The following is a 57671-nucleotide window of genomic DNA, read 5'->3' as shown; positions in this document are numbered from 1 at the left end:
CACCGCGTCGGCCGGGACACCGACCGGGTCCGTGAAGGTGCGGTACAAGAACGACGACACGTCGGCGACGGACAACGCGATACGGCACTCGCTGCGGGTGGTCAACACCGGCGGCTCCGCCGTCGACCTCACCACCGTGTCGACGCGTTACTACTTCACACGTGACGGCTCGGCCTCCGTCAGCGCCTGGTGCGACTACGCGGTGGTGGGCTGTGCCCAGGTGAAGCTGAGGGTCGTACCGCTGCCGGCTCCGGTGACGGGCGCGGACGCGTACCTGGAGGTGACCTTCTCCGGCGGCTCGCTGGCCGCCGGCCGGGACAGCGGTGACATCCAGCTGCGGATGAGCAAGGCGGACTGGTCGAACTTCGACGAGTCGGACGACTACAGCCGTACGGCGTCCGCCTCCTACGCCGACGCGCCGGTCGTCCCCGCCTACACCGGCACCGCCCTGGCCTGGGGCACTCCTCCTGCCTGATCCGCACCGCCCTCCGGTTTCCCCTCGGCACGAGATCGGCGGCCCCATCGCTGCGCACGGCGGTGGGGCCGCCGCCCGTGCCGAGGACACCGCACGTGCGGCGCGCCACGGCATCAGGGCGGCGGCCAGGCGCTCCTGAAGCCCCCGCGGCCGTCCCGCACCGGACACACGTGATCGTCATCGGCGGCGGGCTGGCGGCGATGCTCACCGCGCAGGCACTGGGGCGCGGGGCGGACGTCACCCTCGTCGACCGCTACGTGCTGCCCGGCGCTCCCGCACCGCGCAAGGTGCTGCCCCAGGCGGGTCACGTCCATCTGCCGTGGTCCGGTGGCGCGGACTCGCTGGAGCGGCCGGCGCCCGGCGCACTGCGCGGACTCGCCGCCCACGGCGCCCGCCGGATCCCCCTGAGCAGCGGCATGGTGGCCTACAGCCCGAAGGGCTGGTACGGGGGATCCGCCGCCGCTTCCCGGGGCCGGTCACGCCGTGGCCTCCAGTGCCTCGCGCCACACCGGGCTGTCGACGTAGTGGTTGTCGAAGCGTTCCGCGGACTCGGCGATCTCCCTGGCGTCCGCCTCGCCGCGCATCACCCGGCCGAGCAGGCGCAGGTAGTCGAACCGGTCCATGCCCGGAGTGAACACGAACAGCACGTCCGCCTCCGCGCCGGGCGCCGCGGCGAAGGCATGCGGGGTGTGTGGTTCACCGCGGCTCGTCGCACCGGCGCAGCCGGACGAGTGCGCTGGCGCAGTCGCCGTTCGGCAGTTCCGGCAGGGGGAGGCCGTAGGCCGCCAGGGTGGCGCCCGACCAGGTGCTGCCGGTGTCCTCGTCACGGTAGACGGCGTCGTCGTCCAGCCCGCGCAGCCGCAGCGGCGGGTGCGCGGGCCCGAAGGCCGTGGTGGGGCGCCAGACCAGGACGACGGAGCGGTCCGCCGACGGGCCGACGTACTGGACCGCGGTCAGGGGGCCCCGGCCCGGGGGCAGCAGGCGGTGGAGCCGCCCGTGCTGCACCACGGGGCGGATCTCCTTGTACAGCCGCACCAGCGCGGCGGCCTCGGCCCGTTCGGCCTGTGTCCATCGGGGCAGGTCTCCGCCGATTCCGAGGACGCCTGCCATCGCGGTGTGGAAGCGGAACCGCAGGGGAACGGACCGGCCGGTCAGGGGGTTGGGCGTGTCGGTCACCCAGGCGGACATCACCTGCGCCGGATAGACATGGCTGAAGCCGTGCTGAATGGTCAGCCGGTCGACCGCGTCGGTGTTGTCCGACGGCCAGACCTGGTCGGTGCGGGCGAGGACGCCCGGGTTCACCCGGCCGCCGCCGCCCGCGCAGGACTCGATGCGCAGGTGGGGGAACGCGGCACGCAGGCGGTCCATGACCTGGTGCACCCCTCTGGCGTGCGTGAGGTGGACGCCGCGCGCGCCGGGGCCGCCGCTGTGTCCGCCGGCTTCGGTGAAGGACCGGTTGAAGTCCCATTTGAGGAAATCGACCGTGTTCCGGGAGACGACGTCCGAGAGCCAGGCATACGCCCAGTCGGTCACCTCGGGCCGGGAGAAGTCGAGGACCCTCTGGTTGCGCAGTTCGGTCGTGGCGCGGTCCGGCAGATGCACGGTCCAGTCCGGACGGCTGCGGTACAGGTCGCTGTCGACGTTGACCATCTCCGGCTCGACCCACAGGCCGAACGCCATTCCGAGGCGGTGGACCTCGTCGGCCAGCGGCCGAAGACCGCGCGGGAAGCGGTCGCGGTGGGGTGTCCAGTCGCCCAGCCCCGCGCGGTCGTCGTCCCGGCGGCCGAACCAGCCGTCGTCGACGACGAACAGTTCGGCGCCCAGGGCCGCGGCGTGCCGGGCCAGGTCGAGCTGGTTCTCCTCGGAGACGTCGAAGGCCGTGGCCTCCCAGGAGTTGTACAGCACCGGCCGCAGTTCCCGGGGGTGGGGCAGGACATGGTCGCGCAGGTAGGTGTGGAACGAGCGGCTCGCGGCTCCGAACCCGTCCGCACTGTAGAGCGAGGCACTGACCGCGGTCGTGTGCCGGTCACCCGGCCGGAGTTCCAGCTCGACCCCTTCATGGCCCTCGCCGGCGAGGACGCCGACGCGCCCGGCGGCGGTGCGCTGGGCCGTGATGCGCCAGCTGCCGCTTGCCGCGAGGGTCACCATCCACACCTCGCCGTGTTCTTCGCCGGCGTCCGCGGCGTCCAGGGCGATCCAGGGGTTCGCCTGATGGCCGGTGTGGCCGCGGCGGCTGGTGAGCACCGTCTCGCCCACGGGCAGGGCGGTCCGTTCCAGGCGGCTCTCGGCGGCCCACCCTCCGGAGACGGTGCTCAGCCGCCAGTCGGGCCGGTGCGGCAGGGGCCAGTGGGCCGAGGAGAACCGGGTCAGCAGCACCGGCTCGTCCCCCGCCGGGCCGGTGTGCGTGAACTCCGTCCACCGTTCCAGGACGTCGCCGTCGGGGCGGACGCGGTAGTGCAGTTCCCAGGCCAGCGGACGGGCACGGTCCTGGAACGAGACGGTCAGGTGCCCCTCCCCGGCGACCGTCAGCCGCGGCCGGGCGGGTTCGACGGGACTGCTGCCGTCGCCGAAGCGCACCTCCATGGCCGGCACCCCGAATCGGGCACCGCCCTCGACGGGATACTCCTCGACGCCGTCCCAGCGGCTGGTGAAGCTGGTGTCGTGGTCGGACCACACCGGCAGAGCCGCCGCGTCGGCGAGCGGGATCGGCGCGCCCCAGTGCACGTGGTGGACGGTGCGGGCCGCGGGATCCACGCGCAGCACATAGCTCGACGTCGCGCCGCGCAGCAGCACGGTCTCACCGGCGGCGTCGATCTGCACCCGCGTGGACGGCTCGGGGTCCGGCGCGGCGGGCACGTCCCGGCTCTCCGTGCCGTGGCCGGCGGTTTCCGCGGGCAGGGGGGCCGGCGGGTGACGGTGTCGGTGGTTCTGGCTCACAGGTGTCACTCCGAGGGGTTCTCGCGGATCACGACGACCTCGCCGGCGGGTACGGTCGTCCGTCCGTCGTGCACCGGGGCTCCCAGCAGGCCGACGCCCTCGACGGGCACGGTCATGGGGCCGTCCGTGTGGTTGAGGAGGAACAGGTAGGACGCCCCGGGGCCGGATCGTCGTACCGCTTCCAGTCCCGGCCGGGCGGGTACGGCCGGCCGGGCGTCCGCCTGCTCGCAGAAGGACGCCAGCAGGTCGCGCAGCGAGGCGACGGACAGATGGGTTCCGACGTACCAGGCGCTCCCCCGGCCGTAGGTGTGGCGGGTCGCCGCGGAGCCTCCGCCGGCCGGACCGCCGCCGGGTTCCCCGGCGTACCTCAGTACGGTCTCGCAGCCGCGCGGCCGGATGCGCTCGGCCCAGCGGGTGACGTGGGCCCCGTCGGCCAGTCGTGCCGTCTCGGCCGGACGCAGGGGCAGATACTCCTCGACCGTGAGTCCCAGGACGTCGCGCAGGGCTCCGGGATGTCCGCCCGCGCGGACGCGGTCGTGCGCGTCGACGACTCCGCTGAAGTACCCGACCGCCAGATGGCCTCCGCGCTCGACGTAGCGGGTGAGGTTCTTGGCGTCGTCGTCGGACAGCAGGTAGAGGTTCGGTGCGACGACGGCCCGGTATCCCGACAGGTCGGTGCCGGGCGCGACGAGGTCGCACGTGATGTTCAGGCTCCACAGCGCCTCGTACCAGTCGCGGACCGTGTCGAGGTAGCGGACCTCCTCGGAGGGGCGGGCCTCCAGTTCCAGCGCCCACCAGGAGTGCCAGTCGAACAGCACGGCGACGTCGCTGCGGACGCGGGTGCCCACCACGTCGCCGAGCGCGGCCAGGTCCGCGCCGAGCCGGCTGACCTCCTCCCAGACACGGCTGTCGGTGCCGGAGTGGGGCAGCATCGCCGAGTGCCATTTCTCGGCGCCGGCCCTCGACTGCCGCCACTGGAAGAACATCAGTCCGTCCGCGCCCCGGGCCAGATGGGCGAGGCTGTTGCGCCGCATCTCGCCGGGGCGCTTGGCCACGTTGACGGGCTGCCAGTTGACCGCGGAGGTGGAGTGCTCCATCAGCAGCCACGGGCGGCCGCCGGCCATGCCGCGCGCGAGGTCCGCGTTGAGCGACAGGCCGATGTGTCCGTCCGGGTCGGCGGCCGTGAGGTAGTGGTCGACCGACACCAGGTCGCACTCGGCGGCGAAGGCGTGTCCGTCGACCTTCTTCTCCAGCGTGCCCATGAGGTTGGTCGTGAGGGGGATGTCGGGTGCGATCCGGCGCAGGATCCTCGTCTCCGACCGGTGCCGGTCCAGCAGCGCGTCGGAGGAGAAGCGGCGGTAGTCGAGATCCTGTGCGGGGTTGCGGAAGGCCGTGGTGTCACGGGGCGGGTCGATCTCCTCCCACTCTCCGTACCGCTGGCTCCAGAAGTCGGTGCCCCATGCCTCGTTGAGCGCGCCGAGCGTGCCGTAGCGGGTGCGCAGCCAGGTCCGGAACGCGTCGGCGCTGACGTCGCAGTAGCACAGGGCGTTGTGGTTGCCCCACTCGTTGTGGACGTGCCAGAGGGCGACGGCGGGGTGGTCGCGGTACCGGGTGGCCAGTGCCTCGACGAGGCTGTCGGCGGCACGGGCGTAGGCGGGATGGCTGGGACAGAACACCTGTCTGCTGCCGTGCGCCAGGCGGGTCCCGGACGCTGTCACCGGCCGGGCCCGCGGGTTGAGCCGGGTGAACCAGGGCGGTGGTGCGGCGGTGGGGGTGGCGAGGTCGACGGCGATGCCGTGGCCGTGCAGAAGGTCCAGGACCTCGTCGAGCAGGCTCCAGTCGTGGACGTCGGGACGGGGCTGGATCCGGGACCAGGAGAACACGCCGAGGGTGACGAGGTTGACTCCGGCGGCGCCCATCAGCCGGACGTCCTCGAGCCAGATGTGGCGCGGCCACTGTTCGGGGTTGTAGTCGCCGCCGTAGGCGATGCCGCCGAGGCGGTGGTTGAGCAGGGTCAGGGGGTGCTGGGTCACGACTTCACCGCTCCGGCGGCCAGTCCGGCACGCCAGTGGCGCTGCAGGAGAAGGAAGGTGAGGACGATGGGGATCACGGAGACGAGGGCGCCCACGACGGTGAGGCTCTGGAGCTCGGGCAGCCGGCTGGTCTGGGACTGCCAGGTGAACAGGCCGAGGGTGACGGGGTAGAGGCGGTCGTCCTGGAGCATGACCAGGGGCAGCAGGAAGTTGTTCCAGATGACGACGAACTGGAAGAGGAAGACGGTGACCAGGGCGGGCGCCATCAGACGCAGCGCGATCGTGCGGAAGATGCGGAACTCCCCGGCACCGTCCATCCGGGCGGCCTCGACGACCTCGTCCGGCACGGACGCGGCGGCGAAGATGCGGGAGAGATAGACGCCGAACGGGCTGACGACGCTGGGCAGGAACACCGACCAGAAGGTGTCGGTGGCGTCGAGTTCGGCGAAGAGCAGGAACAACGGCAGGGCGAGCGCGGTGGCGGGGACGAGGACGCCTCCGAGGATGACGGAGAACACCGCTTCGCGCCCGGGGAACGTGTACGTGGCCAGGGCGTAGCCGGCCGCGGCGGCCAGGGCCGTGGCGGCGGCCGCGCCCGCGCCCGCGTACAGGAGGCTGTTGAGCAGCCAGCGGCCGAAGGCGCCGTTCTGCTGTGCGAAGAGTGCGCTCAGGTTGTCGCCGAGGTGCCACTCGGCCGGCAGCAGGCCGGGGGTGCCGACCAGATCGCTCTGGCTCTTGGTCGCCGCGACGATCAGCCAGTAGACCGGCAGCAGCATGTAGCAGGCGGCGAGGACCATGAACGCCATGGCGCCGATGGTGGCGCGGCCGTTCTTCGGTCGTGGTGCGGCCGGGTGGGCGCCGTCGGTGCGGGTGAGGACGCTCATGCCTGCCTCCTCGTGGTGAAGCGCAGGAACGCGAAGGACAGGACGAAGGTCACGGCCGCCAGCAGGACGGACAGGGCCGCCGCTCCGCCGTAGTCGTCGCCGGAGGCGAGTGAGTAGGCGGCGAGGTTGGGGGTGTAGGTGCTGGTCACGCTGGTGGAGACGGAGCGGAACACCTGCGGTTCGGTGAACAGCTGGAAGGTGCCGATGACGGAGAACACTCCGGTGAGGACGAGCGCGGGGCGGATGACCGGGACCTTGATGCGCAGGGCGACGGTCCAGCCGCCGGCGCCGTCCATGCGGGCGGCCTCCTCGATGTCGGAGGGGACCGCCTGGAGGGCGGCGTACAGGATCAGCATGTTGTAGCCGGTGTACGTCCAGGTGACGACGTTCCCGATGGACCACAGGATCGTGTCCGCCCCCAGCAGGTCGACGTGCAGTCCGAGCGACCGCAGACCGTCGACGACGGGTGAGAGCCGCGGGTCGTACAGGAAGGCCCACATCAGGGCCGCGACCACGCCGGGGATGCCGTACGGCACGAAGTAGACCAGGCGGAAGAAGCGCTTGCAGCGCGCCACCGCCGAGTCCAGCAGCAGGGCCAGGGTCAGCGAGAACAGCAGCATGACGGGTATCTGGACCAGGGCGAACGCGGCGACGCGCAGGACGCTGTCCGCGAGGAACGGGGCCGTGACGATGTCGGCGTACTGCTCGAAGCCGGCGAACACCGACTCGGTCCGGCCGAAGGTGCCGCCGGTGCGTTCGGTCTTGTGCAGGCTCTGCCAGAAGGCGTAGCCGACAGGGAGGAGTGTGAAGAGGACGAAGGGGACGAGGAAGGGCAGCAGGAAGAGAAGAGGGGCCGTGGAACGTCGTGGTCGACGGCGCCGGGCCGGGGGTGCGGAAGTCGCGGTCACGGGCAGCCTTACGGGAATGTGCCGGTCCCCGCCGCGTTTCCGCGGCAGGGACGGTGCGGGGCGGAGAGGCCGTCAGTCGGTCACGTCGAGCGACTGCTTGCGCAGGGACTCGGCGCTCTGCGCGTCGGTCTCCTTCAGCACGTCACCGAGGGTGGACTTGCCTCCCACCACGTTCGCCGTACCGTCGCCGAGGTAGCGGTAGGTGTCCGTCATGGTGGGGCCCCAGGTGAAGCCGGTGTCGACGCCGGCGGACGCCTCCGCGAAGACGTCGAAGACCTTCTGCTTCCCGTAGAAGTCGACCGGCTTCTGCAGGGCCGGCAGTGCGAGTCCTGCCTTCGCGGCCGGGTACAGGCCGCCCTCACGGTTCAGGATCTCCAGCGCCTCGGGGTCCGTGTTGAGCCACAGGGCGAACTCGGCCGCTTCCGCCGGGTGCTCGGAGCCCGCGAGGACGGCGGTCGTCGACCCGCCCCAGTTGCCGGCCTGCTTGTCGCCCGCGTTCCACTGGGGCATGGGCGCGACCGCCCACTTGCCCGCGGTGGACGCGGCGTTGTCGCGGATGGTGCTGTAGCCCCAGGCGGCGCTGATCCAGGTGACCACCTCGCCGGAGTTCCACGACTTGTACAGCGCCGGGGAGAAGCCCTGGAGGTCGGTGGCGACGAGCTTGTCGTCGATCAGCTTCTGCCAGTAGTCGGCCACCTTCCTGCTCTCGGGCCGGTCGACGGTGACCTTCCAGGCATCGCCCTGGCGCTCGAACAGACTGGCCTTGTTCTGCCAGAGCAGGCCGGTGAACCAGTTGGGGTCGGTCTGCGAGTAGTGCGTGATGTACTTGCCCGCCTTCTTCACCTTGCGGGCGGCGGCCTCGTACTCCTGCCAGGTGGCGGGGACGGCTATCCCGAGGTCCTCGAAGACGTCCTTGCGGTAGAACAGGGCCATCGGGCCGGTGTCCTGGGGCACGGCCCAGATGCCGTCCTCGCCTCCGGCCCCGAACTCGACCTGCGACCAGGTCCAGTCCACGAACTTGTCGCCGGCCCGGGCCACTTCGGGGCACGCGGAGATGTCGCGCAGCCCCTCCTTCAGGCGGAAGCTGGCGAGCGAGTCGTACTCGATCTGCCCCAGGTCGGGTGCCTTGCCCGCCTTGAGCGCGTTGGACAGGTTCTGGTAGGTGCCGGCATTGCCCGACGGGGTGGTCTTCAGTTCGACCTGGATGTCGGGGTTCTCCTTGTTCCACAGGCTCACGGCCTGCTCCATGCCGGGAACCCACGACCAGTACTGCAGCGTGACCTTGCCCGAGGCGGGCTTGCAGGAAGAGGCCGCCGCGCCGTCGTCCGCGCCACCACCGCCACCGCCGCCGCATCCGGTCACCGCGGCGAGGGCCAGGACCACGCCGCCGATCAGCCGGCGTCTGCCCCCAGGGGTGCGATCGAGCATCGCCATGAAAGTCGCTCCTTGCGCCGAGAACCCGCTTCGTCCAAGCGGTGGCCGCAAACTTGACAACAGGACTCGCCACTTGTCAAGGGATTCTTCGAACTTCGCCATCTCTTCCGGCTTGCTCCGCTCGGCACCGGCACACCTTCAAGGTCTCCTTAATAGGCTCCGAGCTGCTGTTTCGATCGAAGCAAGCGCTGTCTCCAGGAGGTGGAAAGTTTTGGCGTAATCGATTGCGCAACGACCTTGAGATGTCCGTCAGGGAGCATCGGCAAGGGAGCGAGGAGGCCGCCGGGGAGCCGGCGTGTCAGATGGATCCCCTCTGGACGAATTCCGCCTTGACCAGTACGTTCTTCCGTACTTCACGGCCGTCGAGCCGCTCACGGAGCAACTGGGCGGCCAGACGCCCGACGTCGCCGACCGGGTAGCGGATCGTGGACAGCTGGGGCCGCACGAGCGAGGCGAAGACCGCGTCGTCATGCCCGACGAGCGCGACGTCACCGGGGATGTCGACACCCAGCTCCCGCGCCTTGTCCATCGCCCCGACGGCGACGGCGTCGTTGGCGCAGAACACCGCGTCAGGGCGGTAGCGACGCTGCATCAGCTCGCCGAACCCGGCCGCTCCCGCCTCACGCGTGTGCTCACCGCGCACCACCAGGTCGCGCGGCACGGACGTGCCGAACTGCAGAGCCAGGGTCCGCAGCAGCTCCAGCCGCGGGTCGCCGCCCGTCGCGTCACGCGGCCCGGCGATCATGGCGATGCGGCGCCGGCCCGCGGCAGTGACGCAGCGCAGCGCCTCCCGTGTGGCGGCGCGTGCGTCCGGGGAGATCAGATCGACCGGCCCGAAGGGGACGTCCGCGCTGACCACGACCGGGACACCCGCGTCGACCACCGGCTGGAAATCCCGGGGCAGCAGACGGAAAGGAGTGATCACCACACCTGCGAAACGCTGCTGGACCGCCTCGGCGAGCAGGGCACGCTCCTCGTCACGACGCGCGCCGGTGTTGCACACCACCACATGCAGCCCGAGCCCGCGCACCCCCTCCTCCAGCGCCGCCGCCAGCTGCGCGAAGAAGGGGTTGGCGAGGTCGGGGACGATCAGCGCCACAAGACTCGACCGTCCGGTGCGCAGACTGCGTGCCGTCGTGTTGACGGTGAAATCCAGCTCGCGGATGGCGGCCTCGACGGCCGCCCGCGTTTCGGGAGCGACGGGACGCTTCCCGGACAGGACGTACGACACGGTGGCCGACGACACACCGGCCACCCGAGCGACATCCGCCATGGTGACGCGTCCTGACATGACCCACACTCCCTTCGGCCAGGCCAACATACTTCAGGCGCGTTCGCCCTGGTGACAGACGGTCTCCTGCCGGCTCCCGGGGGCTCCCGGGGGCTCCTGAGGGCTCCTGAGGGGAGCGATCGGCTCCGCCCCGGGCGCGGCGGCATCCCCACCCGGGCCGGGGCGGCATCCCACCGGGGCCGTCACGGCATCGGCACGGGCGACGGACCTGCCGGCCTGTGCGGACAGCCGTCGGCACTCCGGCACCGCCCGTTCAGCAGCCGTGAGCCGGCCCGGGGGAACGCGAAGACACTCTGCGCGGGTCCTCTCACCTGCCCGGCGCTGGTGCGTACGGGTCCCCCAGGACCGCCGAGACCGCGCGGGCCACCCGCTCGGGCGCGCGGGCGACATCCGCCGCGGGCAGCACCATGTGACTGAGGGTCAGCCGCACCACCAGATCGGCGGCTTCCGCCCGCCGCTCCTCCGGGGCCCGGGCGGCGGCAGTGTCGAGCCAGGCCGCGACCAGACGCCGGCTTTCCGAGAACACCGGCTCCGTGCGACTGGTCAAGAACGGCAGCAGGGCGTCCGTGCCGCCCCGGGCCGCGGTGACGACGGCCGCGATGAACGGATTTCGTCCCGCCTCGGCCAGCGCGTGCGCCACACCGGCTTCCAGTGCCGCACCGACGTCGTCGTGCTCGCCGTGCCCGCCGTTCAGGACGGCGGCGACACCGGCCAGGAAGCGTTCCGTCTCCCGGTGCACCAGTGCCCGCCCGATCCCGGCGCGATCACCGAACTCGGCATAGACGGAGGGTCTGGAGACCTCGGCCCGCTGGGCCAGATCCGCCACTCGCACCCGGTCCCAGCCCGCCTCCGCGGCGAGCAGCCACGACTCGTCCAGCACCCGTTCCCGCATCTGTTTCCGCCAGGCGACCCTCGGCGGATCAGGGGGCCGAGGGGCTGATCGGTCAGTCGGCATACAGGCACTCCCTCGTGTCGAACGGCCGTCAGACTATTGGCCTGCCGGCTCACCCGGCACCCTTCTTCTCGCTCGCCGGTTCCTCCGAGTCGGCCGGCCCGGAGGCCACACCGCAGAAGTTGACGCTCTTTCAGAAGATTTACACGGAGCCGGTATATGTCAGTCACGGCACCCGGTGGCACGCTCTGAGCGGTTCACCGGCGATCCGGCACGCCAGCCCGCCGGATCACCGGATCACCGGATCACCCGGCAGTCCACACACCGCGGCGGGCTGTCCTCCCCGACATCCGCACCTCCATGCCGGACCCTCCCGAGGAGCGCAGAGCCATGACATCTTCCTCGACCGTGCCTTCATCACCGTCGGCCACACCCTGGCGAGACCGCAAGCGCTACGCGTGGCTGCTCGGCCTGGCCGTCCCCACACTTCCCTTCCAGGCCGGCGCGCTGGTCGGGCTCAGCGGCTGGCAGCCGCTGTGGTGGTGGGGACCGGTCTTCGCCTTCGTCGTCGTTCCCCTGCTCGACCCGCTGATCGGCCCGGACCGGGAGAACCCTCCCGAGGAAGCGATGCCGCTGCTGGAAAGCGACCGGTACTACCGCTGGTGCACCTACCTGTACCTGCCTCTGCAGTACGCCGGGCTGCTGTACGCGTGCCGGCGGTGGCACGAGGGCATGGCCGTGGGCGACGCCCTGGGCCTGGCCGCCACCGTCGGCGTCGTCGCCGGTGTCGCCATCAACACGGCCCATGAACTCGGGCACAAACGCGAGCGGTCCGAACGCCGGCTCGCGCGTATCGCGCTGGCCCAGGCCGCCTACGGACACTTCTACGTCGAGCACAACCACGGCCATCACCTACGTGTCGCGACCCCGGAGGATCCCGCCAGCTCACGGCTCGGCGAGAGCCTGTGGACGTTCCTGCCGCGCACGGTGGCCGGGAGCGTGCGGTCCTCCTGGCGTCTCGAAGCCCGCCGCCTCGGCCGCCGCCGGTACCGCACATGGTCGCGTCACAACGACGTGCTGACCGCCTGGGGACTGACCGGGCTGCTGTTCACCGCACTCACGGCCGCCTTCGGCCCGGCGGTCCTTCCCTACCTGCTCGTCCAGGCGGCATGCGGCATCCTGCTGCTGGAGACGGTCAACTATCTGGAGCACTACGGTCTGCTGCGTGAGCGGCGTCCGGACGGCCGCTACGAGCGGGTCGCCCCCCGGCACAGCTGGAACAGCAACAACACCACCAGCAACGTCTTCCTGTACCAGCTGCAACGGCACTCCGACCATCACGCGAACCCTCTGCGCCGTTATCAGACACTGCGCCATTTCGACGAGGCACCTCAACTGCCCTCCGGTTACGCGTCGATGATCGTCCTGGCGTGGGTCACGCCGCTGTGGCGGCGGGTCATGGATCCCAGGGTGCTGGCGCACTACGGCGGTGAAGCCCGACGGGCCAACCTCCACCCACGGCGAGCGGCACGCTACGAGGCCCGTTGAGCGGATCGCGGAGCGTCCACGGCTGCGGTGGACGGACCGCACGTCCACCCCTGTCGGCTCTCGGCTGCGGGGCGGCATCGGTCGCCGCTCCACAGCCGGCCGGCTCGGTTCGGTCCGGACACTCACGCCGTCAGACCGATGTGAGGGACTCGCTCACGGGCCGTCGCCTCCCGCACGGATCAGTGCCCATGGGCCCTGCCCTGCTCCTGCGACGAAGCAGGCGGCCTCGTCCTTGCATGTGCCGCACCTTCATCGGTGCGCCCGGTCAGAGGATTCCCGCCCGGCCCGCAGCGGTGATCCAGGACGGGAACTCGGACAGCAGGCGGTCGTAGAGGTCCTGGTCCGGGACGGTGCTGATGTCGTCCACCGCGAAGAAGCCCACGTTGTCGACGCGTCGGCCGGGCAGGGTGTCGAACCGTTCCAGGACGCCGTAGTTCGAGCGTCCCAGGCCGACGAACTGCCAGAAGATCGGCTCCTCGACCGCCTCGCGCAGTTCCTTCTCGATCGCCGCGTCGCGGTAGACGCCACCGTCGGAGAAGAACAGCACGAAGGTCGGGACAGACGCGGGATGCTCCCGCACATACGTCCTGACCTGGGCGATCGCCTTCTGCTCGTCGTTCTGGATGCCGATCGACCGCATGTCGACCTGCCCTGCCTCCAGTCCCTTCCTGGGCTTCTTGCCGCGGCGGAACAGGCCGATCTCCCCCACCCGCACATGCAGTCGCAGCCACTCGGGGAGTTCACCCAGCCGGAGGTCCGGCAGGCGGGCCGCGTTGCTGGCGAAGGTCCATGCCTGCATCTCGCCGTCGTCGTCGAGCTGCGCCGCGACCGCCGCCATGCGCTCCACGACGTCCGCCACCACACCGCCGGCGTACAGGAGCGCCATCGAGCCGGAGGCGTCCAGCACCAGGATCACCCGCGCGGTGACGCCGGCCGCGCCATGCTTGCCGAGGCTGACGGCGACCTGTTCCTTGCGCAGGGACAGCCGCTTGCGCATGTCCACGGGGAGACGCTCCTCGCCCTTGGTGAGGCGGGGCCCGGACGCCGGGCCCGAGGGCGACGGCGTCACGGGGGCGGGCGAAGGCGGGACGGCCGCCTGCGGCGGGGCGGGCGGGGGCTGAACGGGTGCCACCGCCGGCGGGGCAGGTGCCGGTGACGGGGTGGCCGCGGCGGGCGGTTCCTCGTCGACGGTGATCCCGAAGTCGGTGGCCAGCCCCGCGAGCCCGGAGGCGTAGCCCTGACCGACGGCGCGGAACTTCCAGCGCCCCTCGCGCCGGTAGAGCTCACCGCCGATGAAGGCCGTCTCCGTGCCGGCCGTCATCTCGAAGCGGGCCACCTCGGCCCGGCCCGCCGCGTCCAGGAGTCTCAGGGTCAGACCGGCGACCTGGCCGAAGGTGCCGCCGTCGGTCGACGCGCACAGCACCACGCGCGCGATGCCGCTCTCCAGAGCGCCCAGGTTCACCTCGACCGTGTCGGTCATGACACCGCCGGCGGCTCGTTTGCCGGTGTGGGTGACGGAGCCCGAGGCGTGCCTGGGCTGGTTGTAGAAGACGAAGTCGCCGTCGTCACGGACCCGTCCGGCCTCGGTGAGCAGCAGGGCCGACGCGTCGACGTCCGGTCCGCCGCCTCGCCCGGACCAGCTGAGTTCGACGCGGACGACGGACGGGGCGACCGGCAGATTGGCGCCCTTGCTCATGGATCGCGCTGTCATGGGGCCAGTCTGCCGAGTCGGCGGCGTGCGGACACCCCCCTGGCAGATGCCGGGCCGATGGTGCGACGCGCCGACGGGGCGGTGACGCCGTCCGCAACGGCGTCCGGGCGGCGCTTCGGCCGGGTCCGCCCCTCCGTTCGGACCACCGGCGCGCGTCTTTCCGGTGATTCGCGCCGGACCCACGCCGACCGCGTCCGCCCGGACGGGTACGCCGTCCTCACACGACACTGCCTCACGAACCATGAGGAGACCAGCCATGTACGCAGTGGTCCGGCGGTACGAAGGGGTCACCGACCCCGTCGAAGCAGGACGCAGGGTCGACGCCGAGTTCGTACCGCTTCTGCGCTCGGTCGAGGGCTTCGTGGCCTACTACTGGGTCGATGCCGGCGGTGGGGTGATGGTGTCGACGGGTGTCTTCCAGGACCGGGCCGGCGCCGAGGAGTCGACCGCCCGGGCACGGGACTTCGTGCAGAACCGCCTCGCCTCCCTGCTGCCCCTGCCGCCCCAGATCACCGCGGGCGAAGTCGTGGCACACGCCTAGCGGACCGCACCGGACACCCCCTCGTCACAGGCCGATCCGGACGTAGCTGCCGGAGTGGTCGCCGAGGTTGCCGTAGGAGCAGTCACCGGACAGGTACGGGGCGCGGGAGACATCGCCCCACCACCAGTCGTTGAGGCAGTCGGTGGTGCGGGGGCCGGAAGCAGTGAGCGACCCACTGGTCGTTCTGGTTCCGGCCGTAGATGTGGACGGAGCAGACGCCACCGCGTCCACCGGCAGGACGAGAAGCCGACCGCAGGCGGACGCCGCGGGACGCTGACGGGCCTGTACCACCTGGCCGTGCTGCGCGACGTGGCGGGGGACCGGGAAAGCGCCGAGGACATGGCCCGGCAGGCCGCCGGACACGGCGACACCGACGCCTTGTGTCTCCCCGGCGACGTGCGGGCTCTGCTCAAGAGGCTGTGGCCCTGCGGTCTGGACCCGGACGGCACTCCGACACCACCGTGGCAGTGAGCGCACGCGGCCGCGCAGCTCGCCCCGGCCCCCGCAGGAGCACGGCGTCCTCCGCTCGCCGGCCGGTCTCGTCGAGCACGGGCACGGTCACGGTCACGATCACCGGACGCGCAGCGCGCCCCACAGCGGCAGTTGCTCGAAGAACTCGACGGCTTCGTGGCGCCAGCGTCCGCGCCAGCCCGCCGCGACGGCGGACGCCTCCTCGGCGACGCGGTGTGTCTCCGCGCGGAGTCGTGCGTCCACGCCGTGGTGCCGGGCGATGCGCCGGACCCGTTCGACGGTCTCCGGCGGACACCCGGGGCCGGCGAGCGCGGACTCCACCGCCTCCCTCTCCCGGCCGGTCGTGGCCGCCAGGACCGCGCACACCGCGTAGCTGCGACGGCCCTCGCGCAGATCCGATCCGGCCGGTTTGCCGAGCGTGGCGGCGTCCGCGAACAGGTCCAGGTAGTCGTCGCGCATCTGGCCGCTCACCCCGATCAGCGTCGCGTACCGGGCCAGTTCCTTCTCATGGGCGGCCGGGTCCTCGCCCGCGGCCAGCAGGCCCAGCCGCAACGGCGCGAGCACCGAGTACCGGGCGGTCTTGTACTCGGACACGGTGTCCAGCGCCTCACGGCCGGGCACCGGCCCGAAGTCGCGCTCCAGGTCCAGGATCTGCCCGACGACCGTGTCCGCTCCCGCGGTCGCCTGCACGGCTGCCATCGCCTGGCGCAGTGCGCGGGGCACCGGCGCGGTCAGCAGCACCTGGACCGACAGGAACGCCGCCAGGTCCCCGGCCAGGACGGCCAGGCCCAGTGCCGTCTGCGGACGGCCGGGGAACCGGCCGCGGTAGGCGTAGTACACCGAGGGCTCCCCTCGGCGCACCGGGGAGTCGTCGACGATGTCGTCGTGGATCAGCCCGTGCGTCTGGAGCAACTCGATGCTGAGCGCTGCCTCGTCCAGTCCGGCCACGGCGTCGGGGGTCACCAGCCGCGCCGCCTCGTGCAGCAGGGCGACCCTCAGCCGCTTCCCGCCCCGCAACGACATGTCCCGCACCAGTTCCAGCGCTTCGGGGACGAACGAGCTGCGCGGCAGGCCCTGTTCGGCGACGGAGTCGAAGTACTCCGCGAACAGCCCGTCGAAGCGGTCCTGGTAACCGGCGAGCCTCTCATGGACACCCGCCGCGGCCCCACCGGTCATCGATCTCCCCCGAACCCGTTCGGCGTGAGCAGGACGTCCGCCGTCACCGCGCCGTCCCTGTATCCAACACCACCGGGCCGGACGAACTCGCGTCCCCGTGTCGCACATCGGCGGAACCCCACGGTCCGCGGGCACGCTTCTGGTAGGGATCAGGGGACTGTGACAGCGAGATCCGGAGGAAGAGAAGTCCCGTGAACGAGGCAGACCGCACGCACACCGCCCTGGTGTTCACCGAGTACCACCTCTTCCGGATCACAGATCCGCAGGGGGCCGTGAGCGATGACCTCGATCCGAACCACAACGGACTGGTGTCCGCCACCGCCGGCGACATCGAGGTGCTGACGGGGATCCACACCGGCGATGTCGAGGTCGCCGTCGAACTGCACACACGGCGACCCGATCCGGCGGCCGGCTGGGAGGAGGCCGCCGAGATCTCCTGCCGCTCCCCCTCCGGGGACCTGCTGGTGACACCTCTCATGGACGACCCGGCGGACCTGCCCTCCCTCGCGCATCAGGGCCCCGGCGGCTACCGGCTGCGCCTGCACGCCACCGGCAGGGACCGGGCCGTCGACGGGACGTCGACGCACGGAGTCGTGGAGTCCTACCTGGTCCAGAGCTGGCCCGCGGCGCACCAGGACGCCTTCCTGGTGAAGGCGGCCGACGCCTACGGCAGCGGGGTCCGCGCCCGGCCGGCCCGCGACACCGTCGCCGTCGATCACGAGGACTCACCGGGCCCCCGGGCCGCCGAGGAGCGTGACATCCTGCGCCGCGCCGAACGCGGGGACTTCTCCTGGTCCCCCGCCGGCGGCCGGTGAGGTCCACGAGAACGTCACGGTGCGGACCGCCGCAACCGCCTACGGCGTCGGTGAAACCGCCGCGGGTGTTGAGTGCGGCCCGGGGAACGTGAGGAGACAGGTCAGCGCACGTCGACGTAGTCGCCCGTGGCCGCGGCCGTCGAGGTGGTGGTGGTGCGGGTGTGGTGCCAGCGCCAGTAGCCGTCGGACGTGGCCCTGACCGTGGTCCTCAGCACACCGCCGCTGCCGCTGGTCACCGTCTTGACGGTGGTGTACGCCGAGGTGCCCGCCTTGCGGAACTGAAGCTTCACCGAACGGCCGGAGTAGCCCGCGTACTTGCGGGTCTTCCAGTCGGCGCGGGTCAGCCTGCCGTTCACGGTGAGGGTGGCGTTCCTGGTCACCGGCTCCGGGGTGGCATTGGCCGTGAGCTTCGCCTCCCGTCGTACCGAGAACGTGGCGGCCCTGTCCGAGATGAGGTGGTCACCGTCGACGGCGTGGACGGTCGCCTGGACGTACCAGGGGTCGTCGGCCGGGCCGTTGTCGTAGAGACTCCTCGTGTCGATGGTCCAGGCGCCGCTGCAGGTCATGGTCGTGGCGCCGGCCGCGGTGCATGTGAGGCCGCGGTCCGACGCCAGGTACAGGTAGGACGGCAGCGACACATGCAGTTTCATGTCCTGGATGCCGGAATCGTCTCGGGCCGTGACGCTCACCTTGAAGGTCTTGGGAGCGGTGGGGCCCAGCGCGAGTTCGGCGCCTCCGTTGACGGTCACCTTGGTGATCGTCGTGTCGCCGTCGGCGTGCGCCGCCGGTGCGAGGAGGGCCGAGAGCGCCAGTGCGCCGGTCAGCACGGTGGCCAGGGAACGTATGTGCATGCGTCGCCTCCACATCAGTTACGGACGGCGCCGATTGTTCCAGGCGCCGCCCCGGCGATGATCGGTGAAACTACGCAATCGGACGCGCAATCCGGGCTTCCTGTCCACGGCCCTCCAGCCGCTCACCGCCGCGTGTCCGCCCTGCCGGGCAGGTCAGCGTCCGCGGGCGTGGAGGACGTGGGCGCCGAGCGGGAGGGGACTGTGGCCCACCAGTCGCAGCGCGCACGCGTCCAGCAGCCCGGCGTACTGGTCCGCGGTGCGTTCCCGGCCACCGGTGTTGCACATCATGTGGAGATCCCACGCCGTGGCGAGCGAGGGGGCGGCGTCGGCCGGCAGCAGGCGTTCGACGATCAGGAGATCGGCGTGTGCGGGCATGGCGTCGGCGCAGTGGCGCAGGATGCTCAGGCACCGGTCGTCGTCCCAGTCGTGCAGGACGCGGGACAGCAGGTAGACGTCGGCGCCCCGGGGTACGTCCGCGAAGTCGCCGGCCAGGAAGTCGCAGCGTCCGCCGGCCTCGGTCCCGGCGAGGTGCGCGCGGGCCGCGGCGAGGACCTGAGGGCGTTCGAGGAGGACGCCCCGAAGGGTGGGACGGGCGCTCAGGACGCGGCCCAGGAGTTCCCCCGTCCCGCCGGCGATGTCGACGACCGTCCGGGGACGGCCGGGGGCGCTCGCGGCGGCGGTGAGGACCGGATGGTCCGGGAGAGGGCCGAACATCGGGGCGCTGCACGCCATGGACCGGTCGAACAGGGCGGCGAGCTCGGGGTGGCGGGCGAAGTGGTCGAAGTGGTTCTCGCCGTGGAGGTGGTCGAAGCCGGGCTGTCCGGTGCGCACGGCATGGGTGAGGTGGGCGAAGGAGTCGTAGAACGGGCCGCCGTACATCAGGGCCAGCGGCCGCATGGAGCCGGGGGCGTCCGCGCGCAGGAGTTCGCCGACCCCGGTGAGGCGGAACCCGTCCGGGCTCTCGGCGACCACGCCCAGCATGGCGAGGTACCGCAGCAGGGTCGCGAGGGCGTCCGGCTGGGCGCCGACGGCCCGCGCCAGCTGTCCGGTGTCGGCGCCCGCGCGGTCGCCGACGGCCTCCGGCAGCCGCAGCCGGGCGCACGCCGCCAGGGCCTGGGTGGTCCAGGCGCCGGTCAGCAACCGCAGGAGCGTTTCCTCCGGCCGGCGCTCGTCCGGTTGCCCCACCGGCCGCACGGCGAGGTGCTCGGCCAGCACGTCCCGGTGGTCGCCGCTCGCGTACAGCTCCAGCCGCCGGTACGGCGTCTTGGTGCCGGCCGGGGCGGTGAAGTAGAACACGGTCCCGTCCTCGTGCGGGTTGTAGCCGCCGCCGTCGGCGCCGGCGCCGTGCTTCGCGAAGCTCGCCAGCAGCCCGCGCAGCACCAGCGGGTCGGGGCGCGGGAGTTCGAAGGCCAGGTGCGCCTCGTGGTCCGCCCTGCGCTCGTGGGCCGCGATCCCGGACAGCCCGGAACCCGGTGGCACGCTCAGCGCGAACACCTCGACCGCACGGCGTTCTCCGTCGGGGCCCGGGACCGTGGGGCGGAGAATCCTTACGTCAAGATCCGTGGCGGCGCGGCGGTGACGTGCGGCGAGACGTTCGCGGACGACGACGCTGGGCAGCGCCGCCGTGTCGGGGTCCAGTCCGCAGGCCGCCAGCTGCGACCGCAGCGTGGGTTCGTCCGGCGGGAGGACGAGCACGGCGGCGTGCGCGAAGCGGCACCGGTCCGCCAGCGCCCGCAGTTCGGGGCCGTCGAGGCCGGGCAGCACACGGGACAGCAGGACGGAGGTGTCCTGCTCGCGGACGAATGCGGCCGTCGCGTGCAGGCGTGCCGTGTCGTGGGCGTCGTCGGCGTCGTGGGCCTCGGTGGTGACGCCGGCGTCGTCGAAACCGCCGGTGTCGCCGGGGCCGTCGGGGCCGTCGGGGCCGTCGGGGCCGTCGGGGCCGTCGGGGCCGTCGGGGCCGTCGGGGCCGTCGGCGGTCGGCATGCTCGTCGTTGTGGGCAACATGAAGGAACCTCTCAGTGCATTGCGTGTCGGTGTCGAGGGAGAAGGTCCGGGCCGAAGGGCGGAACCGGGCCGGACCGGGCCGGACCGGACCGGGCCGGGGGGGCAGGCGCGGCCGGCCGCCGGGCATGCCCCTGGAGCGGGCGGTGAGGTGACGGGGAGCGGGGAGGGCGGGTCAGATTCCCGCGTAGTTCTCGGCGAACCAGTCCTGGTGGGTGCGCGAGTCGCGCAGTGAGACGAGGCGGGAGCGGCGCAGCCGCTCCCGGAAGTGCCCTGCCTCCTCGGGCCCGGGTGCGGCGTGCAGGAGACGGATCATCCAGTGCGAGAACTCCTGGGCCCGCCAGATGTGGTCCAGGCACCGCTCCGAGTACCGGTCGAGCGGTCCGGGGTCGCGCCGGGCGAGAGCGTCGGTCAGGGCGTGGGCGAGGATCTCGGCCTCCAGCACCGCGAGGTTCGCGCCCTTGGCGGCGGACGGGCTGATCAGGCCGGCGGCGTCGCCCACCAGGAACAGCGAGCCGTGGCGCAGCGGTTCGAGGACGTCGGACCGGAGATCGACGACGGTGCGCTGGACGACCCGTCCCGGGAGGAGGGGGCCGTACTCGGCCGTCCGCATGCGCAGGGCGAGTTCGTCCCAGATCCGTTCCTCGCTCCATGCGTCCGGGCGGGTCCCGCGTTCGCACTGCAGGTAGTAGCGGGTGATGTCGGAGGAGCGGGCCATGTGCCCGGCGAAACCGCGCGGGTGGAGCGCGTATCCGACGGCGTCCAGGCTCGGCGGCGCCTCGGCGAGCAGGCCCAGCCAGGACACCCCGTGGTCGCGCCGGTGCCGGCGGACGGCACCGGGCGGAAGGGAGCGGCGCCCGGCTCCGTGCCTGCCGTCGCAGGCGGCGACGTACCGGGCCCGCCATCTGCCGGGGCGCCCGTCCTGCTCACGTACCGTCACCGAGGGTGCGGGACCGTCCGCGTCGCACACGGCGACCGCCTCCGTGCGGAACTCGACCCGCCCTCCGGCTTCGAGGAAGTGCCCGAGCAGGTCGGCGACCAGTTCGTGCTGGGGGTGGACGGTGTGCACCTCGCCCCGGCCCAGTCGGCGGTAGTCGAGCCGGAAGCGGCCGTCCTCGGTGCGGAACTCGCAGACGCTGTGCTCCTGCCCTCGTCGGCGAAGTCCCTCGTCCAGGCCGTTGCGCTCCAGGATGCGTACGGTGTTGGCGGCGAGGAAGCCCGCCCGCGCCCGGTTCCGGATCTGCACGCTGTCGGCGCGTTCCAGGACGACGCAGTCGATCCCGTTGCGCAGCAGGATGTTGCCCAGTACCAGCCCGGCCGGACCGGCGCCGACGACGACCACGTCAGCCGAGTTCTGGGCGGTCCGGGCGTACTGACTCTCTGTCACAACGGTGGATCATAAGCATCGAACACCGGACGTATCACCGAAGATCACCCGAATGCTCCGCGCGTCGGGAAACGACTTGCCCGGCGATCGGGCACGCCGGGACGGCCCGGGTGCCGGCCGATGCGCCGACGGGCGTCGCTCCCGGCGTCCCGGAAGGTGTCGGCGTCCCTCGCCGCGCAGCCGGCCGGGGCCGGTTGCGCGGCGAGGGAGTCGGGCGCGGCGACTGCCGGCCTACGCCCAGACGCCTTCCGGGATCTCGAACGGTGTCCCGTTCTTGTTGAAGATTCTCCGCTGAAGATTTCTGTTGAGCCAGATGATCGTCTTCTTGGCCTTGCTCTTCGTCAGTGCGTTCTCGACATGGGTGATCAAGGTGTCACGGCTTTTCTGGTTCCCGAAATTGCGCAGATCGACGATGACCACCCTGGCTTGCGTGTCCAGCTTGTTGGCGATCTTCTTCAACGCCCCTTCCCCGTCGGTGGTGGACTTGGGGGTGTAGGCGTCACAGGTCCCCCACCCGGACTCGTCCCTGGCCACCGTCTCGTGGTCCGTTTCTTTTTCGCCTCCGGTCGTGTAGATCATGAAGTCCCCTGTGGCGCCGGTCGCCCCGGCGCCACGATGTCCGCTGGGATCGACCATGACGACCGTGCAGGCGGCCGGGGTGATCGCGGCCAGAGCCTGTCCGCAGGCGATCTCGCTCGCCGTCGGGTTGCTTTTCTCCGTGGTCGCTTGGATGAACCTGCCCATGACTGCACCTCTTCGTCCGAAGGGTCTCTCAGGTTTTCCGGAAGGTGAGTTGCGGGCCCGGAGGACGAGCCGCGGTCGCTCGCACGCTCCGAGAAGGGCGTGGAGGAGAAGGCGGCGATGCCGGGCCTGTGGAAAGGGCGGTCCTGTCGGGTGTTCCCGATGCAGCGTCCCAAGACGGCCAGGCGCCCTGTGCATCAGAATGGGGGACGACCTGGAGGCAGTCAAACTAGCCGGTCGGATCCCGCTGTTCGCACGGAACGCGCCCCCGAGGAACTCCGCCGCCACATCGGCCTCTTCGCCTCGTCTGCGGATGCGGGCCCGGCGGCCACGACGCAACCTGGGAGTACGGCCGACACCCCCACTCCCCCCTGCGGCACGCGTGCGGCCCGTGCTCCCTCTCCCTCACGCCCTCGGCAGCAGGGCCGATTCCGCAGATCACCGAAGACCCCGCACCCGCGGGGCCGAAGGAGCAGCCATGGGATCGATATCCGGCGTCATCAAGGACCTGGACCCGTCCATGCAGCAACTGGAGGAGGCCAAGGAGGCACTTGAGGCCCTCGAAGCCCTCGCCCAGACGAAGGCCCAGTACTTCCAGATGGACATCGAGAAGTCCCTGATCACAGCGGGAAGCTACCAGGACAGAAAGGTCCCGATCGAAGCGGTGCTGGACAGCGTGATCCAGACACACGCGTTCTCGTCCACCCAGGTGAAGAACATCGGCACACCGATCGCCCATGCGCTCAAGTCCTTCTGCCGGGGATCGGCCGACGAGATCATCGACGGCGTGGCGAATCTCGTCACCGACCTCCTCAAGGACTTCCTCGGTGAGTCGGAAGCCGCGGAGGACACCATGCACCGGTACGTGGTGCTGACCGAGGAGTACTCGATCATCCGCCTCGACCTGAGGGCGTGGCAGCGCAGCATCGAGGCCAGCGGGATCCGGAAGATGGCGCAGAAGGTCAGTGCGTTCGTCATGGTGAAGTCCGCGGTCGACCTGAGGAAGATCGGGTTCAACACCTTCCTGTACCTGTACCGCGGGCAGTTGAACGCGATGCACCTGGAGCCGACCGACATCGAGAGGGCTCTCGACCGTGCCGCCCAGGTCTATTCCAAGTTCCACCAGGAGGTGATCCGGCTCCAGGGAGACGGGCAGCGGGCCGAACTCACCCCGACGCCGGGCTGATCCGGGCGGTGGACCGCCACCGGGGACGACGGGTGCTCCGGTTCCGGGCGGGCGCCCGCCGGGCGGTCTGCCGTCATGTCCGCCCCCTCAGCTGATCAGAGTCCGCTGTCGGCCAACAGCTGAGAGCCGAGGGTCCGGTGGGCCCATCGCTCCCACTTCGCCGGCGGCCACGCACGGTCACGGGTCAGGACCAGGAAGAGTTCCGGGCTGAGGACGGCGTAGACGATGTCCGCCGCCTCGTCGGGGGAGACGGTGGGGCTGGCGCCCGGCTTCGCCATCAGGGCTTTCGCCGCTGCAGAGGTCACCGTGTACCGCGGGTCCGTCTGGTGCGGCCACAGCTCTCGGATCTCCGGGTCGGTCGCTGCCGCGGCCCGGACCATCTCGTTGACGGCCGCGACGCGTTCGAGTGTTCCCCGGGTGCCGCCGAGCAGGGCGGCCAGTGCGGATCCGGCAGTGGGCGCGTCCAGGACCTCCACGAACCATGGGCGTTCCATCGTCGGTACGGGTTCGTCGTCGCCCGCGATCGTGACGTCGACCAGTTCCTTGAGGAGGGAGGGCTTGTTCCGGAAGACGAAGTAGATCGTCTGCACCGCCACGCCCGCCCGGTCGGCGATCTCCTGCAGCCTGGTCGCCCCGTAGCCCTGTTCGACGAAGAGCACTCCGGCCGCCTGGATGATGCGTCGTCGAGTCTCCTGGGCCTTGTCGCCCTGTTTCCCCTTGCCTTCGCGCATGCCTGGAGTCTATATCTAGAGTTGAACTCTAGAGGTGAACTCCAAGCGAGGAGGACGGGTCGTGCACACCATCGCCAACCGTCAGCAGGCACAGGCATGGAACGACTGGGAAGGTGTCCACTGGGCCGAACACCACGAGCGCTACAACGCGATGATGGAGGCGTTCGACGGCGCCCTGTTCGCCGCGGCAGACATCGGGACCCATGACCGGGTGCTCGACATCGGCTGCGGCACCGGCCGGACCACGTGCCTTGCCGGGCGACGGGCTCGCCACGGAAGCGTCGTGGGAATCGACCTGTCCGCGCCGATGCTGGAGCGCGCCCGCCGCGAGGCAGCCGCGGAGTGCCTCGGCAACGTCACCTTCGAACAGGGTGACGCACAGGTGCATCCGTTGCCGGACCGCGGGTTCGACGTCCTCATCAGCCGTGGCGGTGTCATGTTCTTCGCCGACCACGTCGCAGCCTTCACCCACCTCAGGCGCACGCTCGCGCCGGCCGGCCGCCTCGCGTTCCTCTGCCCGCAGCCCGCAGGGCCGGACAGCGCCTACGCCCGTGCGACCGCCTCGCTCTCGCCGTTCCTGCGCGAGGCGTCCCCCGCCTCCAGGGGCATGGGATCGCTCCTGGACCCCGCACGCATCCGCCAGGTGCTCACCGCCGGCGGGTTCACCGACACCGAGGTGGCACCGTACGAGGCCCCCATGAACTTCGGCGCGGATGCGGGCGACGCCGCGGACTTCCTCTTCTCCATGGGTCCGACCCGCCACAACCTGCGCGATGTCGACCCGGTGACCATCGCCCGAGTCCGCGCGGAAGTACGCGACGCGCTGATGGAGTTCACGACGGAGGACGGTGTCCGTGTCCCCGGTGCGGTCTGGATCGTCACAGCAAGGCGGTGAGCACACCCCTTCGGGCGAGCGCCCCCTTCAGGGGCGTGAGCCGCAGTGGCGCTTCCCGCCATGGCAGGCCGGCCCTCGGCGGAACGCGCCGCATGTGACCGGCCGACACCCGTCGACGGTGAATCGCCTTCGTGATGCCGACGGCCGGCTCGCCGGAGACCCCGCATATCGCGGGCGTATCGAGAAACGCATACGCCGCCGCAACGGCCCGCCCTCTTCCATGGGGGCATGAATCACAGCGCGTCCCCGTCCTCACCGCCCCGCCGCGCACGCGGGATCGTGTCCCTCGGCCTGGTGCTCCTCGGCCTGGCGAGTGCCCTGTTCGCCGTACGGCGTCCGCTGACGATGTCGGCCCCGGTGTGCATGGCGGGGCGGTGGCACGGCTGCTTCGACACGTTCAACGGTGTGGTGCTCATGACGCTGGTCGCGCTGCCTCCGGCCGCGCTGGTGGTGTGGGCTCTGGCACGCCGCCGGCGGGCCGCCGGGGTCGCGTCGGCGTGGCGGATGTCGCTGGCCGAGGTGGGCATGGTGCACGGGACGGTGCCGTTCGTATGGATGACCATGATGCCGGGCGCCGAGCCCGGCATCGCCCCCGCCCGGGTGAGCCTCGTACCGCTGCGGGACCTGGTCACGATGGGGCCGCTCGGGATCGGCGGCAACCTGCTGGTCCTCGCGGCGCTGGGGTTCTTCGCCCCGATGCGGTTCGCGGTACTGGCGTCCGTGCCGCGGATCCTGGCGCTCGGGGCGGGCTGCTCGGTCCTGGTCGAGGCCGCGCAGTACGTCCTGCGGCTGGACCGGGTCTCCTCCGTGGACGACGTACTGGTCAACGCCACCGGTGCCGTACTGGCCGCGCTGGCGTCGCGCCGCTGGTGGCGCACCGCGGCGGAGGTGCCGCCGGACCTGCCCCGCCCCGTGCCGGCAGCGGCGGGCTGAGCCGCCCGTCCGGTGCGCCCCCGTGTTTGCATACGCCGACGACAGGCGGCACTGCTTAGGCTCTCGGCATGCGCGTACTGATCGTGGAGGACGAGCCCTATCTGGCCGAGGCCGTCCGTGACGGCCTGCGGCTGGAGGCGATCGCCGCCGACATCGCCGGCGACGGCGACTCCGCCCTGGAACTGCTCGGCATCCACTCCTACGACCTCGCGGTCCTGGACCGCGACATCCCCGGCCCCTCCGGCGACGAGGTCGCCCGGCGCATCGTCGCCTCCGGCAGCGGCATCCCGATCCTCATGCTCACCGCCGCCGACCGGATCGACGACAAGGCATCAGGGTTCGGGCTCGGCGCCGACGACTACCTCACCAAACCGTTCGAGCTGCGGGAGCTCGTCCTGCGGCTGAGGGCGCTCGACCGCAGACGCGCGTACGCCCGGCCCCCGGTCCGCGAGATCGCGGGCCTGCGGCTGGACCCCTTCCGCCGGGAGGTCTTCCGCGACGGACGCCACGTCGCGCTCACCCGCAAGCAGTTCGCCGTGCTGGACGTCCTCGTCGCCGCCGAGGGCGGGGTCGTCAGCGCCGAGGAGCTGCTGGAACGGGCCTGGGACGAGAACGCCGACCCTCTCACCAACGCGGTGCGCATCACCGTCTCCGCGCTGCGCAAACGGCTCGGCGAGCCCTGGGTCATCGCCACGGTGCCCGGTGTCGGCTACCGCATCGACACCGGCCCCGGTACCGCCCCCGGCAGTACGCGTGCGTAGACGCCCAGGGCTCAGCGCCCGGCTGAAACTCACCCTCAGCTACGCGGGATTCGTGTCGGTGGCCGGTGCCGTCCTGCTGGCCGTGGTCTGGGTGTACCTGCTGCGCTACGTACCCGACAACTCCCAGGGCATCCTCGGGGTCACGCCCAACCGCTACGTCCTCCTGCAGGTCTTCGCCCCCGCCGCAGCCACCGCGCTGGCCTTCCTCCTGCTGTTCGGCCTCCTCGGGGGATGGATCCTCGCCGGCCGGATGCTCGCGCCGCTCACCCGGATCACGGACGCGGCGCGCAGGGCCGGGAAAGGGTCGCTGTCCCACCGGATCCGTATGAAGGGCCGCCAGGACGAGTTCCGTGAACTCTCCGACGCGTTCGACTCGATGCTCGAACAACTCGAGTCCCATGTCGCCGAGCAGCAGCGGTTCGCCGCGAACGCCTCCCACGAACTGCGCACCCCGCTGGCGATCACGCGGACGCTCCTCGACGTCGCCCGCAAGGACCCCGCACGGGACCGGGGCGAACTCGTCGAGCGTCTGTACGCCGTCAATACGCGGGCGATCGACCTCACCGAGGCCCTTCTGCTGCTCAGCCGCAGCGACCGCGGGACCTTCCCCCGCGAGAGCGTGGATCTCTCCCTCGTCGCCGAGGAAGCCGTCGAGACACTGCTCCCCCTCGCCGAACAGCGCCGGATCACGCTCGACGTCACCGGTGGGGCGGCCCGGACCGGCGGCTCCGCGGAACTCCTGCTGCGGATGGCGACGAACCTCGTCCAGAACGCCGTCGTCCACAACCTCCCCGCCGGCGGCACCGTGACGGTCCACACCGGGACGGACGGCGACACCAGCGTGCTGCGGGTCGAGAACACGGGCCCCCTGCTCCCACCGGACCTGGTGCCGACCCTCACCGAACCCTTCCGGCGCGGAACGGAACGCGTACGCACCGACGAGCACGCCGGTGCCGGTCTCGGCCTGGCCATCGTGCACAGCGTCGTCCGCGCCCACGGCGGGACCCTCGCCCTCCTCCCCCGCCCCGCCGGCGGTCTCCTCGTCACGGTCCGGCTCCCCGGCACGCCGTAGCCGGCGTCCCTCGGCGGGTGCCGCCGCGCCCGCCGGAAGGCGGAGGGACGCCGTGCCGGTCCGACGCGGCGCGCTCGTCGCGGACCCGCCGGACGAGGTCCGCCCGGAGGGAGGCCGGCGCCCTCACCCCCCGCGCACCTGCCCGTACCGTCCGAGGAACCGGAAGGCACCGCCGCGGACCTCGTAGAGGAAACTCGTGTCGTCCGCGTCGAGGAGACGCGTCCTCGGATCGAAGCTGATCGTCTTGGCGACGCCCTCGTAGCGCTGGCGGAACAGCGCCGAGGCGAGGACGCCACGGGCCACCGGGCCCTCGCCGGTCAGCCCGCCGAGGGCCTGGGCGATCAGCCCCACGGCGTCGTACGCCTCCGCCGCCCAGGGCGCGGGCTGCGCGCCCCAGCGCCCGCGGTGGGCTGCGGCGAACCGGGCGGCGGGGCCGGAGACGGCCGCGGTCGTGGTGGTACGGGAGGAGCCGAGGACCCAGCCCTCGGCCCCCTCCCCCGCCTCGTCCAGGAACACCGGGTCCATGACCTGCTCGACGGTGACCTTCGCCCCCGTGAAGCGGGCTTCGGCCAGCCGCCGGGCCACTTGGGCGGCACGCCGGGGCGATGCGCCGGCGTAGACCACCCCGCCGGGGCGCGTGGCCAGGGCCGCGGCGACCGCGGCCGTGACCTCGTCCTCGTCGGCGCCGGCCGCGACGGGATGCACCGTGGTCGTCCCCTCCGAGGGGGGTGCCTCCATGAGGTCGGTGGTCAGGCCCTCGGCGACCGCACCGCCCGCGCGGTCCTGCACCACGGCCGTCCGGCTCACCGAGCGCACCGCGGTCAGGTAGGACAGCACCGGCATCGTCTGCATCGCCCGGGTCGCCCGGGTCACGTACAAGGTGGGCTTCACCAGCGGCGAGAGGCCGCCCGGGTCGCAGGAGACCAGCACCATCGCCGCCCCGGCCGCCGTGTACAGCGGCTCGGCGGCGGTCAGGGTCGCCTCGGACATGGGCCCGAGCACCGCCGTGGCGGAGGACGCGCCGGACAGCAGACCTCGGGCGGCGGCACCGGCCCGGCCCGCCTCACCACGGTCGTCGGCGGTACGCAGCGCGAGTCTGAACGGCACGTCGGAACGGGCGTTGTGGGTCTCCACCGCGAGCAGGGCGCCCCGGCGGGTCGCCTCCCCCGTCGCCTTGCCGCGGCCCGTCAGATCGGCGTGCAGGCCGAGCGTGTGGAGGGGGCGTGTGTCCTCCCCCGCGGACGAACGGCGGCTGAGGAACACCCCGGCCGCCGTGCCGGACACCGCCAGCGCCGCCGCGCCCGCGCCGCTCGCCAGCAGGAGCCTGCGGCGTGAGGCCATGGGGCGGGTGCCGGGTCCGGCGTCCTGTGCGGTGGAGAGGCCGGGGTTCTGCGGTGGTGTCGTGCGCGCGGCACGCGGCGGCGGGTCGAGGGCGCGTGCGGAGCGGTCGACGACCAGCCGCAGCACTCCGGGCGGAAGCCAGTCGGAGCGCTGGGGGCCGTGAGGTCCCTGGGAGCCCCCGGGGCCGGCGTGGGGACCCGCGGGGTGGTCCGCCGTGTCCGCGAGGGCGTCGGCGGCCGCTCCTGCCGCCGCTCCCGTCTCCTTCGTCGCCGGTGCCGTTTCCGACGCCGCCGGCCTCCCCCAGGTCCGCGACCGGCGCGGGTCGGGAGCGTCTCGCGCGGCCGACAGCGCCGCCGCGACCTCGGTCGCCGTGGGGCGGCCGGCCGCGTCGCGCGTCAGACAGCGCGCGATCATGTCCCCTGCGGGCTTGGGCAGTCGGCGCAGCCCGTCGAGATCGGGCTCCTCGTGCAGGGTGCGGTACAGGACGGCGAGCGCGTCGCCCCCGCCGAAGGGCGGGCGGCCACCGGCGGCGTACGCCAGCACGCAGCCGAGGGAGAACACATCGCTCGGCGGCCCGACCTCGCCCCCGTACTGCCGGGCCTGTTCCGGTGAGAGGTAGCCGGGCGTGCCGACAATGGTGTCCGCCGAGGTGAGGGCGGTCGCCCCGGAATCCCGTGCGATGCCGAAGTCGATCAGCCGTGGGCCGTCACGCGTCAGCAGCAGGTTGCCCGGCTTCACGTCCCGGTGCACCAGACCTGTCGCGTGCACCTCGGTCAGGGCCTCGGCGAGCCGTGCGCCGAGGGTGAGGACCGACGCCGCGGGCAGCGGCCCGTGCACGGCCAACGCCTCCGCCAGCGAAGGGCCTGCCACGAAGTCGGTGGTCAGCCAGGGTTCCCGGGCGTCGGCGTCGGCCGCCCGCACCGGCACCGTCCAGCGGCCGGTGAGCCGTCCGGCGAGGGCGGCCTCCCGGCGGAACCGGGCCCGGAAGGCCGGGTCGGCGGCGTGTTCCGCGCGGATCACCTTCAGGGCCACCAGTTCACCGGTGCCCGTGCGGGCCAGGTACACGACCCCCATGCCGCCCGCGCCGAGGCGGGCCAGCAGCAGGTGCCCGCCGATCACGTCCGGGTCGTCAGCTCGCAGCGCGTGCATGAGGCGCCCTCACACTCCCTCGACCGTGAGCGGCCCCGTGTACCGGAAGCGGCCGTCGCGCACCTGGTAGAGGTACACGTTCTCGGCGTTGAGCCAGCGGCGTTCGTTGAAGGAGTAGGTACCGGCGATGCCCCGGTACCTCGCCGCGCCCAGGGCGTCGGTGAGCGCGTCCCGCGAGGGACGCCGGGCGCCGGGTCCGGCGAGTGCGGTGAGCCGGTCGACGACGAGGCGGACCGCGTCGTACGTCTCCACCGCCCACGGTCCCGGGCCGCCCCGGTAGCGGCGCCGGTAGACGGCGGCGAAGGTGCGGGCCGCGCGGGCGGCCGGGTCGGAGTAGGGCACCACGGCCTGCCAGCCCTCCGCCGCGTCGCCCGCCGCCGCGAGGAACGCCTCCCCCGCCGAACAGGGGTCGAGGAAGCGCGGTCCGGCGAAACGCCTGGCACGCAGGAACCGGGCGACGTCGGCGGCACGCTCGGGGGTTCCCGAGTAGTAGACGCTGTCGGCGCCACGGCCGAGCAGGTCCCGGACGGCCGGCGTGCCGTCGGCGACCGAGACGGGCACCACTTTGTGGGTGACGGACAGTTCGGCGAGGCTCGCGGGCTGGTGCATCATCTGGGCCGGTTCCCAGCCGCTGATCCGGCCCGCCCGGTCGATGATCATCCCCAGGTGCCGGGCCCGCTGCCGCACCAGCGCCAGCACCACGCCGAACGCGGTGTAGCTGTTCAGGGGCGCGGCCCGGAAATAGTGCCGGGGCCTGCGCATCAGCGCGGTCGACATGGCGCCGATGGACTGCTCGGACACGGCCACCAGCGGAAGCCCGGCGTCCTCGTAGAGATCCACCACCGGAGCGGTCGCCGCGCCGGTCGGGCCGAACACGGCGAGCATGTCCCGGTCACCGGACAGCCGCCGCGCCGCGGCGCGGGCCCGCTCCAGGTCACCGCCGTCGTCCTCGACCCGCAGGACCAGTTCGAACGGCTTGTCCCCGCGGGCGTTGTGCTCCGCCACGGCCAGCCGGGCCGCGCGTTCCTGTTCCCGTCCCACCGCCGTCCCCGGTCCCGACAGATCGGCCTGGACGCCGAGCAGCCACTGCCGCTTCCGGCTCCTCCGTCCTGCCGGTTCCGCGTCGTCGTGGAGGAGGGCCCACGCGCCGCCGCCGGCGCCCGCCGCCAGCAGTGCGCCGCCCGCCGCCCAGGACAGCACACGCCGGCGGCCGGGGGCGGCCGGCCGGGCGGCCGCGTACGGGGTTCCGGCCTCGGTGGCCTGGACACCCGGCAGTGCCAGCAGGCCGGCGGCGCGGTCGGCGATCATCCGGACCACGGCGTCGGGCAGCCAGTCGGTCCCGGAGCCTGTCACGCCGTCCGCCAGGACGGCCGCGGCCTCGGCGGCCGAGGGCCGTGCGCCGGGATCCTTGGCCAGGCAGCGTTCCAGGAAGGCCCGCAACGGGCCGTCGGCGACGCCCTGGAGGTCCGGTGCGTCGTGGACGGTGCGGTAGAGCAGGGCTCCGCTGTCGCCCAGGCCGAACGGCGGCCGTGCGGTGGCGGCGTACGCGAGGACACAGCCGAGGGAGAAGACGTCGCTCGCGGGAGTGATCTGCTGCCCGCGTGCCTGCTCGGGCGACAGGAAGCCCGGGGAGCCGACGACCAGCCCGGTCGCCGTCAGCGCGGTCCGCTCGTCCATGGCCCGTGCGATACCGAAGTCGATCAGGCGCGGACCGTCCAGCGCCAGCAGGACGTTGCCGGGTTTGACGTCGCGGTGCACCAGTCTCGCGCCGTGCACCGCGTGCAGGGCCTGCGCCAGGACGGTGCCCAGGATCCGCACCGCCTGCGGGGCGAGCGCGCCGCACGCGGCCACCGCCTCGGCGAGCGAGGGTCCGGGGACGAAGGCCGAGGCCAGCCAGGGTGCCGGGGCGTCCGCGTCGGCGGCGAGGACGCGGGCCACCCAGGGGCCGTCCACGCCTCGCGCGGCGGCCACCTCACGCGCGAAACGGGCGCGGAACTCGGGCTGGTCGGCGTACTCGGGCTGGATCACCTTGAGCGCCGCCAGCTCTCCGGCCGGAGTGCGGGCCAGGTACACCACGCCCATGCCTCCGGCTCCGAGCCGGCCGAGCAGCCGGTTTCCGCCCAGGTGCGAGGGGTCCGAGGGCAGCAGTCGCTCCATCACATGCCCTCCGTCGCGGCACCGGTGGGTGTGTCGCCGGCTGTTCCCGGCCCGGCCGATCCGGCCGGGCCGGTCTTCGTGCCCGTCCCTTCGGCGGGCCGGCCGATCCGTGACTCCGCCCGCAGCAGCATCCGCGGCACCGGGCCGTTGACCGCCCTCAGGAGCTCTTGTGCGTCCCAGCCCTCGCTCGCGCAGGCGGACATCGACACCACGACCGGCCCGAAGGTGGCCTGCTGGTACTGGTAGGGGTAGGACCCGCCCCCGGCCGTGCCGGAGCACGTGCCCATCTCGAAGAGGGAGTCCTCCGCGTAGTTGTTGCCGGCCTCGCCCCAGACCGAGGCGTTGGAGAACAGGCCCGACAGCTTCCTGCCCTCGCTCAGGGTCTGTTCGGAGCAGCCCAGAGCCTCCTCCAGCATTCCGGCCTGCTCCCATGCCGCGTCCTCGGTCCGCGGATGCACGGTGACGGTCGCGGTCATCGTCACCGGGCCTCTGCCCTCGTCCGCGGCACGCACGAAGTGCCGTGTGAGCGTGGCGAGCACCCGTGCGGGCAGCGGTTCGCGCTGCCAGACGCAGCTCTCGTCGAGCACCGACCAGGTGTCCGGGTCGCTCTCGTGGGGCGAGGCCCGCCTCGCCCCTGGGCCGAACAGCTCGGGGCCCGCGATCACCTGGCCGATCAGCTTCCTGGCCTCGGCCTTCGTCCGCGGGACCTTGGCCGGATCGGCCTCCACCGTCGGCGCCGGAGCGGGCGCCGGGTCGTCCTCGTCTCCGCTCCCCTGTGTCGCGGCAGGCTTTCCCGCGGCGCCGGTCTCCCCCGTCCCCCCGCTCTCGGATCCCCTGTCGGCCTTCGCCCCCTGCGCCGTGCAGCCCGACGCCAGCAGCACCGCCGACACCACCGCCCCCACCGCGCACCGAAGTCCCGTCGACGCGTGACTCATCCTTTCCGCCCCCCGCGGTTCGTTCCCCGTGCTCGGCCGGCCCGGCCGCCGGCAGCATGCGACTGTGTGATCAGCATGCACTGCCGTGATTCTTTCAGGCCGCCCGGTCACCGAATCCTGACGGCCTTGTCGGCGGGGCGTTGCGAGGATGTCGGCACCCGTACCGGAGCCGGGCGATGAGGGCACCGGTCCGACTCCCGGGCGCACCGCGGCGGGAGACGTCCAGGACGTGGCACACGGCGTCTCCCGCCGGCAGCGGCCTGCACCGTCCGGTCAGGCGGGTGATCTGCGCGACTCCGGTCGTGTTCCCGTCTCTCCCGGGGACCCGTACGGACGGCCCGGTCCTCGACCGGCAGGAACACGCTGGGGCTGCCGGTCCGTTGGCCTCGCCGGACGGGGCCTGCGGTGAGCGGCCGGTCGTCGACCGCCGGGGCACTCTCGTCCGCCGTGCCGCGCCTCGCCGACCGGCCGGCTTCCCGCGGCGGCTTCACAGCTCGGCGGCTTCGCGGCCCGGCGGCCCGGCGGCCCGACGGCCCGGCGGCTCGGCGGCTCGGCGGCTCGGCGGCCGAAGCGTCAGCCGGCCGCGGTCGGGGGCGCCACGTCGCGGCCCCGGTATCCGACGGTGTGCCGGTCGTGCTCGCTGCGGGCCGCCTCCAGGAGCTGCCGCCAGGAAGTGACCAGGGGCCGACGCCGCAGCAGGGCACGGCGCTCACGCTCCGTCATACCGCCCCAGATGCCGTGCTCGATCCGGTGGTCCAACGCGTGGGCGAGGCACTCGGTGCGTACCGGGCAGCCCGCGCACACCGCCTTCGCCCGGTTCTGGGCAGCTCCTTCGACGAACAGCTCCTCAGGATCCGTACCCCGGCACGCCGCCCGCTCGTCCCACTCCGTCTCGTCCTGCACCACCCGACGCCGTCCTCTCCCCGATCCGGTCCGCCTGACCCACCCCACCCTATGCAAGCGGCAGTTCAGCGACCGTACGACAGTTCTCGGGGCGAGGGACAGCCCGGCCGGAACCACGACCCCAACGAGTGAACACTCCTTGCAGATCAAGTGAAGGTCACTTTCGTCAGGGGGACTTCCGGCACGGGGGACGCCGCGCCCCGGACGGACACGAGGGCACCGCAGCGGCCCCTCGGCACCCGGCCGGCCGGTCGCCCCGGGGCAGCGGCAAGAACTGGTAAATGGAAATGATTGTCGATAGCGTGTGACTGTGCGTCAGTCCGCCCCTCCTCTCCGAGGGCTCCTCGGGCTGTCCTGACACCTGGACCTGTCCACGAAAAGGGGAGTTGTGGCTCATCCGCTGATGGTCGAGAGCCGGGTCGGGCCGATGAGCAGACTGCTGCCACGGGCCGTCCGGGAGGGCGGACACACGTTCACGTTCCTCACCCGCGACCTGCACCACCACCTCCGCTCCGCACCGGAGGCCGACCCGCGTCCCGCCGGGCTCCGCAACGCGCCGGGGGTGCTGGAGGTGCAACTCGCCGAGCCCGGACAGCGGGTGTCGGCGGCCGCCGGCAACAACGGGTGTCTCGGGCACGTCATGGCCGGCGGCGCCAAAGGACCCGGCGCCCGCGAACGGGGCGAGGCCCTGCTCGGCGAGCTGCGCTCCAGGACGGTGATCCGATGAGCGCCGTCACCGTCGCGCACCACGGGCCGTCCTTCCGGACGTACGCCTCGTACGACGCGCTCGTGGCGGGCGTCCGCGCCGGTGAACTGGGGCCGGATCCGGCCTCGCAGCGCATCGCGGTGGCCTTCACCACGCGGCAGGCGGCACGGCACGACGGTCGGGGCACCGGCTACCGCAACGAGGTCCTGAGCCTGCGTCTGGGCGGGGCCGTCGGCTCGTGCGCCGTCGAACCCGGGGACCTCCCCGACCGTGCGGCCGAGGACTGCGCGGGCGCCGACGTCGCCCGTCTGCTGGATCATCCGCTGCCGCCGGTGCGCGTGGCCGCGCTGGACGCCTACCTGATGCATGTCGCCGCGCACACTCCGGAGAACGGGGCACACCCCGTCCTGCTGCCCGCCGGTACGTCGCTGGAGAAGTCCCGGGCGCGGGCGGAGGCGGTCGTCGAACTGCTCGACGGGCCGGCGGGCGCGACCGTGCTGGTCGTGGGGGTCGTCAACTCCCTTCTGGAGGAGCTGCGTTCGCGTGGGATGCGCTATGTGCCCTGTGACTTCAAGGGCGGACCGACCGAGTGGGGCGAGCCGGTCGTCACCGACGCGCTCGCCGGGGCCGGACGCTGCGACGCGCTGCTGGTGTCCGGCATGACGCTGGGCAACGGCACCTTCGAGCCGCTGCGGCGGCACGCGCTGGCGCACGGCAAGCGGCTGGTGATGTTCGCCCAGACCGGCAGCGCCGTCCTGCCCCGTTTTCTGGGCCACGGGGTCAGCGCGGTGTGCGCGGAGCCCTACCCCTTCTTCTGGCTGGACGGCGGGCCCGGCCCGGTGCACCGCTACAGCGTGCCCCGCGAGGGGAGCGGACGATGACCACGACGTGTGCACGCCCCCTGGCCCGCCCGGAATTGCTCTCCCTGCTCGGCCGCACTCCCCTGGTCCGCGTCACCGCCGATCTGCCCGTGGCGCACCCCGGCTTCTGGGCCAAGCTCGAAGGGCTCGCGGCGGGCGGCATGAAGGCGCGGGCCGCGGTGTCGATGCTGCTGGGCGCCCGTGAGCGCGGCGAACTGCGGCCGGGCGCACCGGTGGTGGAGTCCACCTCGGGCACGCTCGGCATCGGGCTGGCGTTCGCGGGCCAGGCTCTCGGTCATCCCGTCGTGCTGGTCGGCGACAGTGCGCTGGAGCCTTCCATGCGGCAGCTGCTGCGGTCCCACGGAGTGCGGCTGGAGATCGTGGACCGCCCGGCGGTGCAAGGCGGCTGGCAGGCCGCGCGGCTGGAGAGGCTGCGGGAGCTGCTCGCCGGTCTGCCCGGCGCGTACTGGCCGGACCAGTACAACAACCCCGACAACACGGCCGGTTACGCCTCCCTCGCGGCGGAACTGATCGAACGGCTCGACCATCTGGACATCCTGGTGTGCAGTGTCGGCACCGGCGGTCACAGCGCGGGCGTCGTCGGTCCGCTGCGGCGGCGCTGGCCCGCGCTGCGGCTGATCGGCGTCGACGCGACCGGCTCCACCATCTTCGGCCAGCCCGCCCGGCCGCGGCTGATGCGCGGCCTGGGCAGCAGCATCCATCCGCGCAATGTCGCCTACGACGCCTTCGACGAGGTCCACTGGGTCGGCCCGGCCGAGGCCGTGGACAGCTGCCGCCGGCTGGCCCGGGGCAGTTTCGTCAGCGGCGGCTGGAGCACGGGCGCCGCCGCCCGCGTCGCCGCGTGGGCGGCCCGTGTCCATCCCGGCGCGATGGTCGCCACCGTCTTCCCCGACGGTCCGCACCGCTACCTCGGCACGGTCTACGACGACGACTTCGCCGCGGCCCACGGTCTCGCCCCCGCCACGGCGGCCACCCGCCCCGTGGAGATCCCGCACCCGTACGCGGCCGAGGCCACCGGCTGGGTGCGCTGCACCCACGTCGCCGACCCGCTCGCGGCCCTGCCCCACCCGGAGGGAGTCCGGTGAAGGCCGGCCTGCGCACCGTACGCCTCGTACTCACCGAGCCGTTGCGGCTGTCCCGCTCCACGACGGCCGCCCGTGACGCCGTGCGGCTGCGGATCGGGCACGAGGGCACGGCCGGTCACGGCGAGGCCGTCACCAGCGTCCACCAGTGCCTCGACAGACGCACGCTGGAACGTCTCCTCGCTGCCGCCGCGGACCTGGTCCGCTTCCCGGGCCCCGAAAGCGCCCTGCACACGGGCGGGGCGATCGGCCGGGACATGCCCGCGGCCGTGACCGCCGGCGCGGCGGCGCAGGCCCGCCGTCTCGCGGCGAGCGGCTTCGGGATCGTCAAGGTGAAGGCGGGGTCCGCCGACCCCGAGGACGATGTGCGGCCCGCGCGAAGGCGCTGCTGCCCCGGTTCGCCGCCCTCGGGGTGGAAGCGGTCGAGCAGCCCGTCGCGCCCGGTGACCCGGAAGGGCGTGCCGGCCGCACGTTCGCCGCTGCCGATCGTCGCGGACGAGGACGCCGCCGGCCTGCCGGCCTCCTCCGGCCGCACGGCCAGAACGCGGCCCTGCGGCCGGCCGTACGGCCTTCTACGGCTGGAAGTACTCCGCCATCAGCCGGCTGACCCACTCCGGCTGGGTGACGTCCACCGGACGGAACTCCTCCATCACCGGCTTCAGGTCGACGACCGGTGTGCCCGAGACCGCGTCGAGGCCCACCACCGTCAGTTCGCGGCCGCGGACGGATTCGACGGCGCAGGCCGTCACCCCGATGCGGTTCGGCCGACGGGGGCCGCGGCCGGCGAAGACGCCGACGGGCGGAAGGTCGGGGCGGCCGCGGTAGGGGCGGGGTTCGCGGTGGTCCTCGTCCTCCGGGAACTGGTCGAGGACGAAGAGGACCTCCACATGGGAGAAGCCCTCCAGACCCTGGAGGCATGCCTCGCCGAAGCGTTCGTCGACGGTGATGGTGCTGCGGACGGCACCCCAGTTGTCCGTGTGCCGGACGTCCGTCCGGTCGTTCCGGACCGTGCCTATCGGTGTGATCTCGAAGCTCGGCATGGCCGGAGACTATCGCCGCCGCACGGAGGGACGACAGAACTCCGTTGCTACGGTGGGCCGATGGCATCGATCAAGAAGTTCCAGGTCACCTTCGACTGCGCGGAACCCGAGCGCGTCGCCCGTTTTTGGTGCGAGGTGCTGGGGTACGTCGTACCGCCGCCGCCGAAGGGGTTCACGACCTGGGAGGCGTTCGACCGCTCGCTGAAGCCCGAGGACCGGGGTTCGTGGTTCGCGTGCGCCGATCCCTCGGGCGTGGGGCCGCGGCTGTTCTTCCAGCGTGTTCCCGAGGGGAAGGCCGCCAAGAACCGGCTGCATCTCGATGTGCGGGTCGGCACCGGACTCGTGGGGGAGGAACGCCTCGCCGTGCTGGAGGCCGAATGCGCACGACTGGTCGCGCTCGGCGCGGTGCGTGTGCGTCTGCTGGCGGCCGACGAGGACAACGAGTCGTGCATCGTGATGCAGGACGTCGAGGGCAACGAGTTCTGTCTCGACTGAGCCTCGGCAGCGGCAGTGACGGTGGTGGCGGCGGCAGTGGCGGCGGGAACCGGGCCCGCCGGGATCGGCCGGACCGCCGTCCGGGCCGAACCGGTCCGGTACCACGGCGAGGGTCTCCCGGCACGACTATGATGCAGCGGTGTTCGATTCCCGGCACGTGAGGACCTTCCACGAAGTGGTGCGGACCGGTTCGTACTCCGCCGCCGCACGCGCCCTCGGGTACACCCAGCCGGCGATCACCCAGCAGATGAAGTCGCTCGAACGGGACGTCGGGATGCCGCTGTTCGTCCGGGTGGGCCGCGGGGTACGGCTCACCGAGGCGGGCGAGACGCTGGCACGGCACGCAGGCGACATACTCGGCTCGCTGTCGGCGGCGCGGGAGCAGATGAACGCCCTCGCCCAGCTGCACGCCGGGCGGGTGCGTGTCTGCGCCTTCCCCAGCGCCAACTCCACGCTCCTGCCGGAGGCCCTGGCCCGTCTCGCTGCCGCCCATCCGGGCATACGCGTCGACCTGCTGGAGAACGAGCCGCCGGAATCCCTTCGCCGTCTGGTGCAGGGCGAGTGCGACATCTCCCTGGCGTTCACCTACCCGGGGATGCACGAGCACGTCCCGGAGGACCTGGTCGAGACCCCGCTCCTGGAGGACCAGCTGACCGTCCTGCTGCCCGTACGCCACCGGCTCGCCCGGCGCAGGGTCGTCAGGCTCACCGACCTGGAGGGGGAACGCTGGATAGCGGGCTGCCCGCGCTGCCGGGCCAACCTGCTCCACGAGTGTGCCGAGGCGGGCTTCGAACCCGACATCGCCTTCACCACGGACGACAACCTGGCCGTGCAGAGCCTGGTGGCGGAAGGGCTCGGTGTCGCCATGGTTCCCGCACTGATGCTGGCCTTCATGCAGCGTGCCAAGGTGGCCGGCCGGCCGCTCCAGCCCGCCTCCCGGCGCAAGGTCTCGGCGTACGTCCTGCGGGAGCACCGACGCATTCCCGCCACGGCGCTGGTCCTCCAGGAACTGAAGACCGTGGCCGCGGGCAAGACGGGCTGCTGACCGCACGATCCGTCAACCCCTCCGTCCATAAGAGTCTCTTGGGACATGCGAAGAAACTGTCGTTGGACGTTATGACAGGAGCGGTCCGACGCTTGACGCATGACTTCTGCGTCGACCGCCTCAGGCGCCTTCACCGCGGCCCGCACCACCGGCCGTCTTGAAGCCCTGCTCGCCGGATTACGGGAAGACGTCGGACGGGGCCTCCCGCCCGACCTGACCGCGCACCTCGTCGGCGAACGCCTCGCACCCCACCTGGGTGCGCCCGACCTGCTCACCGACGAGCAGCGGCAGAGCGATCCGGACCGCTACCGGCAGCACCTGCTGCACGCGGAGCACGACGGGAGCTTCTCCGTCGTCGCGCTCGTCTGGCTGCCCGGCCAGGCGACCTCCGTCCACGACCATGTGTCCTGGTGCACCACGGGGGTGCACCAGGGCCGGGAACGCGAGCGGCGCTACCGGCTCCTCCCTGCGGAGGACGGCACCGCCCGGCTCGTCGCCACCGCCGACGTGGTCAACGAGCAGGGCGAGTTCTGCGGTTTCGCCCCTCCCGGGGACATCCACCGGGTCTGGAACGCCGGTCCCTCGACGGCGATCTCGCTGCACGTCTACGGCGCGGACATCTCCCGCCTCGGCAGCAGCGTGCGGCGGGTCTACCGGCTGCCCGCCGACTGCTGATGGCCCTCCTCAGGGAACGTCCCGCGCATCGGAGCCGGACACCCGCAGCGCCGTCCCTGCGCCCGGGGCTCCTCCTCGCGGCCCTCGGCCTCGCCCTCGCCCTCGCCGTCCACCGGCTTCTTCCCGCCGTGCCCATGCTCACCGCCGCCGTGGTGCTCGGCGTCCTTGCCGCGCACCTGCCCGGGCTGCGTGCGCCGGTACGGGGATCCGCCCGCCCGGGACTGTCGTACGCGGGCAGACGGCTGATGCGGGCCGGCATCGTCCTCCTCGGTCTGCAGCTCGGCCTCGACGACGTGGCCGGGCTCGGCTGGGCGACGGTCGCCATGACGCTGGCGGTCGTCATGGCCACGCTGTCCGGCACCTGGTGGCTGGCCCGCCGTCTGGGCCTGCCCGGTGACCAGCCGCTGCTCATCGCCGCGGGCTACGCGATCTGCGGCGCCTCGGCCATAGGCGCGGTGGGTGAGGCGAGAGGCAGCGACGAACGCGACACGGCCGCCTCGGTGGCCCTGGTCACCCTCTGCGGGACGCTCGCCATCGCCGTACTGCCGCTGCTCCAGGGTCCGTTGGGACTGGGCGACGCCGCGTTCGGGCGCTGGACCGGCGCGAGCGTGCACGATGTCGGCCAGGTCGTGGCCACGGCACAGACCGCCGGTGACACGGCCCTCGGTGAGGCGGTGCTGGTGAAGCTGATGCGGGTGGCACTGCTCGCGCCGCTCGTCGCCGCCGTGGCGCTGTCCGTGCGGCGCCGGAGCCGTGACGCGGCCGGGCCGGCCGAGCCGGGCCGGAAGCGGGCGCCGCTGGTCCCGCTGTTCGTCGTCGGCTTCCTCGCGGCGGTGACCCTGCGCAGCACCGGGCTGCTGCCGGGCGGGTTCCTGGAGGCGGCTCACACCGGTCAGGAACTCCTGCTGGCCGCGGCCCTGTTCGGGCTCGGCAGCGCCGTGGACCTTCCCTCGCTCGCACGCTCCGGCGCGCGGACGGCACTGCTGGGCCTGTCGGCGTGGCTGGTCGTGGCGGGCGCCTCGTACGCCGGGGTGCTGCTGACCGCGCGGTGACCGGAGGCGGGCCGGGGAGCGGTGAACGGCCTCACCGCTCCCGGCGTGAACCGTGGACGGGCGAGCGCCCCGGCTACGCGTGTGCCTCCGCGTGCTCCCAGGTCGCCTGCACCAGCGCCCGTTCGGTGCCGGACAGATAGACCGCGGCGGCCAGCCATGCCCGGGCGTAGCGGTCCGGGTCGGCCTCGGCGGTCCGGCCGAAGACGTCCCGGGTGCGGCGGTCGGCCTCCGCGGTGAGCGCGGCCGACAGGGCCGCCGCCGCCCGGAACCCGCCGCGCCGCAGCGCCGCCCCTCCCCCGGACCTGTCTCCGTCGCGTGCGGGCTCGGCGACGGCCCGGCGGCCCCCCGACACGGCGACCTCGACCAGTCGCCGCAACCGCCACAGCGGGGCCTGCGCCAGCGGGTCCGGCGGGACGCCGTCGAGCCGGCCCGCGAGCGGCAGGACGTCGGCCGGCGGGAAGTGCGCACCCTCGATCCGGTCGTAGCCCAGGTCGGCGTGCCCCTCCCATTCCGCGGGCAGCCGCAGGGTCGCCCCGGTGTCCGGCACGGGGCCCACCGCGAGCGGCCGCAGCGTCGCCGCCCGGTCGGGGTCCAGCCGGCCGATCACACGCAGCCGCAGCCCCGGACGGGACGCCAGCCGGCGGAAGTTGGCCGTGTGGGCGAGGTCGGGGTGACTGCTGGCGGGGGTCAGCCGGATCAGCGGGCCGTCGCCCTCGGGCCCGCCCGCGGTCAGCTCTCGGGCGAGCAGATGCTCGCCCACGGCGCCGACGAGGACCACGTCGCAGCCGATCAGCTCACGGGCCGACCGCTCGGCCCGCTCCGGGTCGGTCCCCGCGGTCGCCGCGAGCCGCGCCGCCACCGCCTCGGTCAGAGGACGGGCGAACAGTGCGGCGAGCACACCCGACGTCCAGGACAGACCTGCGGCCGGGGTCGCCCGCACCCCCTTGCCGGAACCGAGACGGCCGTCCGGGGAGAGCGTCGCGCCCGAGATCAGCAGTCCGCCGCGGGAGAGCCGGGCGTGGTCGAGGGTGCCCGAGCCGAGCGCCACGCTCGCCGTGCCCGCGCCCCGGGCCCGTGCCGGACCGCCGGGCTTGACGTCGGCCACCGAGAACCAGCGCCCGTCCTCGGAGACGAGATGGGTGACGACACCGCCGTACCCGGTCGCCGTGATCACCGGTTCCCGGCACACCCCGTGCACCCTCAGCCCGCCGCCCGGACGGTAGCTGCGGCGAGCCGTTCCGATCAGCGCCGGATCCGGGTCCCGAGCCGCCAGCCGCCCGGTGACGAGGAGCAGCTCGCGCACGTTGGCGACCAGGTCGGCCAGCCGGTGGCCGTCGTGCCGGGCACGGGCCGCGCGCAGCCCCCGTACGACTCTCAGGGCGGCGGCCTCGGCGCGGTGCAGCCCGGACAGCCGGGCCGTGTGCGCGGCCCGCAGCAGCTCCGCCTGCGGCACCGCGCCCGCGGCGGGCACCCCGGCGGCGAGCACGGCCGCCGCGGCCGCCCACAGAGCGGTCGCCGCGGCGATCTGGGCACGGGTCGGGCCGGTGGGCGCCGGGGGCTCCTCGGGCGCGTCCGGGGTTCCTGGTCCCGAGGGCGCCGCGGCCTCGGGGCTCGCCGCCGGCACGGCGTCCTGCTCGGGATCCTCCGGAGCAGGCGCCGGTTCGGCGATCGTGTCCGGGCCGGCGACCGGGCAGGCGCCGAGCACCGCGGCACGGTGCAGACAGCGGGGCGCGAGCAGACAGCTGCACACCGCCTGCCCGGCGTCCGTGACCGCGCCGGAGGGGCCGGGCGTCAGGGCGACCTCGGCGTCCTCACCGCACCGGACCCGCAGCACACCGTCGGCGACGGCGACGGGCAGGGCCGCGTACGACTCGATCGCGGCGTCCAGCTTCTTGCGCAGCCGCGCGGTCAGGGACTCCACGGCGGCGGCGACCACGTCCGCTGCCACCGGGGGCAGCCCTGCGTTCATCGGGTCGGTGTTCATCGGTTCTCTCCGCGGAGGCGGTCGCCCACCCAGCGGGCGAGGGCGAGAGGGCTGAGGGCGGCGACGGGCATCCCGGCCGCGACGAGCTGCTGGGCGACCGGCACCGAATAACGCGGGGTGCCGGTGTCGTCCAGGGCGGCACAGCCCATCAGGTGCACTCCGGAGGAGGCCAGGGACCGCACCTCGCCGAGGAGCCCGCCCAGTGGACAGCCCTCCTCGAAGTCGCTCACCACCACCACGAGCGTCCGGCTGGGCACGGTCACCAGGGAGCGGGCGTGCGCCAGCCCCGCGGCGATGTGCGTGCCCCCGCCGACGCGCACCTCCAGCAGCAGCGACAGCGGATCGGCGACCTGGTCGGTCAGATCGATCACGTCCGTCGAGAACGCCAGGAAGTGCGTGGACAGGGTGGGCACCCCGCCCAGCACGGCCGCGGTCAGCGCCGACCAGACGACCGACGCCTCCATCGACCCGGACACGTCGACCACCAGGATCAGCCGCCAGTCCGCCTCCGTACGGGAACGGGTGCTGAACACCGGCTTCTCCGGCACCACCAGGGTCCGGCCGTCGGCGGTGCGGCGCGTGGTCGCGAGGTTGGCGCGCAGCGTGCGCGGCAGGTCGAGCCTGCCTCCCGGGCGCCGGGTCGGGCGCGGGGTGGCCAGGCCGGTCAGTGCCGGCCGCATCCGGGTGGCCAGCTCCTTCGCCAGCTCGTCGACCAGCCGGCGCACCAGCGGGCGCAACTTGGCCAGCTGCTGTTCCGGCATGCCTCCGGCGAGGGACAGCACGGAGGTCAGCAGGTCGACCGAGGGGCGCACCGAGGCGGGGTCCAGCTCGGCCAGCACATCGGTACGGCCCTGGTCGGCGGCGCGCGCCAGCACCTCCTCACGGACCTCCGCACCGAACAGCGCGTCCAGTTCCTCGGCCCACTCGCGGGCCGTGGGGAAGGCCGCCTCCTGGCCTCCGCCCGCTCCTCCTTCCCGGCCGAGGTCCGAGGCGCCCTCGCCCCGTCCGGTGCCGTACAGCTCGTCCAGCGCGTGCGCGTAACGGCGGGCGTGCGACGGCAGTTTCTCGCTCTCCCGGCCCAGCAGCAGCCGCCAGCGGTCGGTGGGGGTGAGGTGGAGCGCGGGAGCCGCGCCGTCCCGGCGCGCGGCCTGGGACGGAGCCCCGGGTCCGGGCGCGGTGCCGGACCCGGGTCCGGGCTCGTCGTCGGACCCGGGTCCGGGCTCGTCGTCGGCCGGCGGTCCGGATGCCTTCGGTGCTTCGGGCGCCCCGGTGGCCGGGGAAGGCTGGGGCGCTCCCGGTGCGACGGCGGCGCCGACGCTCTCGGGCACGTCCGTGTCCGCCCCCGTCGGCAGTCCCAGGGAAGTCACCGCCGCGAGCCCCGCCGCGTCGGCCGCCGTCCACAGCGCGAGGAGCCGGGGCGAGGTGCCGAGCGACAGGTCCAGGCGGTCGCCGAGGTGCTCCGTCACCGTGCCCAGCAGACGGTCGCGGCCGGCCGGGCTCAGGGTGTCGAAACCGCCGCGCAGCGCGGGCAGCCGGTCCAGGAACCCCTGGTCGGTGAGGGTGTCGATGCGGTGGAGCAGCGGGTCCAGAGCGGTCGGCGCCGACTGGAGCAGCGGGGCGGCCCCGCTGAGCAGTCCGGTGAGACGGCGGGCCAGCGCGAGCCGCCCGTCCGGGTCGGTCGCCGTGTCGATCCAGCCCGCGGTGCGCGCGCCGAGCACGTCTGCGTCGTCGAGGTCCAGCAGGACCCTGGCGGCCAGCGCTGCGCCCTGGACGAGCGGGGAGCCGGTGCGTGCGAGGGTGCCCAGGGCGTCGTCCATCCGCAGCCCGAGCCGGTGGTCACCGGCCCGTGAGGCCAGCGCGATCAGCGCGGCCGCGTCCTCCGCCCGGTCGCTGCCCGCGAGCCCGGGCAGCGCGCGGACCGCCGTCTCCAGCAGGTCGGCGGCGAGCGCCGCGGCCGCCTCCCGGGCCTCGGTGGTGGTGCCGGGCAGATGGCCGCGGCGCAGCGCCTCCAGCAGGTCGAGGGCTTCGAGGAGTTCGGGGAGCGTGGCGGCGGCGGGGAGCACGGCGGCGGCGTCGGCCAGCCGCTCCGCGACCAGTGAGGGCAGGTCGCAGCGGGCCGCCGCGCGCAGCGCGGTCAGGACGAGCGCGCAGGTGGGCCCGCCGTCCGCCGAGTCGCGCCGGAAGGCGTCCCGCAGCGTTCCCTCGGCGGCCAGGGCCGCGGTCACTCCCCGGATCCCGGCCAGGTCGAGCCGTACGGGGACCGCAGGGGTCCATGCCAGCCGCCACCGTGTGGTGAGTGCCGTGCCGTCGCCCGTGCCGGCCACCTCCACGGCCTCGCCGTAGCCCGCGCCGCACACCGCGAGCCGCTGGAGCAGGATCTCCCGGCGGCCGTCCAGGGCGGAACGCAGCGGGTCGAGCCGCAGTTCCCGGGCGGCCGGATCGTCAGGACCCGGCAGCCGCAGCGCGGTCAGCTCCGCCTCCACGGACGGACCGAGTCCGGACCTCGGGGTGCCCGGCGCGATGCGGCCCCGTTCGGTGCCGACCAGGACCACTTCGAGCGCCCGGGCCAGGGCCCGGCCCCGGCCGAGCGGCTCGCCCTGGCCCATCACGGTCGTCAGCGCCTCCAGCACCTCGCCCCGCCCGGGGGCGGCGAGACCCCGCACGCTCGCCAGGTCACAGGCCATCCGCAGGGTCTCGGCGGCCTCGCCGGTGCCCGCCGTGTGCCCGGCCGCCCGCAGTTCCCGGCACACGTCGGTGATCGCCCGGGCGGCGGCGCCGTGCAGCAGCCCGCGATCGCCGGCGGCGGTGAACACCGCCTGCTGCCAGCGCGGGTCACGGATGCCCGCGGGGTAGCCGGACCGGGAGTCGAGCAGGTCGAAGGAGTACGGGACGAGGGAGGTGACCACCGGCGTCCGCTCCCCGGCGCGGGGTGTGCCGGCCGGGGGCGCGTCGGCCGCCGGCTCGGCGGCCGCTTCCGGCGCCCGCACCGCGGCCTCGGCCTCCGGCTCGCCCGTCGCCCCGGCCGGCAGGGAGGTCGCCCCGGCCGGCGCGACCGGGGCGGTCAGGGCCGGCGCGTGGAACGCGCCGACGACGGCCGCGACCCGGCGGCCGTCCGCCGAGGCCCGGGCGATCACCGCGCGCATACGGGTCTCGCGGGCCAGGTCCATGGACGGCACCCCGCCCGCCGACTCGGCGTCACGGCGCAGCGCCCAGCCCACACCGAGCGCCGCCCGTCGGATCGCCTCGGGCGGGCAGCCGGGCGCGAGCACCTCCACACAGCGGTCCCACAGGTCGTCACCGTCGCGCCCGGTTCCGGCGGCGGTGAGCGCGGCGGCGAAGGCGGTGGGCGGGACGACGGACGGCGCCTCGGCGGGCGTGGCGTCGGCGGGCGCGTCGCGGGTGCCGTCGGCGGGGGCGGTGCGCTCGCCTCCGTCCCAGGCGGGGTCCGCCATCGGCAGATCGCAGCACACGACCTCCGCCCCCCGCTCGCGCGCCCAGCGGACCGCGGCGAGTTCGGGCGAGAAGTCGGCGAACGGGTAGAAGCCGAGCCGCCCGCCCTCGACGGCTCCGGCCAGCGCCACCGGCGCCAGGGTGCCCGGGGCCGCCAGATGGGTGAGCCAGGGCTGGAAGTCGGCGGGCAGCTCCACGCACACGACCTCGGCTCCGGCGGCGTCCAGCAGGGCGGGCACCGCCGCGGCGAGCGCCGGGCTGTGGTGCCGTACCCCCAGCAGGTACGGCACCGTGCAGTCGGCGAGAGCCTCGACGGCCTCCCGCGGGTCCTGAGCGAGTGTCACCGGAGGTTCTCCCGCAGGTCCCACAGACGGCGCCAGGTCGCCGAGCCGTCCTCGGCACGGCGGCGCACCGGGCCGTCCCAGTAGCCGAGCAGCCGCGCGTGGTCGGCCGGGTCGTCCTTGCGGACCACGCCGAGGAGGTGCCCGGGCACCAGGTCGAGGGTGTCGCCGCCGGGCAGGTAGGCGGTGGCCACCCCGAGCGAGGTGGCCACCTGGACGGCCTCGGCCGTCGACATCACCGTGCCCGGCCGCTCCACGTCCCAGCCCTCCGCGGACCGTCCGGCCCGCAGGTCACGGAAGACGGTGACCAGGACGTCGAGCACGGCGTCGTCCACGGCGAAGTCCGCGCCCGCCCGCTCGACGGCCGCGGTGGCCTGCCTCCGCACCAGCGCGGTCTCGGCGTCGACGTCGGCGATCGGGTGCACGGTCTCGAAGTTGAACCGGCGCTTGAGGGCGGCGGACATCTCCGACACACCGCGGTCGCGCAGGTTGGCGGTGGCGATGACGGTGAACCCGGGAGCGGCCGCGACCTGCGCGTCGTCGGTGCCGGACAGCTCGGGCACACTGATCCGGCGGTCGGACAGGATCGACACCAGGGCGTCCTGCACCTCGGGCAGGCAGCGGGTGACCTCCTCGATACGGGCCACCCGGCCGGAGCGCATGGCGCTGAGCACCGGTGAGTCGACCAGCGCCTGCGGGGTCGGGCCCTGGGCGAGCAGCAGCGCGTAGTTCCAGCCGTAGCGCAGCGCGTCCTCGGTGGTGCCTGCGGTGCCCTGCACGGTGAGCGCGCTGGTGCCGCAGACGGCGGCCGACAGCAGTTCGGAGAGCATCGACTTGGCGGTGCCGGGCTCGCCGACGAGCAGCAGGCCGCGCTCACCGGCGAGGGTGACCACGCACCGTTCCACGAGGGCGCGTTCGCCGACGAACTTGGGGGCGATCACCAGCTTGTCGGGCAGTGTCCCATGCGGCTCGGGCAGCTTCAGCGCCTCGCCGCCGCTGCCGCACACGAAGGTGATCACGGCACGCGGCGTGAGCCGCCAGCCGGGCGGGCGGGGCCCCTCGTCGTGGGCGGCGAGGAAGGCGAGTTCGGTGGCGTGACGTTCCTCGGCGGGCAGGGTCTGCCGGGCCGGAAGGGCCGTCGCCGTGTCGGTCGAAGGCATGCAGGTTCCTTGCTGGGTCGGTAGGCGGGTCGGTCTGTCGTGCTCAGGATGGTGGGGACGGCGGGACGGAGGAACACCGGGGTGTCCGGCCCGACGTGGGACAAAGGCGGGACGAGGGAACCGGACCGGTGCGGGCGGCACGAGCCGCGCATCGGTCCGCACCGGTGCGGGCCGATATGCGGCGGGGCCGGGCACGGGCACGGGCACGGGCACGGGCACGGGCACGGGCACGGGCACGGGCACCGAAACGGTCACCGGGCGCGGCCGGCCGGCGCGGTGCGAGACCGGTCGGGGCCTGCACGGTGCGAGGCCGGTCCGGTCGGCCCCGTGGTACGGCGGCCAGCCGGTCGCCCGGTACGAGACCGGTCGGCGCGGTACGAGACCGGTCGGCCGGTACGAGACCGGTCGGCGCGGTGCGAGACCGGTCGGGGCCTGCACGGTGCGAGGCCGGTCCGGTCGGCCCCGTGGTACGGCGGCCGGCCGGTCGCCCGGTACGAGACCGGTCGGCCGGTACGAGGCCGGCCGGCGCGGTGCGAGACCGGTCGGCCGGGCCGGGGCGCCGGTGGTGTCCCGGCGCCCCGCCGTCCGTTGCTCAGCGGCGTCGTCCGCGCCGCACCTTCAGCTCCTCGAACCGGGGCGCGTCGCCGTCCTGGGTCCGCTGCCAGGCCCTGCGGTACAGGTCCGCAGCCGGTTCGGCCGGCACGACGACCCCGAACGACGTGTGCTCGCCGTCCATCAGGTCTCCGTACAACGGCAGCTTCCACCGCTCCAGCGGGACACGCGGCGCACCGAGGTCGGCCCAGCCGCCGGGCAGGAAGAGGGAGCGTCCGGCCCGGGTGCGGCTGGCCTCCACCACCAGCTCGGTGGCGGCCAGTTCGGCGCGGGCGGCCTTGAGCCGGGCCGGCTTCCAGCCGGTCCACCGCGCCGTCATCCGGTCGGTGGGGTCGGGCATGGCGAGCAGCATCAGATAGACCGTGGCGGCGTCCTCGCCGATGCCGTGCTCCTTGGCGGCCTGGGTGACCAGGTCGGGCACGGAGCGGCTCGGGTCCTGCGGCCACCAGGTGCCGTCCTTGTCCCGGTCGCCCGCCAGGGGCTCCCCGGGGTCGGCGAGGAGCGCGGCGAACCGGGGGGACCGGGCCAGGCGCAGCGCCACCTCGGCCGCGTAGGGCCGCTGGTGCTCGACGCGCAGCGCGGGCAGATAGGGGTCCTGGCCCGCCTCGTCCAGCAGGTCGACCCGCAGGCCGGGAGCCGGCTGGTCGTCATGGGTGGCGAGGATGACGGCGCCGTACCGCTCATAGCCCTGGCCCGTCTCGGTCGGGGCGCCCGCGGTCCTGCGGAACGCGGGGAGGCTGATGTACTCGCCGAGGTCGAGGACCAGGCCCGGGTGGGCGAGCCGCTCGCGCACGGCGGTGAGCGCCGGCGGCAGCGCCGCGCGGGCCGGGTCGCCGGCCGGCAGCCGGTGGGCGAGCCAGGCGGCGAGGCCGACCGACCCGATCAGCGTCTGCGCCGTGAACCCGACCGGGTTCTCCCCGACGGGGCGGACCCGGTCGCCGTCGACCGCCCACTCCAGGTCCTGGGTGAGCTGTGGCTCACCGGCCGGGTGCAGCAGGGCCGGAAGCGCCTTGCGCACCTCCCACTGCGCGTGCTTGACGGCGCGGAGCGCGTCGCTGAGCAGTTCCTCGGGGACGGCCGTCCGCCGGCCCATCCGGGTGTTCCAGACCTCGGCCGCGGCGGACACGTCGGGTCCGTCGGTCCACAGACGGGCCGGGTCGGCGGGCATCAGCGCGGCCGCCACCGCGGCGCGGATGTCGCCGCCGACGCCGCGCAGTTCGTCCTTGGCGACGGCGGCCGGGGCGACCTTCACCCCGATGAGGGTCCGCGCGTGCGCGGTCAGGAACGTCCGCTCGTACTCGTCGATCCGGGGAAGACCGGCCACGATCAGGCGGGCCATGGTCCCGGTGACCCCGGTGAGCCGGGCGAACTCCTCGGCGGCCGCGGGGAACCAGGGCGCCGGGCCGCGGTCGGCCAGTTCCGCGAGGAACGTCCCGATCCGGCCCGCCCCGGCGGCTTCACCGAGCGGCGCCGACTCCAGGAGGGTGTAGGGCTCCGGTGTCTCGAACCGCCCGGCCGGGTCGTGGAAGAGCGCGTCGAACACGCCGCCGTCGTCGTCCAGCGAGCGGCGCCCGGTGAAGGCGACGAACGCTCCGCCGCCCAGCGGCAGCAGCCCGTTCCATGTGCCCTCGCGCCACTCGCCCGACGGGGTGCGCAGCGAGACGGCCGGCAGACGCAGGGCCACCTTGCGCCAGCGGCCGGTCCCGGTACCGGCCGCCTCGGTCAGACCGAGCGCGTCGAGTCCGGCGAGCAGTGTGCTCAGCACCTCACGGTGCTCCTCGGTGGTCGTGCCGGCCGCCGCACGGAACGCCAGGGCCGTCACCCGGGTCAGGAGGGTCTCCAGATCCGGCTGTCCGCAGGGCAGTGCGGGCCCGTCCAGGTGCAGTTGCGCGGTCCGCTCCGCGGGCACGGCGGCCTCGGTGAGTCCGGCGGCGCGGGTCAGCACGCGCAGCGCGCGGAAGACGGTGTCGGTCTCCTCGTCACGGTTCCACCAGTAGCCGCGCGGGGAGCCGAGACCGCTCATCGCGTCGAGCAGCAGCGTGTCGGCCGGGCCGGCCGGGCCCTCCTGCTCCAGGTCGCCGTCGAGTGCCCGGGTCAGCCGGGCGGACGCCGCGTCCAGGACGGCCTGCTGGCCGGCCGCGTACCGCACCACTCCGGCGATGCCCTCGACGAGCGCGTCATGGCTGACGGGCAGCAGGGTCCGGACGGCGAGCGGCAGCGCCTTCTCGTCCTCCTGCGCGGCCGCCGTCAGCAGGGCCGCCGCGGTGTCCCGGTGGATGTGGCGCAGTGCCTCGGAGCCCTCCGGATCGCGGGGTGTCATGCACTCCCAGTACTGCACCGGCGGCAGCAGCAGGGTGCCCTGGCCGAACACGCCCGGGGTGCGGTCGGTCTTGGCCACCGAGGTGACGACGCCGTCCGGGTCGATCAGTTCGAGCTGCCAGCCGTTGCGGACGACGGCCTGGGCGCGGTCGGCGCCCGGGAACATCACCAGGGCGGCGGGCCGGCCCGACTGCGCGGGCACGGTGACGGTGTGTCCGGCGAGGTTCTCGGCGCGGAAGGAACCGTCGGGCAGCCGCACCACGCGCAGCCCGATCAGTCCGTCCACGGGCGCGGAGGCCGGTGCCGGGCCCGCCGTCGGTGAGGGACGCAGCTTGCCGATGACGAACTCGGTGCCCTCGGGGGTGTCCCGCAGCGCGTCCGCCAGGAAGGCGGGCCGGCTCGTCCGGCCGGTCTCCCCGGTGGCCGGGTCGTACTCGCGCCAGCCGCGCTCCGCCTCGTCCTCGGCGGCGTGCCACACCCAGTACGCGACGCCGTCGGAGAGGACTCCGCGCTCCTCGGGCAGGGTGCTGTCCCCGGCGTGCAGGACGCCCGCGCCGGTGGTCCGGCCGCCGCCGGGCAGGGGCAGGGTGATCGGCATGTCGCCCTTGTACCAGTCCATCTGGGTGCCCCGGGTGGAGCGGGGGCCCTGAAGGGTCTGGGGCTGGTCGGGGCGGGAGTGCCAGTAGCCGCGCAGGCCGTCGCCGCGGTTGTTCCAGTAGACGAGCAGTTCGCCGTCGACGTGGTGGAAGCCGGGGTCGCCCCAGCTGTCGTTCGCGGGGATCCGCAGGTCGTGGGTGAGGACGGTGCCCTCGGCGCCGATCACCCGGGCCTGGGCGGCGCCCGCCACCACGAGGTGGGGCCAGGCGTCGGCGACGATCAGGTCCTCGACGTCGTTCTTCGGGACGAGCGTGGCCGCCGCGTCCTCCCAGGCGGGCCAGCCCAGTTCGTCGAAGAGTCCGGCCTGCAGGGTGCGGGCCAGGACCGGTGCGAGGTCGGTGGCGACGGCCGCGCGCACCTCGTCCTCGGCCAGCGCGAGCGCCTCGGCGGGCAGCCACTTCAGACGGCTGAGCGCGTCGGGCAGCTGGGGCAGGCCGACGGCGGTGAACCGGCGGACCACCGCGCGCACCCACTGCGTGAGCAGCGGGCGCCCGCCCGGCGACACCGCCAGCAGGCGGATCGCGCGCAGTGTCTGGTCGTTGTCCCCGAACTGCTCGGCACCGCGCAGGAAGGCGTCGTGGAAGCGGGGGTCGGCGGCCAGCGACACCAGATCGCGGTGTCCCTCGCCCGAGGCCCACTGCACCAGCATCAGCTGGTGGTGCTTCCCCGGGGCGGCCACCGGCACGTCCAGGGACAGCAGCAGGTCGATCAGGTCGATGTCGTGCTCGGCCCTCAGCCCGCGCCCGGCGGCCGCGAGTTCGGCACGCAGGGTGTCCGCCGCCCGCTCCACCAGCGGGTACAGCCCGGTCATCCGGGTGGAGCCGCGCCAGGACCGCGCCCGCTCCCGGTAGGTCAGGAACCGCTCCAGCCAGCCCGCGGTGCCGTCGCGCGGACGCTCCTCCTCGGGCAGCGAGGCGTCCCACAGCCCCGTCACGGCACCGGACGCCTCCAGGACGTCCAGCCACATCGCGGGCATCTCGTCGTCGTGGGAGGAGGGGATCATGTCGAGCAGAGCGCCCCGCATCCGCGGTTCCCGCTCGGCCAGCGACACCAGGGCCGCCCGGTGGCCCTTCCACCAGCCCGCCGCCGCCCGCAGCGTGGCCGGCAGACCGAGCAGCTCGGCCAGGTACTCCCGCTCCGTCAGGTCCGCGTCCCGCCCGGCGGCGCGGGCCAGCCTGCGCAGGTCGTTCGCCATCTGGGCGGACGGGGGCAGACCGCCGGCCGTGCGCCGCAGACAGAGCCGGGTGAAGCGCTCCAGCGCCTCCTCGGCCGGCACCCGCGCGGCCAGCTCCTTCGCATACCCCGACAGCACCTTCACCGGCAGTGCCCCCGCCAGGGCGAACTCCAGGAAGACGGCGTCCAGCCGCTCCTCCTCGACCACCAGCCCGTGCTCCGCCTCCGCCTTGCGGGCGCGGGTGAACAGCTGGGCCGCGTACGTCGCGTTCTCCTCCGCGAGGAACACCCGCCCGGCCTGCTCGTAGAAGGTGGGCAGGAAGTGCGGCACCGACGCGGCGAGCCGGGTGCCCAGTTCCAGGTAGGCGTCCAGGGCGGCCTTGGGCTTGGACTTCGCCTGCCGGGCCGCCCGGTCCAGGTCCGGTACGACGCCCAGCGCGTGGTGGCCGTCCTGCGGGTGGTGCACCAGCACCCACTCCGGGAAGCCCAGCGACTGGCGCAGGCCGAGACCCACCACGGCCGGCTCCGCGTCGGGCTGCAGACCGAGGTAGCCCGCGGCCAGGTCCTCCGCCGCGCCCAGCTCTCCGGCGACCAGCCGTACCACCACCCTGTCGTCCAGCCCCGGGTGCCGGTACGCCCGCGTGGTCAGCGGCACTGCCCGCTCCCCTGCGTCCTCCGTGTCCGGCGGCAGCACCCCGCCCGCCGACAGCAGTTCCTCGTACGACACGTCGGTCCCCCCGCTCATGCGTCCTTGCCTTCCTCGATCACGCGCCCGGCGTACAGCGCCGCGCCCATCCGCATCCCCTCCGACCAGGCCACCGGGCCCACCTCGCGCAGAGGCAGGGCGCGGCCGTCCTGGTCCTGCCAGGTGAGGGAGCCTGTCTCGACCGCGTCGTCCCAGTACGGTTCCCCGATCCACACCGATGCCTCGACGGTCCGTCCGCCGTCGCGCACCCGGGCGGTGGCGTAGCCGCCGGACACGCGGTAGCCCAGTGAGGAGGCGCGCGCGGCGAGGGCGAAGCGGGAGCGGAAGGTGCCTCCGGTGAAGTCCCGTACCTCGGTGGCCTTGGCGTCGAGGTCGTCCGGCCGGCGCCATATCGCGCGGTGGATCTGCTCGACGCCCTGCACGATCCCCAGTTCGGCCGCGAACTCGCGCAGGTCGTCGAGGTCCGGCAGCAGCACCGGGTGCGGCAGCGTCACCGTGCGGGGGGAGAGCCGGACCGTCTCGCCGTCCAGGTTCACGATCCGCAGCTCGCCTGACTCGGTGGCGCCGCGCAGGAAGCCCACCTCGTCCGGGTCGTCGCCGACGACCGCGAGGTCGCGCAGCGCGGACTGCCATGCCTCGTCCGGCCAGACCCGGGCCAGCAGGCCGGTGGGCACGGGCAGGGACGACACCATCCAGGCGTCGGTCTGGGCGACGCATGAGGCGGCGTGCCGGTCCAGCCACTCGGCGAACCGCCGCAGCCGCTCCACCTCCGGGTGGTCCTTCAGGGCGCGCGGCAGTGTTTTCAACTGCCGTCCCGCCGCACGGCCCGAGGTGGCGCGTGCCGCCACCCGCCCCTCCACCAGGGCGACTTCATATCCGTCACCTGCCGACAGCCAACCCACGAGCCACAGCCTTCCGCGTATTGAGCACAAGAAGAAAGCACAGTCCGGCCGAGGGAATCCCGGCCTGGTGCGACGATGCGGGAAACGCTAGCGGCGGCCACTGACAATCGGTCCGGGCCCCCGGAGCCGGCGACGGGTCTTCGGTCGGGTCGGTCGCTTTTCCCTTCTCCCCGACGGTTCCCCGGTGTGCCGGGAAAGGTGTCGGTGGAGGCTGCCATGCTGCCTCGTGCGCCGGTGTTCCGGGATTCCCGGGGCAGGAAAGGTACCGACCTGTGACGGGGGAAGCCGTCGGCCCCGGCGACGACGGGCCCGACGACGTGCCGACGGGCCCTCACACGGCCTCCGACAAGCCGATCGCGAAGGAGGCCAGGGGCCGGCCGGTGAGCCCCTGCTCGTACACGGTCGCCGCCTGAAGGGCCCGTGCGAAGAAGCGCCGGTCACCGTCGGCGGGCAGCTCGTGTCCGGCATTGCCGTACCAGCCGTCCGCGTCGTCGACCCGTGCGGCCAGGGCCTCCAGGAACCCGGCGAGGTCCTGGTCCCCCCACGAGTCGCCCTCCTCGGCCTGGTTGCGGTGCAGGGCCCGGATGAAGGACGCGAGGTCTTCTCCGCTGCCGACGTGGTCGGGAGATGCGGTCATGTGCGGACCCTGACCGCCCCGGGCAGCGGGCCGGCCGCCCGGCAGGTGCCGCGGTCCCGGAGGGCATCCCCCGGTGCACGCCGGACGGCCATGGCCGTTCGGCCCCGCCGGTCGCTTCGGCGGCGGTACGGTGGCCACCGCTCCGGCCGGCGTGTCCGGCTGCGGGGTTCGGGCAAGGGACTTGGGGGCTTCGCTCATGGGTCAGGCGGGGACGGCCGACACGCATGCCACCGGCGGCGCGGGCGGCACGAACGGACCGGGGAACACACGTTCCGGAAGGCGTACGGGCCGCGGGGCGCTTCTCACCCCGAGCGCACTCGGCGCCACGCTTCTCGCGCTTCTCGCCGGTCTGCTGACCGGTCCCGCCGCGCAGGCCGGCCCACCACGGCTCGATGACGCACCGTCCGGGGCCCGGGGCCCCCGGGCCGCGCCGGTCCCCGGTTCCTGGCAGCGCGCGGTGCCGGGGGTCGCGTCCCCCCGGCTGGATTCCGGCCCGGAGGGCGGTGTCACCGTGCAGGACTGTGCCGGCTCCACGGCCACCGCCCCCGCGGTACGCCGGTTCAGCGCGGCCGGAGCGGCCCTGCCGGGCGTTCCCGCGGGCAGGATGGCCTCCTGCGTCGGCACGGTCACCGGTTCCGGGCTGACCGTCGGCATCCGGCCCCGACCCCGCGCCGGTGACCCTTCGACCGTGGTCGCGTACCGCGGTGCCGATCCCGTGTGGGCCCGCACGGTCGGTTCCACGTGCGGCAACGCCCCCTTGAACACGTCGAGGCTGACGACCGGCGCGGACGGCAACGTCTACGGCTTCGCCTCCGCCCACACCCCCTGCGGTCCGCAGTCGGCGGTGTTCGGGCTGTCCGCCGCCACCGGCGCGGTGCTGTTCGTCAGCCGGTCCGCGGCCGACATCGAGCTGGTCGGCGCGCACCGGCGCGGACTGGCGGTGGCGTACGACAGCGGCGAGGGGGTCAGGTTCCTGGACTACCGGGGCCGCGAGTACGGGCGGGTCAAGGTCGTCGGATCGCCGGCGAAGGAGATGGCGCAGCGGCTGGCGGTCAACCCGGACGGCTACGTGTTCGTCCACCTGACGGACCGGAACGGCACCGGAACCCGGCCGGACTGCGCGGACCACTACGCCGTGAACCGGCTGGAGGTGTTCAACTCCGCCGGCCGGACCGGACGCCACACCTTCCCGTACTGCACCCTGGCGAACGTCAATGTCTGGTCCGCCGCCTCCTGGGGCATTCCGGTCCTGCTCACCGGCCACCGCAGGGACGCGGTGAACACCGACCGGCTCATGGCCTTCGACATCAGGGCCAGGCCGCTGTTCTCCCGCACGGTGCTCCAGCGCACGGAGGACCGCACCTACGCGGAGCTCGGTGTGCAGGCGGACAGCCATGGGCGGATCCTGCTCCTGAGCAATGTCGCGTACGACGACCACCGGTCCGTCAGCCTCCAGGTGGACGTGCACAGCCGCACTTCCGGAGCCCTGCTCGAATCCTTCGACACCTCGGCCCTCGACGGCGGCCGCAACGGCCACACCAACGTCTACGGGTTCGCGGAAGGACGGCTGTACTTCTTCCGGTCCGTGTGCGCCGACGCGGACTGCACGGCGTGGACCCCGACCCTGTTCTCGCTCGCGCACACCGGCCTCGGCATGGACGAGCCCCGCGCGACCCTCGTGAGGTCCAGGAAGGCGCTGCCCGCTCCCGTGCGCATGGTGGCGCTCGGCGACTCGTACTCCTCGGGCGAGGGCAACCCGCCCTTCGACGCGGCGTCCGGGGAGTGCCGCCGCAGTCCGCAGGCGTGGCCACGGCTGCTGGGGACGGACGACCCGGGCGTGCGTCCGGTGGGCCACTTCGCCTGTTCCGGGGCGAAGGCGTCGGCCTTCACCGAGTCCTTCAAGGGCGAACCCGCTCAGGTGACACGCCGACTCAAGGGGGTCTCGCCGGCACCGGGGCTCGTGACGCTGACCCTCGGCGGCAACGACGTCGGCTTCGCGCGCATCCTGAAGCACTGCTTCCTCGTCGACTGCGTCGCGGACCGCACCGTCGCGCACGCCGAGAGCTACGTCGCCGGGGCGCTGCCGGGGCTGCTGCGCAGCTCGTACGCGCTGGTGCGCTCGACGGTGCCGCGCACGTCACGCGTGCTGGTCGTGGGCTATCCCCGGCTCTTTCCGGAACTCCAGTCGGAGACGGCCCGGTGCGGCTGGCTCACACCCGCCGAGCGCACGGGCCTGAACCGGCTCGCGGTGAAGCTGGACGAGGCGGTCCGCACGGCCGCCGGCGCGGCGAGGGTGTCGTACGTGTCCGTGCGCGGGGTGCTGGACGGGCACGAGCTGTGCTCGGCGCAGCCGTGGGTGTACGACGTGGGCCGCAACGGGGGTGACAACCGCGGGCATCCGCTGCCGCAGGGCCAGCGGGCCATCGAGGCGGCGGTGCGCAAGGCGGTCGACGCCGGCTGAGCGGACCCGGGCCCGGGGGGCGGGCCCCCCCGCCGGGGGGGGGCCCCCCGGGGGCCGGGCGGGCCGCGCCGGCCGGGCGCGGGGCAGGACTTCGTGCGGGTAAACCAGCATGGCGGGGGGGGCGTGGCGGTGCG

General features: G+C 73.5%; 44 protein-coding genes and 1 pseudogene (1 of these 45 cut by a window edge). 18 read left to right on the top strand and 27 right to left on the bottom strand.

Annotation, left to right across the window (positions count from 1 at the left end; translation table 11 throughout):
* A protein-coding gene (locus ACIQGV_RS09135; protein ID WP_402492596.1) for a cellulase family glycosylhydrolase crosses the window boundary here: on the top strand, positions 1-475 show its end. Its footprint begins 1634 nt before the window's first position; 475 of the gene's 2109 nt are visible here — the last part of the coding sequence; the start codon falls outside the window, past its left edge; its stop codon occupies positions 473-475.
* A gap of 476 nt (positions 476-951) precedes the next feature.
* Here ACIQGV_RS09135 and ACIQGV_RS09130 read toward each other — a convergent pair.
* From ACIQGV_RS09130 to ACIQGV_RS09095, 8 genes and pseudogenes are all read right to left on the bottom strand, one after another.
* A pseudogene (locus tag ACIQGV_RS09130) lies at positions 952-1170 on the bottom strand (cupin domain-containing protein); the annotation flags it as partial.
* A gap of 1 nt (position 1171) precedes the next feature.
* On the bottom strand, positions 1172-3331 hold the full coding sequence (locus ACIQGV_RS09125; RefSeq protein ID WP_402492594.1) for an alpha-galactosidase: 2160 nt from the start codon (positions 3329-3331) through the stop codon (positions 1172-1174).
* 86 nt (positions 3332-3417) lie between these two features.
* Entirely contained in the window at positions 3418-5445 is a 2028-nt protein-coding gene (locus ACIQGV_RS09120; RefSeq protein WP_402492592.1) for a beta-galactosidase, read from the bottom strand.
* Positions 5442-6329: a carbohydrate ABC transporter permease gene (locus ACIQGV_RS09115; RefSeq protein ID WP_402492589.1), complete on the bottom strand. Its 888-nt coding sequence runs from the start codon at positions 6327-6329 to the stop codon at positions 5442-5444. Before ACIQGV_RS09115 ends, ACIQGV_RS09120 begins: the two co-directional genes overlap by 4 nt.
* Positions 6326-7237: a carbohydrate ABC transporter permease gene (locus tag ACIQGV_RS09110; RefSeq protein ID WP_402492587.1), complete on the bottom strand. Its 912-nt coding sequence runs from the start codon at positions 7235-7237 to the stop codon at positions 6326-6328. The genes ACIQGV_RS09115 and ACIQGV_RS09110 overlap by 4 nt, the downstream gene beginning before the upstream one ends.
* Positions 7238-7309: 72 nt before the next feature.
* Positions 7310-8671: an ABC transporter substrate-binding protein gene (locus tag ACIQGV_RS09105; RefSeq protein ID WP_402492585.1), complete on the bottom strand. Its 1362-nt coding sequence runs from the start codon at positions 8669-8671 to the stop codon at positions 7310-7312.
* Between the two features lie 298 nt (positions 8672-8969).
* Complete coding sequence (locus ACIQGV_RS09100) at positions 8970-9944, bottom strand: LacI family DNA-binding transcriptional regulator (protein WP_402492583.1); 975 nt, start codon at positions 9942-9944, stop codon at positions 8970-8972.
* Positions 9945-10269: 325 nt separating this feature from the next.
* Positions 10270-10854, bottom strand: coding sequence for a TetR family transcriptional regulator (locus ACIQGV_RS09095; RefSeq protein WP_402492581.1), 585 nt, complete (start codon positions 10852-10854; stop codon positions 10270-10272).
* A 390-nt stretch (positions 10855-11244) separates the two neighbouring features.
* Between ACIQGV_RS09095 and ACIQGV_RS09090 the strand changes: the two genes are divergently transcribed.
* A complete protein-coding gene (locus ACIQGV_RS09090; RefSeq protein ID WP_402492579.1) occupies positions 11245-12402 on the top strand; it encodes an alkane 1-monooxygenase in 1158 nt (385 codons plus the stop codon).
* 265 nt (positions 12403-12667) lie between these two features.
* On the opposite strand, the gene ACIQGV_RS09085 is transcribed toward ACIQGV_RS09090, so the two are convergent.
* Positions 12668-14113: a VWA domain-containing protein gene (locus ACIQGV_RS09085; protein ID WP_402492577.1), complete on the bottom strand. Its 1446-nt coding sequence runs from the start codon at positions 14111-14113 to the stop codon at positions 12668-12670.
* Positions 14114-14369: 256 nt separating this feature from the next.
* Between ACIQGV_RS09085 and ACIQGV_RS09080 the strand changes: the two genes are divergently transcribed.
* Positions 14370-14654, top strand: a complete 285-nt coding sequence (locus ACIQGV_RS09080) for a hypothetical protein (RefSeq protein ID WP_402492575.1) — start codon at positions 14370-14372, stop codon at positions 14652-14654.
* 24 nt (positions 14655-14678) lie between these two features.
* On the opposite strand, the gene ACIQGV_RS09075 is transcribed toward ACIQGV_RS09080, so the two are convergent.
* Complete coding sequence (locus tag ACIQGV_RS09075) at positions 14679-14876, bottom strand: hypothetical protein (protein ID WP_402492573.1); 198 nt, start codon at positions 14874-14876, stop codon at positions 14679-14681.
* Positions 14877-14951: 75 nt separating this feature from the next.
* Between ACIQGV_RS09075 and ACIQGV_RS09070 the strand changes: the two genes are divergently transcribed.
* On the top strand, positions 14952-15125 hold the full coding sequence (locus ACIQGV_RS09070; protein WP_402492571.1) for a hypothetical protein: 174 nt from the start codon (positions 14952-14954) through the stop codon (positions 15123-15125).
* 99 nt (positions 15126-15224) lie between these two features.
* Here the strand turns inward: ACIQGV_RS09070 and ACIQGV_RS09065 are convergent, their stop codons facing one another.
* Positions 15225-16301 carry a polyprenyl synthetase family protein gene (locus ACIQGV_RS09065; protein ID WP_402492569.1) on the bottom strand — a complete coding sequence of 359 codons (1077 nt, stop codon included), beginning with the start codon at positions 16299-16301 and terminating at the stop codon, positions 15225-15227.
* A gap of 191 nt (positions 16302-16492) precedes the next feature.
* Here ACIQGV_RS09065 and ACIQGV_RS09060 point away from each other — a divergent pair, with 191 nt between their 5' ends.
* Positions 16493-17116: a hypothetical protein gene (locus ACIQGV_RS09060; protein ID WP_402492567.1), complete on the top strand. Its 624-nt coding sequence runs from the start codon at positions 16493-16495 to the stop codon at positions 17114-17116.
* A gap of 101 nt (positions 17117-17217) precedes the next feature.
* On the opposite strand, the gene ACIQGV_RS09055 is transcribed toward ACIQGV_RS09060, so the two are convergent.
* The 4 genes from ACIQGV_RS09055 to ACIQGV_RS09040 form a co-directional block, all read right to left on the bottom strand.
* A complete protein-coding gene (locus ACIQGV_RS09055; RefSeq protein WP_402492565.1) occupies positions 17218-17967 on the bottom strand; it encodes a calcium-binding protein in 750 nt (249 codons plus the stop codon).
* Positions 17968-18120: 153 nt separating this feature from the next.
* The gene (locus ACIQGV_RS09050) at positions 18121-19950 is read right to left on the bottom strand and encodes a methyltransferase (RefSeq protein ID WP_402492563.1); all 1830 of its coding nucleotides are present in this window, start codon (positions 19948-19950) and stop codon (positions 18121-18123) included.
* Positions 19951-20143: 193 nt separating this feature from the next.
* Complete coding sequence (locus tag ACIQGV_RS09045) at positions 20144-21355, bottom strand: 4-hydroxybenzoate 3-monooxygenase (RefSeq protein ID WP_402492561.1); 1212 nt, start codon at positions 21353-21355, stop codon at positions 20144-20146.
* A 231-nt stretch (positions 21356-21586) separates the two neighbouring features.
* Positions 21587-22099, bottom strand: coding sequence for a hypothetical protein (locus tag ACIQGV_RS09040; protein ID WP_402492559.1), 513 nt, complete (start codon positions 22097-22099; stop codon positions 21587-21589).
* 475 nt (positions 22100-22574) lie between these two features.
* On the opposite strand from ACIQGV_RS09040, the gene ACIQGV_RS09035 reads away from it, so the two are divergent.
* Entirely contained in the window at positions 22575-23282 is a 708-nt protein-coding gene (locus ACIQGV_RS09035) for a hypothetical protein (protein ID WP_402492557.1), read from the top strand.
* 95 nt (positions 23283-23377) lie between these two features.
* Here the strand turns inward: ACIQGV_RS09035 and ACIQGV_RS09030 are convergent, their stop codons facing one another.
* Positions 23378-24013: a TetR/AcrR family transcriptional regulator gene (locus ACIQGV_RS09030; protein ID WP_402492555.1), complete on the bottom strand. Its 636-nt coding sequence runs from the start codon at positions 24011-24013 to the stop codon at positions 23378-23380.
* Positions 24014-24074: 61 nt separating this feature from the next.
* On the opposite strand from ACIQGV_RS09030, the gene ACIQGV_RS09025 reads away from it, so the two are divergent.
* The 4 genes from ACIQGV_RS09025 (at position 24075) to ACIQGV_RS09010 (ending at position 27674) form a co-directional block, all read left to right on the top strand.
* Positions 24075-24908, top strand: coding sequence for a class I SAM-dependent methyltransferase (locus ACIQGV_RS09025; RefSeq protein ID WP_402492553.1), 834 nt, complete (start codon positions 24075-24077; stop codon positions 24906-24908).
* A gap of 228 nt (positions 24909-25136) precedes the next feature.
* Entirely contained in the window at positions 25137-25841 is a 705-nt protein-coding gene (locus tag ACIQGV_RS09020) for a VanZ family protein (protein WP_402492551.1), read from the top strand.
* A 68-nt stretch (positions 25842-25909) separates the two neighbouring features.
* Positions 25910-26602, top strand: a complete 693-nt coding sequence (locus tag ACIQGV_RS09015; protein ID WP_402492549.1) for a response regulator transcription factor — start codon at positions 25910-25912, stop codon at positions 26600-26602.
* On the top strand, positions 26595-27674 hold the full coding sequence (locus ACIQGV_RS09010; RefSeq protein WP_402492547.1) for a sensor histidine kinase: 1080 nt from the start codon (positions 26595-26597) through the stop codon (positions 27672-27674). Before ACIQGV_RS09015 ends, ACIQGV_RS09010 begins: the two co-directional genes overlap by 8 nt.
* A 123-nt stretch (positions 27675-27797) precedes the next feature.
* Here ACIQGV_RS09010 and ACIQGV_RS09005 read toward each other — a convergent pair whose 3' ends face one another.
* The 4 genes from ACIQGV_RS09005 to ACIQGV_RS08990 all read right to left on the bottom strand — a co-directional run bounded on the left by ACIQGV_RS09005 (position 27798) and on the right by ACIQGV_RS08990 (position 34162).
* Positions 27798-30164: a bifunctional serine/threonine-protein kinase/ABC transporter substrate-binding protein gene (locus ACIQGV_RS09005; protein WP_402492545.1), complete on the bottom strand. Its 2367-nt coding sequence runs from the start codon at positions 30162-30164 to the stop codon at positions 27798-27800.
* Between the two features lie 9 nt (positions 30165-30173).
* Entirely contained in the window at positions 30174-32321 is a 2148-nt protein-coding gene (locus ACIQGV_RS09000) for a bifunctional serine/threonine-protein kinase/ABC transporter substrate-binding protein (protein ID WP_402492543.1), read from the bottom strand.
* Positions 32321-33256, bottom strand: coding sequence for a hypothetical protein (locus ACIQGV_RS08995; RefSeq protein ID WP_402492541.1), 936 nt, complete (start codon positions 33254-33256; stop codon positions 32321-32323). Before ACIQGV_RS08995 ends, ACIQGV_RS09000 begins: the two co-directional genes overlap by 1 nt.
* 573 nt (positions 33257-33829) lie before the next feature.
* Positions 33830-34162: a WhiB family transcriptional regulator gene (locus ACIQGV_RS08990; RefSeq protein ID WP_402492539.1), complete on the bottom strand. Its 333-nt coding sequence runs from the start codon at positions 34160-34162 to the stop codon at positions 33830-33832.
* A gap of 385 nt (positions 34163-34547) precedes the next feature.
* Here ACIQGV_RS08990 and ACIQGV_RS08985 point away from each other — a divergent pair, with 385 nt between their 5' ends.
* The 3 genes from ACIQGV_RS08985 to ACIQGV_RS08975 are packed head-to-tail and all read left to right on the top strand — an operon-like array spanning position 34548 to position 36831.
* A complete protein-coding gene (locus tag ACIQGV_RS08985; RefSeq protein WP_402492537.1) occupies positions 34548-34886 on the top strand; it encodes a hypothetical protein in 339 nt (112 codons plus the stop codon).
* The gene (locus ACIQGV_RS08980; protein ID WP_402492535.1) at positions 34883-35746 is read left to right on the top strand and encodes a Rossmann-like domain-containing protein; all 864 of its coding nucleotides are present in this window, start codon (positions 34883-34885) and stop codon (positions 35744-35746) included. Before ACIQGV_RS08985 ends, ACIQGV_RS08980 begins: the two co-directional genes overlap by 4 nt.
* Positions 35743-36831 carry a PLP-dependent cysteine synthase family protein gene (locus ACIQGV_RS08975; RefSeq protein ID WP_402492533.1) on the top strand — a complete coding sequence of 363 codons (1089 nt, stop codon included), beginning with the start codon at positions 35743-35745 and terminating at the stop codon, positions 36829-36831. The genes ACIQGV_RS08980 and ACIQGV_RS08975 overlap by 4 nt, the downstream gene beginning before the upstream one ends.
* Positions 36832-37400: 569 nt before the next feature.
* Here the strand turns inward: ACIQGV_RS08975 and ACIQGV_RS08970 are convergent.
* Positions 37401-37868, bottom strand: coding sequence for an SAM-dependent methyltransferase (locus ACIQGV_RS08970; RefSeq protein WP_402492531.1), 468 nt, complete (start codon positions 37866-37868; stop codon positions 37401-37403).
* Between the two features lie 60 nt (positions 37869-37928).
* On the opposite strand from ACIQGV_RS08970, the gene ACIQGV_RS08965 reads away from it, so the two are divergent.
* The 4 genes from ACIQGV_RS08965 to ACIQGV_RS08950 all read left to right on the top strand — a co-directional run bounded on the left by ACIQGV_RS08965 (position 37929) and on the right by ACIQGV_RS08950 (position 41135).
* Positions 37929-38363: a VOC family protein gene (locus tag ACIQGV_RS08965; RefSeq protein ID WP_402492529.1), complete on the top strand. Its 435-nt coding sequence runs from the start codon at positions 37929-37931 to the stop codon at positions 38361-38363.
* Positions 38364-38502: 139 nt separating this feature from the next.
* Positions 38503-39408, top strand: a complete 906-nt coding sequence (locus tag ACIQGV_RS08960) for a LysR family transcriptional regulator (protein WP_402492527.1) — start codon at positions 38503-38505, stop codon at positions 39406-39408.
* A 99-nt stretch (positions 39409-39507) separates the two neighbouring features.
* Entirely contained in the window at positions 39508-40083 is a 576-nt protein-coding gene (locus ACIQGV_RS08955; protein WP_402492525.1) for a cysteine dioxygenase, read from the top strand.
* On the top strand, positions 40083-41135 hold the full coding sequence (locus ACIQGV_RS08950) for a YeiH family protein (RefSeq protein WP_402492523.1): 1053 nt from the start codon (positions 40083-40085) through the stop codon (positions 41133-41135). Before ACIQGV_RS08955 ends, ACIQGV_RS08950 begins: the two co-directional genes overlap by 1 nt.
* A 73-nt stretch (positions 41136-41208) precedes the next feature.
* Here the strand turns inward: ACIQGV_RS08950 and ACIQGV_RS08945 are convergent, their stop codons facing one another.
* The 6 genes from ACIQGV_RS08945 to ACIQGV_RS08920 form a co-directional block, all read right to left on the bottom strand.
* Complete coding sequence (locus ACIQGV_RS08945; protein ID WP_402493180.1) at positions 41209-43104, bottom strand: hypothetical protein; 1896 nt, start codon at positions 43102-43104, stop codon at positions 41209-41211.
* Between the two features lie 11 nt (positions 43105-43115).
* A complete protein-coding gene (locus ACIQGV_RS08940) occupies positions 43116-46913 on the bottom strand; it encodes a DUF5682 family protein (RefSeq protein WP_402492521.1) in 3798 nt (1265 codons plus the stop codon).
* Positions 46910-48070, bottom strand: a complete 1161-nt coding sequence (locus tag ACIQGV_RS08935) for an AAA family ATPase (protein ID WP_402492519.1) — start codon at positions 48068-48070, stop codon at positions 46910-46912. Before ACIQGV_RS08935 ends, ACIQGV_RS08940 begins: the two co-directional genes overlap by 4 nt.
* A 592-nt stretch (positions 48071-48662) precedes the next feature.
* Positions 48663-53576 (bottom strand): DNA-binding protein, encoded by a 4914-nt coding sequence (locus ACIQGV_RS08930; RefSeq protein WP_402492517.1) that lies wholly within the window; start codon positions 53574-53576, stop codon positions 48663-48665.
* The gene (locus ACIQGV_RS08925) at positions 53573-54439 is read right to left on the bottom strand and encodes a DUF4132 domain-containing protein (RefSeq protein WP_402492515.1); all 867 of its coding nucleotides are present in this window, start codon (positions 54437-54439) and stop codon (positions 53573-53575) included. Before ACIQGV_RS08925 ends, ACIQGV_RS08930 begins: the two co-directional genes overlap by 4 nt.
* Positions 54440-54770: 331 nt before the next feature.
* Positions 54771-55076: a hypothetical protein gene (locus ACIQGV_RS08920; RefSeq protein WP_402492513.1), complete on the bottom strand. Its 306-nt coding sequence runs from the start codon at positions 55074-55076 to the stop codon at positions 54771-54773.
* A gap of 511 nt (positions 55077-55587) precedes the next feature.
* On the opposite strand from ACIQGV_RS08920, the gene ACIQGV_RS08915 reads away from it, so the two are divergent.
* Positions 55588-57537 (top strand): SGNH/GDSL hydrolase family protein, encoded by a 1950-nt coding sequence (locus tag ACIQGV_RS08915; protein ID WP_402492511.1) that lies wholly within the window; start codon positions 55588-55590, stop codon positions 57535-57537.
* Positions 57538-57671 lie beyond the last annotated feature (134 nt).

Source organism: Streptomyces sp. NPDC093094 (genome assembly GCF_044754345.1).
Lineage (GTDB): Bacteria > Actinomycetota > Actinomycetes > Streptomycetales > Streptomycetaceae > Streptomyces.
This window is presented reverse-complemented; position numbering and strand designations above follow the sequence as displayed.

Coding starts and splice junctions, on each gene's coding strand:
- ACIQGV_RS09115 (WP_402492589.1), bottom strand. CDS start 6,329: ATGAGCGTCCTCACCCGCACCGACGGCGCCCACCCGGCCGCACCACGA.
- ACIQGV_RS09105 (WP_402492585.1), bottom strand. CDS start 8,671: ATGGCGATGCTCGATCGCACCCCTGGGGGCAGACGCCGGCTGATCGGC.
- ACIQGV_RS09100 (WP_402492583.1), bottom strand. CDS start 9,944: ATGGCGGATGTCGCTCGGGTGGCCGGTGTGTCGTCGGCCACCGTGTCG.
- ACIQGV_RS09095 (WP_402492581.1), bottom strand. CDS start 10,854: ATGCGGGAACGGGTGCTGGACGAGTCGTGGCTGCTCGCCGCGGAGGCG.
- ACIQGV_RS09090 (WP_402492579.1), top strand. CDS start 11,245: ATGACATCTTCCTCGACCGTGCCTTCATCACCGTCGGCCACACCCTGG.
- ACIQGV_RS09085 (WP_402492577.1), bottom strand. CDS start 14,113: ATGACAGCGCGATCCATGAGCAAGGGCGCCAATCTGCCGGTCGCCCCG.
- ACIQGV_RS09080 (WP_402492575.1), top strand. CDS start 14,370: ATGTACGCAGTGGTCCGGCGGTACGAAGGGGTCACCGACCCCGTCGAA.
- ACIQGV_RS09065 (WP_402492569.1), bottom strand. CDS start 16,301: ATGACCGGTGGGGCCGCGGCGGGTGTCCATGAGAGGCTCGCCGGTTAC.
- ACIQGV_RS09055 (WP_402492565.1), bottom strand. CDS start 17,967: ATGCACATACGTTCCCTGGCCACCGTGCTGACCGGCGCACTGGCGCTC.
- ACIQGV_RS09050 (WP_402492563.1), bottom strand. CDS start 19,950: ATGCCGACCGCCGACGGCCCCGACGGCCCCGACGGCCCCGACGGCCCC.
- ACIQGV_RS09040 (WP_402492559.1), bottom strand. CDS start 22,099: ATGGGCAGGTTCATCCAAGCGACCACGGAGAAAAGCAACCCGACGGCG.
- ACIQGV_RS09035 (WP_402492557.1), top strand. CDS start 22,575: ATGGGATCGATATCCGGCGTCATCAAGGACCTGGACCCGTCCATGCAG.
- ACIQGV_RS09030 (WP_402492555.1), bottom strand. CDS start 24,013: ATGCGCGAAGGCAAGGGGAAACAGGGCGACAAGGCCCAGGAGACTCGA.
- ACIQGV_RS09020 (WP_402492551.1), top strand. CDS start 25,137: ATGAATCACAGCGCGTCCCCGTCCTCACCGCCCCGCCGCGCACGCGGG.
- ACIQGV_RS09015 (WP_402492549.1), top strand. CDS start 25,910: ATGCGCGTACTGATCGTGGAGGACGAGCCCTATCTGGCCGAGGCCGTC.
- ACIQGV_RS09005 (WP_402492545.1), bottom strand. CDS start 30,164: ATGCACGCGCTGCGAGCTGACGACCCGGACGTGATCGGCGGGCACCTG.
- ACIQGV_RS09000 (WP_402492543.1), bottom strand. CDS start 32,321: ATGGAGCGACTGCTGCCCTCGGACCCCTCGCACCTGGGCGGAAACCGG.
- ACIQGV_RS08995 (WP_402492541.1), bottom strand. CDS start 33,256: ATGAGTCACGCGTCGACGGGACTTCGGTGCGCGGTGGGGGCGGTGGTG.
- ACIQGV_RS08980 (WP_402492535.1), top strand. CDS start 34,883: ATGAGCGCCGTCACCGTCGCGCACCACGGGCCGTCCTTCCGGACGTAC.
- ACIQGV_RS08975 (WP_402492533.1), top strand. CDS start 35,743: ATGACCACGACGTGTGCACGCCCCCTGGCCCGCCCGGAATTGCTCTCC.
- ACIQGV_RS08970 (WP_402492531.1), bottom strand. CDS start 37,868: ATGCCGAGCTTCGAGATCACACCGATAGGCACGGTCCGGAACGACCGG.
- ACIQGV_RS08965 (WP_402492529.1), top strand. CDS start 37,929: ATGGCATCGATCAAGAAGTTCCAGGTCACCTTCGACTGCGCGGAACCC.
- ACIQGV_RS08955 (WP_402492525.1), top strand. CDS start 39,508: ATGACTTCTGCGTCGACCGCCTCAGGCGCCTTCACCGCGGCCCGCACC.
- ACIQGV_RS08950 (WP_402492523.1), top strand. CDS start 40,083: ATGGCCCTCCTCAGGGAACGTCCCGCGCATCGGAGCCGGACACCCGCA.
- ACIQGV_RS08945 (WP_402493180.1), bottom strand. CDS start 43,104: ATGAACGCAGGGCTGCCCCCGGTGGCAGCGGACGTGGTCGCCGCCGCC.
- ACIQGV_RS08935 (WP_402492519.1), bottom strand. CDS start 48,070: ATGCCTTCGACCGACACGGCGACGGCCCTTCCGGCCCGGCAGACCCTG.
- ACIQGV_RS08930 (WP_402492517.1), bottom strand. CDS start 53,576: ATGAGCGGGGGGACCGACGTGTCGTACGAGGAACTGCTGTCGGCGGGC.
- ACIQGV_RS08920 (WP_402492513.1), bottom strand. CDS start 55,076: ATGACCGCATCTCCCGACCACGTCGGCAGCGGAGAAGACCTCGCGTCC.